Raw genomic sequence first — 57671 nt, 5'->3', positions numbered from 1 at the left:
AAGGCTTCCAGAAATGCTAGATAAAGAGAGGCTTGAGAGTAAAATTTACAAGCAAATTTATAAAAGTAGAGAAGAGATACTAAAAAAGCGTCTTAAATTTATAAAAGCAACTCGTAAAATTTCAAGAAATTTAAAAATTTACTACATATAAAAGGGCAAATTTATGCAAAAACAAGAAAAAATAGTTGATATGTTTAACCAGATCGCTCCGACTTATGACGTCGCAAACAGAGTGCTAAGTCTTGGTGTGGACGTGAGTTGGAGGAAATTTGCCTGCAGATATATGCTAGAAATTTTTAAAAATAAAAGTATAAATATCGTAGATGTGGCTTGTGGCACTGGCGATATGATGGGGCTTTGGAGTGAAATTTCAAAAGAATTTGGCGTGCAGATAAAAAGCCTTACTGGTATCGATCCCTCAAGTGGTATGCTAAAAGAGGCGAAGGCAAAATTTCCAAATTTTCAATTTATAGAGGCCTACGCTGACAACACTACGCTTGCAAGCAGAGAGGCTCAAATTTTAAGCATAAGCTATGGCATTAGAAATGTGGTCGAGCGAAAGGCAGCGCTTAGGGAGTTTAACAGAGTGCTTGCTCTAAATGGCTACGTAGTCGTACTTGAATTTACAAAACGCCAGAAAAAAGGCCTTATAACCTCGCTAAGAGATTTTTACCTAAGTAAAATTTTGCCAAAAATTGGTGGCTTTATCTCAAAAAACAAAGAGGCATACGAATATCTGCCAAGCTCGATCGAAAATTTCTTGGATGCTAAGAGCTTTTGTGATGAGCTAGTCGAAGCTGGTTTTGAGATAGAGCTTTACAAGGGCTTTAGTATGGATATCTCGACGCTATTTATCGCTAAAAAGGTAAGAGAAATCAATGCTTAGTGTTTCTGAGCTAAACGAAAAAGCAAAGGCACTACTTGAAGCCACACTTGACTATGTCGAGGTAAGTGGCGAAATTTCGCGCCTTACTAAGCACGCCTCTGGACACTGGTACTTCACGCTAAAGGATGAGAAGTCAAGCATCTCAGCTGTGATGTATCGCATGAACAACCAAAAAGTGAAATTCCTGCCAAAAGATGGGTTAAAAGTAAAAATTTATGGCAAAGTGACTATTTACTCGCCAAGTGGGTCCTATCAGCTAGTGGCAAGTTCGATGCTGCCTGATGGCGAGGGCGAGCTTGAGCTTGCGTTTAGGCAGCTTAAAGAAAAGCTCGAAAATGAGGGGCTTTTTGACATTGCTGCAAAAAAAGAGATACCAAATTTACCTAAAAAAATAGCCCTTGTCACAAGCGCTACTTCGGCAGCGCTTCAGGATATGTTAAAGGTCGTGACGAGCCGTTGGAAATTAAGCGAAATTTATATTTTTGATGCTTTAACTCAAGGTGAAAATGCCCCAAGCTCGCTTATAAAAGCCTTGCGCAGAGCCGATAAATACGGCGTAGATGTGATTGTTTTAGCTAGAGGAGGTGGCAGCAAAGAGGATCTTTGGTGCTTTAACGACGAGGGCTTAGCTCGTGAAATTTACGCTACAAAGACGCCAGTCATAAGCGCTATCGGACACGAGATCGACTACGTTATAAGCGACTTTGTAGCAGACCGCAGATCGCTTACGCCAAGTGCAGCTATGCTTGATCTGCTGCCTGATGAAGAGGCATTTTTTCAGTATCTTGACAGGCTCAGCGATGATCTTGATAGCGCTTTAAGCTTAAAGATCACCAAAAAGCAAAATTTGTTAAATGTTCTTCTTTCTAAATTTTCATCAAATGCCCTAAAAGCTAGGATCGAGCTAAAATTTAGTGAGGTAGCAAACAAGCAAAACGCCCTAGCAAACGCCGTGCAAAGAAAAATTTTAGTCCTTGGCTCGGCCCTTAGCTCACTAGAGAAGGCTTATGAGATGAGGGAACTTTTTTTTGAGAGCACAAAAGGGCTTATCGAGGTTAGAAAAGATGGCAAGAGGGTTGATCTTAGGGATTTAAATTTAAATGATGAGATCGAGCTTATCTCGCAAAATACACATAAAAAAGCAATTATCAAGGAGTAAAAATGAGTAGAAAAATCAACTTTAGCGCAGGTCCAAGCGCGATACCACTAAGCGTTTTAGAGCACGCAAAGGCCGAATTTACCGACTACAGAGGCGAGGGCTACTCGATCATGGAGATCAGCCACAGAAGCAAGACCTTTGAGGAGATCCACTTTGGCGCGATGGATAAGATAAGAAAGCTTTACGGCATCGGTGATGAGTATGAAATTTTATTCTTGCAAGGCGGCGCACATTTGCAATTTAGCATGATACCGATGAATTTATATCAAGGTGGCAAGGCGCAATACGCAAACACCGGCGTTTGGACAAACAAAGCGATCAAAGAGGCAAAAGTACTTGGTGTAAATGTGGATGTCGTAGCAAGTAGCGAGGATGAAAATTTCTCTTACATTCCTGATGTGAAATTTAGTGATGACGCTGACTACGCCTACATCTGCTCAAATAATACGATTTACGGCACGCAGTATAAGGCTATGCCAAAGACAAAATCTCCCCTAGTTGTCGATGCTTCGAGCGACTTTTTCGCTAGACCGCTTGATTTTAGTAGTATCGGCTTGCTTTACGGTGGCGCTCAGAAAAATGCAGGCCCAAGTGGCGTGACTATCGTTATTTTAAGAAAAGACTTAGTTGATCGCGTGAGCAGCCAAAACGTCCCTATGTTTTTGCGCTACAAAACGCACGTAGAGGCAAACTCGCTTTACAACACACCACCAACCTTTGGAATTTATCTTTTAAATTTAACCATGCAGCACCTGCTAGATCTTGGCGGACTTGCCAAGGTTGAGAAGATAAATGCCAAAAAAGCAAGCACGCTTTACGACATCATAGATAGCTCAAATGGCTTTTACGTGGGCCATGCCAAAAAATCAAGCAGATCAGATATGAACGTGAGCTTTACGATACCAAAAGATCACGCACTTGAGCCAGTTTTTGTCGAAGAAGCACTAAAAGAGGGCATGCTAGGGCTAAAAGGTCACAGACATCTTGGCGGCATAAGAGCCTCTATCTACAACGCCGTTAGCCAAAGCGATGTCGAGAAACTTGGCGAGTTTATGAGAGAATTTGCAAGAAAACATAGCTAATGAATAAAACAAAGAAAGCTTACGATGAAATTCCTTATTTCTCGGCCGCATTTAGCGACTGCTCGCCTGTTAGGATAGAGGCGGTTGCTAAATTTCTGGGGCTTAAAGCAGCTAGCTTAAAAGAGGCTAGGGTGCTTGAGCTTGGCTCGTCATATGGCGGTAATATCTTGCCATTTGCTATTTCGCACAAAAGCGCAAAAGTCGTTGGTATCGACATCTCAAGCCATCAAGTGGCTGAAGGTAACAAAGTAGCAAAGCAGATAGGTTTAGAAAATTTTACTCTGCTTGAGCGAAATTTTTTGCACATGAACGAAAGCGATATAAAAGAGCTTGGGAAATTTGACTATATTATAGCTCATGGCGTTTATAGCTGGGTGAGCCCAAATGTAAGAGATGCACTGCTTGCCACGATTAAAGCACTACTTAGCAAGGATGGCATCGCTTATGTTTCGTATAATACCTATCCTGGCTGGAAGAGCCTTGATATTTTAAGAGATTTTATGCTTTTTGTTAGCTCAGGCAATGACAGCAAAGAAGCACTTGCTCACGTAAAAGGTGAGTTAAATTTCTTACAGGATTATTTAAAATTTAGCCTGCAAAGCCAAAGCGATGTCGTATACAAAGATAGCATGAAGCTTCTTCTAACGCAGCTAAATTTCTTGCAAGGCATCATCGCAAAGGGTAATGATTATTATATATTGCATGACTTTTTAGAGGCTAGCAACGAGCCAATCTACTTTCATAAATTTGCTAAACATATCGATAAGCATGGACTTTGCTACGTCATAGACGCTTCGCTAAATGATATCTTTGCAAGCTCAACTGGAATTTATCGCTTTGACGCACATATCGAGCAAAATTACAACTCTCGCATCAAAAAAGAGCAGCTAAACGATTTTTTATTTAATAGATCATTTAGAAAAAGTCTCATCTCTCATAAGGAGAGGCTTGGCGGTACTGAGGACTTTGATGCAGTGCTTGGAGAGAGCGAGCTTGATAAGATTTACTTTGCATATTTTAGCGAGCAGCCAAGGACAAAAACGCAAGAAATTTTAAGCAAAAGCTATCCACAAAGCTTAAATTTAAGTGAAGTAAAGGCTGCACTTAGCGAGAATGCAAATGAAGCTTTTGTGGGACTGCTTGAAATTTTAAACGATCAAAACACTAAAATCTCTTCTTCAAAACTCAAAGCACTTATCTATGAGCCTGGTAAAACTAGACTAAAGCCTAGAGCTGCTGCGTATCTTGAGTATTTTTTAAATGCTAGCTCACCAGTTATCTCTTTGGCAAATGAGCTAAATGGCAAGCTAAACTTAAGCCATGAAGAGATCAAGGCCGCTTTAAAATTTGATGGCAAAGCTAGTTTAAAAGATATCGTAAAGAGCGTAAATTTAAGTAAAGATGAGCTAAAAGAGCTTGCTTTTAAACTAAGTGAAGCTTACTTTTTTGAAGAAATTTAAAAAAAAGAGCGTGGCAAATTTAGCCATGCTCTTACTCAAAAAACATATCTTTTAATATCAAACATATCATCGCTATGTAAAAGACCAAAAACCATTTTTTAAGTGTTTTTTTGTCGGTATTTTGCGTCTTTTTAGTGCCAAAGTATGCGCCTATTAGCGAGCCAAGACCTAAAAATATGCCCTCAGCGTATGAGATGTGACCATTTAGTGAGAGTGAGATGAAGCCAGCAATGGCTGCAAACATAACGAAAAATACGCCCATAGAAACGGCTTTTTTCATATCATAGCGCAAGAAGCCAACTAAAATAGGAGCTATAAAAACCCCACCGCCTATGCCTATACTAATGGCAAGTGCACCTATACAAAAACCAACTAAAAATAGCAAAAACACTGAGTTGTTCGCATTTGTACCGTCGCTATTTGGTGTGAAGTATAGTTTTATGAGTGAAAAGATAAAAGTTGCAAGCAAGAGCAGTTCGAGTAAAAGCTCAGGCGTGTGAGATACTATGATGCCACTAAAGCTAGCTCCGACCAATCCTCCAAGACCTAAAAATACGCCGCGATTTAGTTTTAAAAGGCCAGCTTTGTAGTTTAGATACGAGCCAAAAGTCGCACTAAATATCATTTGCATGACGCTTATGCCAATAGCAGTTTTTATGTCATATCCAAAGGCGACCATTATAGGAACGACGACCGTGCCGCCACCGATGCCAAAAAAGCCAGCGATGTATCCAACGCCGATACCAATTATAAAAAGTTCAACAAAAAGCATAAATTTCCTTTTATGAGTGCCAAATTTTAGCCAAGCGGTGTTAAAAAAATAGTAAAAAGGTGAAATTTGGGCATAAATTTAGAAATTTGATAAAAATTTTAAAAACTAAAAGCGAACTTTTTTTATAATCACCCAAAAATTTAAAGGAAAAAAATGCTCTTAGAACAACCATTGTTTTATTATGAAGTGATTAGAGAAAAATTTAAAAATAGCTACCTAGCCGAGGATAAGACGCAAACGATTATAGGCATTGATTGCGAATATATCGATGAAAAGGATATGGATTTTTATGGGCTTAGAAGTTATTTTGATACAAATCGTAATAAATCTTTAGCTCCGTTTGCGGGGCTCTTTGGTGTTTTTGCTTATGATGGTGTGAGATATTTTGAATATATCGGAGAAGAGAAAGCTAAAAAGTACGAATTTCCAAAATTTATCTATGCCGATGCAAAAGCTTATCTACACTTTGACAAGATGAGTAAAATTTATACATTTTATGGAGATAAGAATAAATATTATGACTTTTTGCTTGATGCGAAAGTTGAATGCAAAAATAAAGAGCAGAGTAAATTTAGTATAAGAACTGATCTTAGTAAAGAAAAGAAACACTTTGAGGATATGGTTGAGTTAGCAAAAGAGTATATAAGAAGTGGCGATGTATTTCAGGTGGTGCTTGGTGAATTACTTGAAATTTCAACGAATATGAGTAGTCTAGACTTTTATAAAAAGCTCTCACTTACAAATCCAAGCCCATATATGTTTCATTTTCCTACACCTTATGGCGATGTGGTTGGCTCTTCGCCAGAGCTTGTTTTTGAGATGAAAAGTGAGCAAATTTTTGTAGCTCCGATCGCAGGCACAAGGCCTAGAGGAAGCGATGCAAATGCAGATGCAGCACTTGAAAATGAGCTTTTAAGTGACGAAAAGGAGCTGGCTGAACATAAAATGCTAATCGATCTTGCCAGAAATGACATCGGCAGGGTTTCAGAACCAAAAAGTGTATTTGTAAAAAATGCAATGCATATCCAAAAATATGAAAAAGTAATTCATATCGTAAGCGATGTCTATGGCAAGTGCGCTAAAGGGCTTGATCTTTTCGACGTCTTAGCTAGTATTTTTCCAGCTGGCACGCTAAGTGGTGCCCCAAAAATAAGAGCTATGCAGATAATCAATGAGCTTGAAATTTCTGAGCGAAATATCTATGGCGGTGGCATTGGATTTTTACATTTTAATGGCGATGCTCAGGTTGCTATTCTTATTCGATCAGCCATATTTGTGCCAAGTGAAAATGGCTTTAGTGATGTATTTGTGGGGGCTGGAGCTGGTATAGTTTATGACTCAAAGAGCGAAAGAGAATACGCTGAAATTTGCCATAAGCGAGCAAGCGTGCTAAATGTATTTAAAAATAACGCAAAAGAGTTTTAGGCGTTAAACTTAATAAATTCATAAGAGCTTTTAGCGTAGCTAGTGCCCATAGAATCGATTTGTTCCCTTACGGTAGCTGAAAGCTCTGCTTTTGTGATATTTTTAGCTAGCACTTTTACAAAAGGAAATTCACTTCTTTCTTGTGCGCCAAATATCAGCACTCTTGTATCAACCTTTTTGCTTTGCCTTATCTTATCAACAACTCTTGTTAGCTCTTCGTAGTTGAAGTCTTTTACATTTTCATCTATAAGAACGATGCCATAAGTTTTGGTTTTTATCTTTGTTAATAGCTCATCAAAGCTATTTGTGGTTTCAAGTGTGTTGTAAAATTCTCCTAAAGCTGAGCTAAATATTTTATTTTCCATTGGCGATTTCTTAAATAAAATAATATTTTCACTTTTTGCTAGATAGCTTTCGTCTATTGCAATCTCGCCAAAATTTGGCAAAAATTTTCTAAAAATTTGAGCCAGTTCGTCGCTATTTATTGGCGTTTTTATATAGGCATTGAAGTATTCTTTGACACTCTCTCCATCTATATTTGAAGTGTTTGAAAGCATTAGTATAATTGGAATTTTTGCATTTTGTATGGCTGTTTTTATAAGATCAAGATTTTTTTGAATGCTATTTTTTTCAGCTTCGAAAAATTTCGAGCCAACAAAGATAAGGTCAAAATCGCCTTGCTTTATGGCTTGTTTTAAATCTTTTTTATTACAAACTCCCACAACTTCGCAGTTAAATTTACTAAAGCCACTTGCTGTTATATCTATGTAAATTTCATTAGTATCGCAGATCAAAATTTTTGGTTTATCGTTTAAATTTTTATTCATAATATCAGCTTCACCCAAGCAAAGTAGTCTTGTGATACTTAACGGAGTTAGCGGATCTTTTAAAATGAGCGGATTTTTAATATCTTGACCTTGCTTATTGGTATTTCTTAAAAATATAGCATCATAATTTTTTGTAATAGATGGACTAGTGCTTGTTAACATATCTACTTTGAGCCCAAGGTCTTTTGTGGTCTGCTCAAAAGCTTCGTTGTAAGCTACATTTACATCTTGCAAAAATGCTAATTTATGATTGCATTTTATATCAAAGTCTTTATGGTTTGATGTTGTTTTAAAAATGACTACAAATTTAAACTCATTGCCAATACTTGGAAACGAGTTAATCTCCAGCTTACTTTCTAAATTTTTTAAATAAATTTGAGCGATTTTTAGATAAAACTCGCTCTCATCATTATTTAAGCTATTCTCATCATCTGAAAATATATCTGAAATTTGCTTTTCACTCATGGCAGCTGAGCTATTTTTTATGCTAAAGCTTACAGAACAAAGTCCGCTTCTATCAAACTCTTTTTGAACTTTTTTGATAGCGATGATAATGTTTTGATGTCTTAAAGACATTGATAAAGATGCCAAAAAGATAGAGTTAAATGCGGTTTTTAATGAATTTAGATTTCCTTCTAGTTCATTTGTAAGGCTTGGATCAAGGTAGCTTATAAAATTTATCTTTTTGCTTTGCGAATAGACAATATTTGCTTGCAAAATTTCTTCAAAGCTTTTTTGAGGATCAAATATCTCGGTTTTATTGCATTCGCTATATTTTTTAACATTTGAGATATTTTTAGCATTGTTATAAAGCGAAGTCATGATATTTGCATTTTTTTCTATCGTGTCTATAAATACTTGCTTTTTGCTATTATTTGTTTCTATTTTTAAAGCCGCGGTCGATGTAAAAATTTCTTTATTAATAGACTCTAGTTTCTTGCTCACGGATAAAATATATTTATCTTTTATCTGAAAAAAGCTGCTATCTTTTATATAGGCTTCTTTTAGATCTTCATAAGTTTTTATGAGCTTTGATATCGCATTATCCGCACTTGTCTCTTTTGATGATAGGATATAGTTTGATATGTATTTTGACTTATCGATAAGCACCTTTAAAAATTTCAACCTAGCAGAAATGCTAAGCAAAGACAAAATGAGCAAGCCACAAAGCAAAAACTCAAAAAAGGTCTTTATGCCAAAGCTTATTTTCTCGCTCTTAGTAAGTTCTAGTAGCTCATTTTTTATGTTTATGGCACTATCTAATAAAAGTATAAATTTATCATCTTCATACTGTTTAATTAAGATGATATCTTCGATATTTAGTTTTTCAGAAAATGCGATCTTGGCTTTAGCTTCTCTTATTTTTTTAGCTTGATAGTTGGCTTCAAACTGATTAAAGTCTTTGTAAATATTCTCTTTTAGCTCACTTTTTGGAAGCATATCAAGATTTGGTGTGTTGTCTCTTACGGAATATATATTTTCTCTCACATTGCTATTTATTGAAAATAAAGGGCCATTTATAAAGATATTTTTTACGTAGTATTTAGTGTTGTTTGCTAAAGAGAGTTGGTTGTAAATTTTACTTAAAGTTGCGGCATAAGCTTTTATTATAAGCGGAAAGTCTCGGTCTAAATCTTGTTTAAAATCGCTATCTATTTCTCCATTTATATTTTGGAAAAATTCGTAAAATAGTTCATCAAATTTATCATTTTGGTTGAGATTTGCTAGCAATTCTTTTAATTTATTTACATTTCGTATCTCGGTGCGATCGTCTTTTCTTATAGAATTTATAAATTTTTGTGTATTTTTTAAGGTGCTATCTCGCAACTTTTTTATATCTTCTTGGCTTTTGCCTATTAGCGTATCGTGCTCTTGTATTACAGATTTTATAGTTTGAAATACTAAGGATTGTTTATATAGTTTTTCATTTAGATCTTTTAGATCTGTGAATTTTTTATAGCTTTCATTTCCGCTATATGCGCAAAAGATCGCTGAAATTATTATTGGCGCTAACAATATATAAAATTTATTATTTTTCATGGATACTCTTTTTGCTATATTTTTTGACGATATTTTCTATCTCAATTAGTCTTTTGGTAAAAAGAGACATCTCTTTCATCTTTCCATTTTGATTGTTATCTAAAAGAGCATTAAGCTCATTTGCTAGATTATTAAGCTTTAAATTTAATGCAGCCTCTCTTATCTCATCTACATATTTTTTGAGCATTATCTCGTCTTTTGCGATTATGGCTGATTGGATTTGGATAAGAATTTCTCTTGCGTTGTGTAAAAAGATATTTAAATAGGATGCAAAATCTTTTTTATTTAAATTTAGTATTTTAAGTGATGTTTCAAACCAGGAATCATCGATAAGTGATTGTGTCTGTGTATCAAAAAGATACCATGCGTTTAGTTTAAAAACAGGCAGTCTTAGTGTAGGTTTTACTTTTACTGCTGCTATTAGATTTTGGTTGTTTATTATGTCTTGCTTCTCTAAAAGCACGATAAAAAATTTTTCACCATTTTTTAAAATAGCATTTTGCAATCTCGCTTCTAGTAAGATCGCACCACCATCTTTTCTTTTTAAATTTACTCTAGCACTATTATCTTTCGTATTTTGTAAAAATTCCAAGAAGCTGTAGTTTGTACTTTCCTGGCTTGTTATGACTAGCTCGCTTATATCTTTGTATTGCAACAAAAAGTCATCTAAACTATCAAAACCCAATAGCTCAAGTGAATCTTGCGTTATCGCAGATATTTTTAAATTTTCATCGTATATTATCACTTCAAATTTCCTTCTTTGAGTACTGCAAGCTTTTCTGCTACGCTTTTATTTGTTATTTTTGCCACTTCGTCTAAATTCGCTTCGCTGATTTTATCAAAACTTCCGTAAAAGCTGATTAATTTCGCGATACTGCCCTCAGAAACGCCAGCTTGCTTTAGAATTGATCTTTGCATATCGTTTTTCTGCCTTGTTTTTCTGTGAAAGCTAATGACAAATCTATGGCTTTCATCACGCATTTTTTGGAAAAACTGAAGCTTTTTATCGCTCGTGCTTAGGCTAAAGCTACCACTTTTTGTGTAAATTTTATCCTTTGCCTCGCCTTTTGCGCGGTGAGCTTTGGCGTCTATCTTTTCTTTTGAAATGGCTATCACATCGACGTTTGCGCCACTGCTCGCTAAAATTTCACAGGCTAAATTTAAAAGCACTTCACCACCATCAATGACCCAAATATCAGGCGGGCTAAGCTTGTCAAATCTAAGTGCTCTGGCTGTCAAACTCTCTTTCATCTGATCGTAGTCGTTTTTAGAGCTTAGGTGCATATGGCGGTAGTTTTGCTTCGCCCACTCGCCATGCTCATAGCGCACCATCGCTCCGACACTTGCCTCGCCAAAAAGGTGCGAGTTGTCGTAAGCCTCGACCACGTAAGGCGTGTGAGCTAGGTCAAAGTACTCTTTTATCTCGTTTAATAGCACGTTATCGTGCGTTTTTAGATATTTTTCAATGCTAACTTCAGCGTTTTTGGTAGCGATCTCACAAATTTTACGCTTATCGCCTATCTTTGGGCATGTGATGCTAAATTTACGTCCAAATCTCTCGTTTAAAATTTCCTCCACCAGCTCACTATCTTCAAAGCTCTCATGCACATAAATTTTGGTGCTAATTATCGGCTGTCCAGCTATGAAGCTTTTTAAAATAGCCTGCTTATAAGCTTCGTTTATCTCATCTTTTTGAGCGTTTTTGGCCTGCGTGATGTCAGTTTTTACGCCAGTTATCTTGCCATTTTGCACGCTAAATCTCACCGCACAGATCATATCATGCACACAAGCGACCGAGTAGGCCTCAAAGTCCTCAAGCTTAGCAAGATCAACTTCAACCTTTGTTTGCATATTTTTAAGTGTTTGTATCTTATCTCTAGTAGCGGCTGCTTGCTCGTAGTCTTCGGCCTTGGCGTAGTTTAGCATGAGCTCTTCAAGGCGAGCGATGAGCAAATTTGGATTTTGTAAGGCCGCGATAGCTTCGTTTACGATCTTAGCGTAGTTTTCTTTTGAAATTTTGCCCTCGCATGGGGCATAGCAGCGTTTTAGCTGATAAAAAAGGCAGGCTTTTTTGCCTTTGATGCAGGATTTTTTCTGAACGAGGTTGAAATTTAGATAAAGTGCCTCAAGCAGCTCGCTAGCTCCACTAAAATATGGCCCAAAATAGCGGATATTCGAGCCTTTTACCACCTTTCTAGTGATCTCAAATCTTGGAAAATCATCATTTAAATTTATAAAGATATAAGGATAGGTCTTGTCGTCACGAAGCAAGATGTTGTATTTTGGCTTAAGCTGCTTGATGAAAGAATTTTCAAGTATTAGAGCATCTGCTTCGCTTGGCGTGACGATGTATTCAAGATGCACCGCCTCGCTTATCATCTTTGAAATTCTAGGGCTTAGTTTTTCAGCCGGAGCTAGGCTTGGGGTAAATTTAAAGTAGCTTTTGACCCTATTTTTTAAAATTTTGGCCTTGCCAACGTATAAGAGCCTATTTTGTGCGTCAAAATACTGATATACGCCAGGCTCGTTTGGAAGCGTTCTGATCTCGTCTATTAGCATCTTGCCTGCTCATTTTTCTTGAGCAAAATTTCTCTTAGCTCTTCAAATTTTTGGTGTATTTGCTCGTCTTTTGCTAAATTTTTAAACTCACCTTTGCTAGCTGGTGCATAAAAGATGGCACTTTGCTCTTTTTGATTAAAAAATTTTAAAAATTTGCTCACGACAAATCTTATATTTTCTTCTTTTTTGTTTTTTGTATAGTTGATTTCATTAATAGGTTTTGGAGTAAGAATGCTGTTAAAAACGCTATTTTTATTAAAATTGCAAAAGGTTTTTAATAACCTTTTTATATCATTTATACTACTATCACGCCTAAGCTCTAAAAGCCCAGTGGGATGAGTAAGAACAAAGGTCAAAACACCTTCTCTAACGTAGCAAAAAGCTATATAAAATCGTTTTGCTTTCCCCATAAGCTCTAAAAGCTGTTGGCACTCATTTGCCATGCTTAATTTTTCTTTATACAAAGGATTTTCGTGAATAGTATTTATCAAAAATTTAGCGTTTTTCATGGGCTTATCTTATCATCTTTTATTTTAATTTTTACTCTTTTTGCATTTAGCGGTTGTGGCTATAAAGATGATCCATTTTATGGAAATGCTCCCGTAAAAGAAAAGAAAACTGACAAGATAAACAAAATCTAGTAAAATTTTCGTATTTAAATAAAAATGTAATGTAAGCTTAATAATTTTAACTAACCTAATTTTTAGGCTCATTTAAGTAATATACCAAGATTTTTTATTCTACAAGGAGAGTATAATGAGGTTTTTTGGACTTCTAGGCTTGTTTTTCGCGATGGCTTTTGGTGCTGATGGAGAAACCGCAGCTATTGACTTAACTACTACATGGGCAGGAATTTTATCGCTTATAATTTTTGTTGTTGGATATTTTTTCATAGCAGCGGAAGAAAATTTCCACATTGATAAAGCAAAACCTGCTATTTTTATCGGTACATTTATGTTCCTACTTATCGGTGTTTACATGCTTATAAATGGCATGGATGTGCATTCGCTTGAACATGAGGTAAATCACCTGATTTTAGAGATCGCTCAGATCGTATTTTTCTTGATGGTGGCGATGACTTTTATCGAAGCACTTATCGAAAGAGATGTATTTAATGCACTTAAATATAATCTCGTATCAAAAGGCTATACTTATAGAAAGCTGTTTTGGCTAACTGGTATTTTGGCATTTTTTATAAGCCCAGTAGCTGATAACCTAACAACAGCGCTTATTCTTTCAACCGTTCTTCTAACGATAGATAGAAATAATACAAATTTCCTAGTGGCTGGCGCAATAAACATCGTCGTAGCAGCAAATGCAGGTGGGGCATGGAGTCCATTTGGCGATATCACTACGCTTATGGCTTGGGCTGCTGGAAAAGCACCATTTGTCGACTTTTTTGCACTTTTCCCAGCATCTATCATAGGTTGGTTTGTAACGGCATTTTTACTTTCTCGCGTGGTGCCAAGTACTGCACCACATTTTGATGTGGCAAACGAGCCAAAAGTGGTTATGAAAAAAGGCGGTAAAGTGGTTATTTTTATAGGCGCATTTACTATCTTTTGTGCAGTTATGATGCATCAGCTTTTCCACTTGCCAGCGATGTGGGGAATGATGTTTGGTTTCTCACTACTTAGTCTTTATACTTACTATTTCAAAAAAGCTCACAAAAATGAAGAGCCAATGCATGTATTTCACTATATGTCAAAGATCGAAAATAACACACTATTTTTCTTCTTTGGAATTTTAGCTGCAGTTGGCGCTCTTCATTTTGCTGGATTTTTAAATTACGCTGTATCACTTTATGATAAATTTGGCTCAACTGCTGTAAATATTGGCGTTGGCTTCCTTTCAGCGATCGTTGATAACGTTCCAGTTATGTCAGCTGTTTTAAAAGCAAATCCAGCAATGGGAGCTGATGCAGGCGAGGCGATGAGTCAGTGGCTACTAGTGACACTAACTGCTGGTATCGGCGGTTCGATGATCAGCTTTGGTTCAGCAGCTGGTGTTGGAGTAATGGGTAAATTAAAAGGAATTTATACCTTTGGTGCACATATGAAATACGCTTGGATGGTGGTTCTAGGATATATCGTATCGATCATTGTTTGGTATGTGCAGTTTGAAATTTTTCATATCTATTTTTAAAAGGTTATAAATGAACAATACGATTATAGTTTTGGATTTTGGTTCGCAATACACTCAGCTAATAGCTAGAAGGCTAAGAGAAGAAGGTGTCTACACTGAAATTTTGCCATTTAATGCAAAGCTTAGTGAGATAAAGGCAAAAGAGCCAAAAGGTATCATTTTAAGTGGCGGTCCAGCTAGTGTTTATGCTAAAGATGCTTATTTTTGCGATAACGGCGTCTTTGAGTTAAACATCCCTATACTTGGCGTTTGCTACGGCATGCAGCTACTTGCTCACACGCATGGAGCGGAGGTTTTAGCAGCTGATCAAAAAGAGTATGGCAAGGCTGAGCTTAGCGTTATTAAAGAGCATGCACTATTTAAAGATACACCTTCAAAACAAATCGTATGGATGAGTCATAGCGACTATGTAAAGGACTTGCCAGAGGGCTTTGAAGTGATCGCTGTTAGTGAAAATTCGCCTTATTGTGCTTTTGGCGATGATAAACGAAAATTTTATGCGATCCAGTTCCACGCAGAGGTGCAACATAGCGAATACGGCACGCAAATTCTAAAGAATTTCGCTAAATATATTTGTGGTTGCGAGAGCACATGGAACATGGGAAGCTTTGCTAAAAACAAGATAGAAGAGATAAGAAAAACAGTAGGCACTCACAAGGTGCTTTGTGCAGTTAGTGGCGGCGTGGATAGCTCCGTGACCGCGGCACTTTTAGCGGCTGCTGTGCCTGAAAATTTGATCCTTGTCTTTGTTGATAACGGACTTCTTAGAACAAACGAAAAAGAGCAAGTTGAAGCTACATTTAGAACAAAGCTTGGTGTTGAGCTAGTTAGCATAGATGCGAGCGAGATCTTTCTTAGCCGCTTAGCTGGCGTCGTTGATCCTGAGAAAAAACGCAAGATCATAGGCGAGATATTTATAGAAATTTTTGAGCAAGAGGCTAAAAAGCATGGCGATGTGAAATTTCTAGCTCAAGGCACTCTTTATACTGATATCATCGAAAGCTCAGTCGTTGGCTCAAGTAAGACCATAAAGAGCCACCACAACGTTGGCGGCTTGCCTGATTGGATGACATTTGAGCTAATTGAGCCACTAAGAGAAATTTTTAAAGATGAGGTTAGAAAGCTTGGTCTTGAGCTCGGATTAAGCCGTGATCTAGTATTCCGTCATCCTTTCCCAGGACCGGGCCTTGCTATTCGTATCATGGGTGAAGTAAATAAACCAAGCCTTGAACTACTTCGCAAAGCTGACGTGATCTTACGCGACGAGCTAAAGAGCACTGGCTGGTACAACAAAACTTGGCAGGCATTCTGCGTGCTTTTAAACGTAAATTCAGTCGGCGTAATGGGGGATAACCGCACTTATGAAAACGCCGTGTGCGTGCGCGTGGTTGATGCGAGCGATGGCATGACTGCTAGCTTTTCAAGGCTCCCTTATGATCTACTTGAAAATGTAAGCCGCCGCATTATAAACGAGGTGAATGGCATAAACCGCGTAGTTTACGATATCTCGAGCAAACCGCCCGCAACGATAGAGTGGGAGTAGCAATAAATGCTTCTGCTATGAATTTCTTGAAAATAATACATTATAACGAGTTAGGAATATAAAATTTTCTTGTATATGGTATAAGATATAGAAAATGGAATTTTGCTGAATCGAGTTAGTTTGTGTGTGATGTCTATTAAACTGTTGATTAATAAGATGAATGAATTGATTATATTATTTTTGTATAAGGTAAACAAATGTCTAATATTGAGATTGTTGAAAGTGGTGGAAGTTTAGTTGAGAAAGTCACGAAATTTGAATTAATGTTAAATGACTTGGGATTACCCTCTGAAAATATAATTGCTTCAGTAGATGAACGTGAAAACATAATGAAAATGCTGCCGCAATTAATGAATTCCATTCCAGAAAACCAAAAAAGAGATGCGACATATTTGTCAAGATTTGTTGCAGGTGCAGCCATAGGACTTTTTGATGCTTCGTTAAATTATGTTTGGAATGAAGTAGTTATAAGTTTACGACAAAAAATAATCTATTTTGGTATTGATACATTTTTTGATAATGCAGTCGCAGATAAAGTAAGAGAGCAATACAAAAATGAAGATGACCTTCTTGGAATTAAAGATAAAACAATGTTGGAAACTCTAAGAAAGTTAGAATGGATATCAAGTGTTGTATACTTAAAATTGTGTCACATATTGGATATGAGAAATCAGATAGGTGCATCTCATCCAAATTCATATAATATTAATTCTTTTGAATTATTAGGATGGTTAAAAACATGTGTAACAGAAGTAATAAACGATAAGCCTTCTAGTTCAGCTGTACATATAAAAAAAATTGTGGAACAAATAAAAAAGAGTACTAGTTTATTGGATGATATAACGATTGGAACAATAGGAAAGGAAGTTAAAAAATTTTCTTCAGTTATGTCAGGTACTTTATTGCGTGGATTATTCGGTATATTTATTGTAGAAAGTACAAGTGTTGAAGCAAGAGAGAATGTTCTTAAACTATCAAAGGAAATTTGGAAATACTGTAGAGATGATATCAAATATGATATAGGCGAAAAGAAGCTTTTTTTTCGTAATAATCTTCAAAAGAATAAAGAAGACTTAACTTATAAGTTTTTGGAGTACTGTGATGGTTTACCTTATTTGTCATTGACGGAGCGAAGTTTGGAAATTAGTGGCTTATGTGATGATTTGCATACTGTTCATAATGAATGGGATAATTACTACCATGAACCACCAATAGCAAAAAAAATTATGAAGTATATTTCGCAACCGTCAGATATTCCTAATGATAGAGAGGAAAAAATTATTAAAACTTTCTTGGAATGTAGAATTGGTAGAGAAGTAACTTATTGTCAAGGCGTATCTCCAGGAGCGGTTGGATATTATGATTCCTTATTTAAGATGCTAACTGAAGAGCAAATAAAAATTGCTTTGACCGAAATAAAATATCAAATGGAATCAATATCTATTGGAAAATCTATACGAGCAAAAAATATTAGAAAGATTATTGATATTTTTATACGAGAAGATATTAGCGATAGGTTAAAAGAGATTCTCAACTATATTGTTGAATTTGATAACAGAGAGATAATTCATAATGTATATAAAGATAAGTATTTTAAGGACCTTTCAAGAGGAATTTTAGATTTTGATTAAAATATGAAAATATATAAATATAGCAAAAATTGTTTTTTATAGTAAAATTGGGTATATGTTTAAAATATTATCTTAAAAAACGATAACCTATATTTTGAATCAGTAGATAATCCTTATCAACAAATCGTCCAAAAATTTTTACTACAATGACGTGTAAATTTACGAAAGGAAGAAAAATGAGTAAAATTTACAATCTAAATGCTGACACAAAGGTTATTTCTAAAAGCGTTGTTAGCAAGAGAATTTTTGATTGCGAGAACGCTCATGTCGATGTATTTGCTTTTGATACAGGCGAGGAGCTAGATCATGAGATGCTGTTTTGCGATAGCCTCGCATGGGTTGTAGAAGGCGGTGCTAGCCTATACTACGGCGAAAAGCAGATGCATATAGGCAATGAGCAAGCTTGCCTGATAGAGAAAAAAGTGTGGCGCAAGCTAGTTTTTAACGAACCAACGAAATATATTTCAATTGATTTTAAGGAGGATTTAATGATAGATCATTTACCTAAGGCAGCTATTTTTAGCTTAGTTGATGCAGTCGAATACGAAAAAGGCAAAATCGTGAGCAAAACGCTCGTAAAGAACGAAAACGGCTCAATGTCATTACTTAGTTTTGACACAGACCAAGAGCTCTCAACTCACGCAGCACCAGGCGATGCACTACTTATCGCACTTGATGGCGAGATGAAGCTAACTATTGGTGATGAACATTTTGATATCAAAAAAGGCGATACCATCGTGCTTCCAGGCAAAATACCACACGGATTAAAGATAAAAGATAAATTTAAAATGCTCTTAATCGTCACTAAAGACAAAATGTAATACTAAGCCCTATTTTTAGGGCTTTTTTATAACAACAGTAGTAAATTTATACTTAATAAAGCAAAAAGTAAAGTCATAATATAATCTCTTTAAAAATTTAAAGAAGAGTTATGAAAAAAGAAAATTCCAAGCTATTTTTATTGCTATTTTTAGGCGCTCTCTCTGCCTTTGGACCATTTGTTACAGACCTTTATTTGCCAGCACTTCCTGCTATTACTGAGTGGTTTAAAACAAGCGTCACAGCTACGCAATTAACGATCACGACATCGATGGCAGGCTTAGCCATAGGTCAGCTCATAGTTGGCCCAATAAGTGATAAATTTGGACGAAAAACGCCACTTACCATCTCACTCATCGTCTATACGATAAGCACTATTTTTATATTTTTTGCACAAAATATCCAGTTTTTTATCTTTATGCGCATCATCCAAGGGCTAGCAAGTGCCGGCAGCTTAGTCATCTCAAGGGCTGTTGTGAGTGATCTTTATAAGGGTCATGAAATGACTAAATTTTTTAGTCTTATGATGGTTGTAAATGGTCTTGCCCCGATACTTTCACCAATAGGTGGCAGTTTGCTGCTTAAATTTACCGACTGGCGTGGCATCTTTATGGCACTTACTATCATTGGTATTTTGCTTTTTATCGCAAATTTTTATTTCAAAGAGAGCTTAAGTCAGTCAAATCGCTTAAAAATGCCTTTGTTGGTGACTTATAGTGTTTTTGGCAAAATTTTAAGAAAGAAAAAATTTATGCTTTTCGTAAGCATTCAGACATTTGCGATGGGTGCGATGTTTGCCTATATAGCGTCATCTTCGTTTATCTTTCAAGAATTTTATTCTTTAAGTCCAGTAAGTTATAGCTTTTGCTTTGCTTCAAATGGTTTAGGACTTGTTATAGGAGCAAGGCTTGCCAGTCTTTTAAATGAGAGAAAAGCGCTCAAAACTGGGCTTTTTGGCACCTTGTTTGCTAGTGTTTTTATTGCTTTCATGCTTTGTTTTAAATTTGAAGTGATCGGCGTCATTATCGCATTTTTCTTATTACTTCTTTTTACAGGATTTGTCTTGCCAACTGCTTCATCGCTAGCTATGAACGAAGGCAGAGAATACGCAGGTTCAGCCTCAGCAATACTTGGATTTTGCCCATTTTTCTTAGGCGGCGTCGTCTCTCCGTTAGTTGGGCTTGGTGATATATTTTATTCGACTTCTATTGTTATTTTAGCCTGCACATTATTTGCTTTGATATCTTTTTTAAGGTTAAAAAGATTTGCGTAAAATTTATCTTATTTCAAATACAAAAACGACTGATGAGAGCGTTATAAATTTAAGCGTAAGCAAGATCGAATTTTTAAAATTTGAACTAAATTTAAGTGACTATGATGAACTGGTAGCCACTTCTAAAAATGCTTTTAATGCATTAAAATTTAACAATATAAAAGCTATAAATTTGCCAGTCTTTGCCATCGCAAATAGTTGTGCGTCGGCTGCAAGAGAGTTTGGATTTGGCGAAATTTATACCGGAAAGAACGCTCACGGAGATGACTTTGCAAGAGAAATTTTGCCACTTTTAAAAGGCAAAAAAGTTCTTTATCTAAAAGGTAAAGATAGCGCTTCAAATTTCTTAGAAATTTTGCAAAATGGCGGCGTAAATATAAAAGCAATTATCGCTTATCAAAACGTTTTAAATCCTTGCAAAATGGAGCTAAAACCGCCAAAAAATAGTATCTTGATCTTCGCTTCTCCGCTAAATGTCAGAAATTTTCTTAGTAATTTTGGCTGGGATGAGAGCTATCAAGCGATAAGCATTGGAAAGGTCACTGCAAAAGAGCTAAAATTTACCGAGCCAATAGTAAGCCAAAGTCAAGATATAAACGCCTGTATCGCGCTTGCCAAAACATTACTTTAAGCAAAGAATTTATATAATTTTATTGCCTGAGTGAAGCGAGTCAGTATTTTACGGGGTCCAACACTTTTTTGTTAGCGAAAAGGTATGGGTACCTTGTGATGTGGCTTCGTTTGAGTCTGAAAAGGCGAGAAGTTGCAACCGTTTGGTATCCATCTATTTGCAAGATTGGCTTTGTTTATGGGCCACTCTTCTATGCGACGCCCACTCGGGTTTTTTAAATTTACGGAGATGAAATGAATATTCTCATAATAGGAAGTGGCGGCCGCGAATACGCCATTGCTCTAAAACTAAAAAACGAAAAAAATATAAATTTATACTTTGCGCCCGGAAATGGCGCTACTTCACGTCTTGGTGAGAATTTAGATATAAAAGATTTTCGTGAGCTAGCTATATTTGCCAAGAAAAACGAGATTGCTCTAACGATCGTGGGACCTGAAGCACCACTTAGCGAAGGCGTGGTGGACATCTTTAAAGAAGAGGACTTGCTTATCTTTGGACCAAGCAAAGCAGCCGCAAGACTCGAGGCTAGTAAGGCCTATATGAAGGATTTCTTAGCTAGAAATAATATAAAAACTGCAAAATATTTAAACACAGACGACAAAGAAAAAGCATTTAAATTTATCGATACTCTAAGCGTCCCAATGGTTGTAAAAGCTGATGGACTTTGCGCTGGAAAAGGCGTTATAATCGCAAACTCTAAAGAGGAGGCCAAAGAGGCAGTTAGCGACATGCTAAGCGGAGTTAGCTTTGGTGATGCTGGTAAATTTGTTGTCGTTGAAGAGTTTTTAGACGGCTTTGAGCTTAGCTTTTTTGCTATTTGTGACGGCGAAAATTTTGTAAGCTTGCCAGTTGCGCAAGATCACAAACGCTTACTTGATAACGACGAGGGTCCAAATACTGGTGGCATGGGCGCTTATGCTCCAAGTCCGCTTGCTTCAAAAGAGCTAGTAAAAAGGGTCGAAGAAGAGGTTGTAAAACCTACGTTAAAAGGGATGAAAAACGAGGGCAGTCCGTTTTGTGGAGTGCTTTTTGTGGGACTGATGATCGTGAAAAATGAGCCTTATGTACTTGAGTTTAACGTAAGATTTGGCGATCCTGAATGCGAGGTATTGATGCCATTAATTGACGGAAATCTAAGTGAAATTTTACTAAATGCTGCAAAGGGCGAGCTAAAGCCTATTAGCTTAAAAGATGAATTTGCAGTTGGCGTTGTGATGGCTAGTAAGGACTATCCGTATAAAAGTAGTCAAAAAGCTAAAATTTCAGTTTTAAATGATGTAAAAGATGCTCACATTGCTTATGCTGGTGTTAGCGAGCAAGGCGGAGAAATTTATGCAGATGGTGGCAGAGTATTAGTCTGCGTTGCCACTGCGAAGAGCATAAAAGAGGCACGTGATAGAGCTTATGAGCTTTGCGAAAATGTAAAATTTGACGGAGCACATTATAGAAAAGATATTGCCTGGCAGGCATTAAAATGAGTATGCAGATAGTTGAAAAACTTGAAAAAGAAGAAATTTCGCTAGCGCCATTTTCAAAAAGAGTGCTAGCTTACTCAATTGATGAATGTATTGTTTCTTTTTTATTTTTGATCATTTACTGGGATGCTTTTTTGTCGGTTATGAGCTATGATGAAGCCAGAAATTTGACTTTAAATTTCTTTTGGCAAATAGTCGCACTAAAGATTATTTATCATGCATTTTTTGTTTGGTATTATGGTGCGAGTCTTGGACAAATGCTAACAAAGACGATGTGCATTAATGTAGAAATTTTAGATAGACCAAATTTTTTTTCAAGCTTGGTAAGAGCGATTTTTAGGTTGGTTAGTGAAGCTTGTTTTTATCTTGGTTTTGCATGGGCATTTGCAAATCCAGCTAGGCAGACTTGGCAAGACAAAATAGCAAAAACAGTGGTGATAAATGCGTAAAATTTTATTTTTAGTTCCGGTTTGTATTTTAAATCTAAGTGCAGCTGTGCAAGATGTGCAGCTTTTGGCTGATGATGTAAAGCAAGATAAAGGTATCGTCACGGCCAATAAAAATGTTGTTGTATATTCACAAGATTACCTTGTGACAGCTGATTGTGCTGTGTTTGATCAAAATAATTCGATTATCGAGCTTTTTGGTAACGTCAACATGATGAAGGGCAAGAGTGAAGTCTCTCGCTCAAATTATGCAAAGCTAAATTTAAAAAATAATAATACTGCTTTTGAATCGCTTTTCATGATGAACAAGGACATGGAAGTGTGGATGAGAAGCGATGAAAGTAGCTCCGATAGCGAGTACTATAGAGTAAAAAAAGCGATGGTTTCAAGCTGTAATGTCCAAGATCCTGACTGGAGTATCACCTCAAGCTCAGCTATGCTAAATAAACAAAGCAAATTTTTACACCTTTTTAACCCAGTCTTTCGCATAGCTAATGTGCCAGTTTTTTATTTGCCATATTTTGGTTTTTCAACAGATACCACAAGAAGAACAGGCCTTTTACCGCCTGAGCTTGGATATGGAAAATCTGAAGGCTTTTATTTCAAGCAGCCGATTTATTTTGCACCTTATAATGAGTGGGACTTCGAGCTTGATCCGCAGATAAGAACAAACAGAGGTGCTGGAATTTATGGTGCGTTTAGATTTACTGAGTCGCCTGATTCAAGGGGTGAAATCAGCTTTGGCTCATTTACTGATAAAAACAGCTACCAAGCCAAGCAAAAAGGAGAGACTTCAAATAAGGCTGAACTAAAAAATAAAACACATAAAGGTATCGGACTAAAATACGAAAGAGATAAGCTTATAAGATATCTTAGTGAAGCAGATTTGCAAGAGGGAATTTGGATAGACGCAACGAAGTTAAACGATATAGATTATTTAAATTTAAAGGGCAGGGATGATGATTATGATTCGCTTGTAACTTCTAAATTTAACTATTTCATCGCAAATGACGATCATTATTTTGGTGCTTATGCAAAATACTACATAGACACTGAAAAAATTGGCTCAAAAAATGAGAACAAAGACACGCTTCAAGAGCTTCCATCGCTTCAGTATCATAAATTTACAGATGATATTGTCTTGCCAAATATCTTATATTCACTCGATCTTCAGTCACATAGATACGATAGAAAGATAGGCGTTAGAGCGACTCAGTATGAATTTACACTTCCAGCTTCAGTGCATGTACCACTACTTGATGATAGCTTAACATTTTCATTTTACGAGTATCTATACGCGTCAAGAATAAATTACGAGAATAAGATAAATTCATTTGATGATAAAAGAGAAGATAAGCATACAAATTTTGTAAATAATTACCATAAATTTGCCCTTCACACTGACCTTGCAAAAGCGTATGAAAGCTTTTACCACACTCTAAATTTTGGAGCTGAATACCTACTACCAGGTTATAGAAAAGGAAATTTAGATGATGAGTTTATCTATGATAAAAATCTAAATGAGTATGAAAATTTCTTGACTCAAGAGCAGAGTAAGGAAGAAATTTCTGGTTATCTGACGCAGTATTTCTTTAACTCTAATGGTAGAAAGATTATAAAGCATAGTATTTCTCAAGGATATTACACAAAAGAAGATGAATATTCGAATTTAAAAAATGCTATTTATCTATATCCATTTGAAAATTTAAGCCTTTATAATAAGCTTGAATATTCACACAAGAGTAAAGAGCTTAAAAAGATACAAAGCGGACTTTCATATACAAATGATTTATTTTGGCTAAATATGCTTCACACCATGAAGAAAAATGATAGCAAAATAAAAAATAGTGCGACAAAAGATAGCTATTTTACAAGTGGTCTTGGAGTAAAATTACCTCATCAATACAGCCTTATTGGCGGCTGGCAATATGATATTGAGCGAAGCTACACAAAAAGCTGGAGAGTTGGTGTGCTTCATCAAAGAAAATGCTGGAATTACGGGATAATTTATCAACAAGATGTCGAGCCAACAACAACAATAAACGGCTCAGCATCAACTAGAAAAAATGGTATCTATTTCACGATAAATTTCTATCCAATGGGCGGTTTACACTATGACTTTTCACAAAGTAGTACAAAATCGAGTGCCAACTAAATGATAACGGCTAAATTTAAGGATCAATTAGAAGCAGCTAGCAAGCTAATTGAAATTTTGCCAAAAAAAGAGCTTGTAGATAAAAAGACGATAGTTGTTTGTATGTCGCTTGAGTCAGTTATACTCGCAGATGCAGTTTGTAGAAGTTTAAATTTAAGCTACGAGATGCTCTTTAGCGAGCCAATACCTGCCCCAAATAATAGCGAATGCGACGTTGCAATAGTTAGCGAGACAGAAGATATAGTATTAAATGATAAACTTATAAAGGCTTTTGGTATAAGCTATGATTACATTTACGGCGAAGCACATAGAAAATATGAAGAAAAAATTTTAAAAAACGTTTATAAATACCGAAAAGGAAATTTGATAGGAGAGCTAAAAGATAAAAATATTTTACTAATCGATGAGGGGTGCGAGACTGGTATGACGGCACTCATTTGCATAAAGACGTTGCTTGATGTGAAGGTAAAATCCATCTCATACGCAACGCCAGTGATTGCTACTGATGTCTTTACAAATTTAAATGATATGGTTGATGAAATTTATACAATAAACAAGATCGTTGATTTTATCGATGTGGATTCATATTACGAGAAAAAGATCGAAGCTACGAGTGAGCGTATCATGTCAATATTAGAAGAGAGCCCTTATTATTTGCCGTTACAAAAACAACAAGGAGATAAAAATAATGCAATATAGTATAGAAGTCAATAATCAGGTTGAAATTTTTGACCTTAATAAAGTAGCAAAACAAGCTAGTGGAGCAGTGCTTTTAAGGGTGAAAAATACCGTCGTTTTAGCAACTGTTGCAAGAGAGGACACACAAGTTGAGGAGGATTTTTTACCTCTAACGGTGCAGTACATCGAAAAAGCTTACGCCGCTGGTAAAATTCCAGGTGGTTACGTTAAGCGCGAGACAAAGCCAGGCGACTTTGAAACGCTAACAGCTCGCATCATCGATAGATCTCTTAGACCACTCTTTCCAAAAGGTTACGCATATCCAACTCAAATCGTTGTAATGGTGCTTTCAGCTGATCCTGAGGTTGATTTGCAAGTTGTAAGTCTAAATGCAGCCTCAGTTGCACTCTATCTTAGCGACATCCCAGTAAATCGCCCAGTATGTGGTGTAAGAGTTGGCTATATAGATGATAAATTTGTGATCAACCCAAGCAACTCTGAACTAAAACAAAGTGCGATCGATCTATACGTGGCTGGCACAAAAGATGAGCTTTTGATGATCGAGATGAAAAGCTTGCCTCAACAAATTACACAGCTCATTCCGATGGTTGCGATTGAGCCGATGATAGATCCGAGCCTAAGTGATAGCATGGCTCAAAAACAGCTAATGAATGAATTTAGCGAAGATATGATGGTTGAAGCGATTGATTTTGCTGGTAAGGCGATACTAAGAGCTAGCAGTGCTTACGAAGAAGCTTTCAAAGAGCATAAGAAAGAGGACGCTGCGCTTGAGCTAAAACCTGAGATAGAAAATGAAAATATCGCTATTTATATCGATAAATTTTATAAAGCCGAAGTCAAAAACGCGATCAATCAAATGGCAAAAAGCGAGCGCGCTAGCGAGCTTAGCAAGATCGCAAAACAAATTTCAAGTGATGAGGTCGCTCAAAAAGAGGGCTGGGACGAGTCTGTCATCACAAATGTCCTTGGCAAATATAAAAAGAAAATCGTTAGAGAGCAGATCATAAACGAGGGTGTTAGAGCTGATGGACGTGGTCTTGAAGAGGTTAGGCCTATTAGTATCGAAACAAATGTGCTTCCAAATGCACATGGCTCATGCCTCTTTACAAGAGGACAGACACAAGCCCTAGTTGTCACTACTCTTGGCACTGACAGTGACGCTCAAATGTATGACATCCTCACTGAAAAAGTACCCTTTGTAGAGAAATTTATGTTTAACTATAACTTTCCGGGCTTTAGCGTAGGTGAGGCAAGTCCACTAAAAGCTCCTGGTAGACGTGAGCTTGGACATGGAAATTTAGCCAAACGTGCCCTTGCACCAAGTATCGATCTAGCTTCACCATACACAATAAGAGTCGTTTCAGAAATTTTAGAGAGCAACGGCTCAAGCTCGATGGCTAGCGTTTGCGGTGGCTCGCTCGCACTTAGAGCAGCTGGCGTAAATACTTTAAAACTTGTCGCAGGTGTCGCTATGGGACTAATATTTGAAGGCGATAAACACGCAGTGCTAACAGATATCATGGGACTTGAAGATCATGACGGCGACATGGACTTTAAAGTAGCAGGTACAAGCGATGGCATCACAGCGCTTCAGATGGATATTAAACTTGGTGGCATTAGTTTAGAAGTGTTAAAAGAGGCGCTTTATCAAGCAAAACGCGGTAGAGAGCATATCTTGTCTTTGATGGCAGAAGCGGATAAAAATATAGAAATAAATGAAGATGTGCTTCCAAAGCTTGAACTATTTAGTGTCGATCCAAGCAAGATCGTAGACATCATCGGACAAGCTGGCAAGACTATAAAAGAGATTATTGAGAAATTTGAAGTTTCAATCGATCTTGATAGAGAAAAAGGTGAAGTTAAAATCGCAGGTGGAGCAAAGAAAAATGTTGATGCTGCAAAAGACTACATCATCTCTATCACTTCAAAAGACAATGGACGTTCATTTGGCAAAAAGCCGTTTAAACACGACAAAGAGCGTTCAAAACCAAATTTTAATATCGGTGATGAGTTTTTGGGAACTGTAAAGAGTGTAGTTGATTTTGGTGTGTTTATCGAGCTAAAAGATGGCATTGATGGCTTGCTTCATATCTCAAAGATAAAAACTCCATTAAATGTAGGTGATCAGGTCAAAGTATGTGTGAGCGAGCAAAAAGGAAATAAAATTTCGCTCTCTTTAGTCGAATAAATTTTAAAGGACAGATGATGAAATACAAAAAGTTGCTTTTTCCAATAGGAGCTGGAGATGATATCGAGCCAAGAATTTATGGTGCCCTAAAGGTTGCTCAGTGGTTTAACACACATATGGAAATTATGACTTGCCAGCTCGACCCAAGCGTAGTTTATAATATGAAAATGACGCTTCGTGGAGGAGTGCTTTTTGAGGAATTTCTAAAATCAGCTAAATCTGAACTAGCTGTCGAGCATGAAGAGAATGAGAAAATTTTCAATAAAATTTGTGCTGAGCTTGGCATAAAAGTAACTAGTGAAATCATTGAAGATGTTTGCACTGCAAATTTTACGATTCACAGTGGCAAAAGAAGCGCGATAGTGGAGCAAGAGAGTAAATTTTGCGATCTAGTGGTGGCTGCTGTGCCACTTGATGGAAAGATCACTGGTACATTTGAGTCAGCTGTTTTAAAAAGTGGTAAAAATGCGATTGTAATCCCTAGAAAAATGCGTGAGTTTAAAGCTGATAATATCCTTGTTAGCTGGACTGGTACGACGCAAAGCTCAAGGGCATTAACAGGCTCGATAGATCTTTTAAAAAAGGCGAAAAAGGTTCAGTGCATTACCTCAAAAGCAAGCCTTGGCGATAATGCTGAACTAAATCTTAAGAAGCTTGAAGAGTACTTCAAAATTCATGGCATATCAGCCACTTTTGAAGTGATTGCTACCACGATGATACCTGGTGAAGCGCTTTTAAAAGCAGCTATTGATAGAAATGCTGATCTAATCGTTGCTAGCAGATATGGTGAAAATGGTCTTATGGAAATGGTGCTTGGTGGCACTTCGAGATTTTTCTTAGAACACACAAATATCCCAGTTTATCTATAATGGATTGCGGCTTAGTCCGCGATCTAATTCTTTTCACTTTATAGATTTTAAAATTCCATTCACTCGCAATAATTGACTACTAAATTTTGGCTTCACTGACCGCTTAACTCAAATTTTAGAGCTGAAATTACTCGTTTAAAATTTACAAGACCTTAATGGTATAGTGCGTCAGATGGCAGCGCGCTTCGTTCTTAGCCACAAACTACAAATTCTATAAATTTTAAAGCTCCCATTAAGTTTTCATCAAGCACCTTATTAGCCAAAATTTTGTAAAATCCACTCATTAAAAAAGGATAAAAAATGAGTGAAAATTCTAGCTTTACGCACCTACATTTACACACTGAATACTCCCTACTTGACGGAGCGAACAAGATAAAAGAGCTAGCTCACGTACTTCATGATAGAGGCGACACAGCAGCGGCGATTACTGATCACGGCAATATGTTTGGAGCGATAGATTTTTACAAAGCGATGAAAAAAGAGGGGATAAAGCCACTAATTGGCATCGAAGCTTACGTGCATAACGGCGAGCAGCTTGATGATAAGAGCACCAAGCAGCGTTTTCACCTCATACTAATCGCCAAAAACGAGACTGGCTATAAAAATTTAATGTATCTTAGCTCCATGAGCTACATCGAGGGCTTTTACTACTATCCTCGTATAAATAAAAAAATTTTAAAAGAGCACAGCGAGGGCTTGGTTTGTAGCTCAGCGTGCTTGCAGGGCGAGGTGAGCTGGCATCTAAATTTAAGCGATCGCAATGTGAAATTTGGTGCAAAGGGCTACGAGAGAGCAAAAGAGGTCGCGCTTGAGTATAAAGAAATTTTTGGAGATGACTTTTATCTTGAGATCATGCGTCACGGCATCGGCGATCAAAAACGCATTGATGATGATATTTTACGCATCGCCAAAGAGACTGGCATAAAGGTTATTGCCACAAACGATACTCACTACACTTTTAAAGAGCGAGCTGACGCACATGAGGTTTTTATGTGTATCGCGATGAACAAAACTTTAGATGATCCAAACCGACTTCGCCACAGCGTTCATGAGTTTTTTGTTAAGAGCAAAGAGCAGATGAGTGAGCTATTTTTAGATATCCCTGAAGTGATAGAAAATACCCAAGAGATCGTAAATAAGTGCAACCTTGAGATCAAGCTTGGCAACCCAACTCCGCCAAATTTTAAATTTACTCTTGAATATGCCAAAGAGAGAAATTTAACACTTCCAGAGCCTGAAAATAGATATAGCTTTAAAAATGATGCTGTTTTTTTTGAGTATGAATGTAGAAAAGGTCTTGAAGAGAGGCTAAAATTTGTCCCTGAAAATTTACATGACGAATACAAAAAACGCCTTGAGATAGAGATTGGCATCATAAATAAAATGAATTTCCCAGGCTATATGATGATCGTTTGGGACTTCATAAATGAGGCTAAAAGTAGAGGCGTGCCAGTTGGCCCAGGGCGTGGTTCTGCGGCTGGTAGCTTGGTCGCTTATTCACTAAAGATCACCGACCTTGATCCGATCCCATACAACCTGCTTTTTGAGAGATTTCTAAACCCAGAGCGTGTTAGCATGCCAGATATTGACGTGGATTTTTGTCAAAGTAGACGCGGCGAGATAATTGACTATGTTACGCAAAAATATGGAAAATTTAACGTTGCTGGCGTTATTACATTTGGTAAATTGCTCGCAAAAGGTGTCATTAGAGATGTTGCTAGGGTTTGTGATATGCCTTACGCCGAAGCCGATGCGATGGCAAAGCTAATACCTGATGAACTTGGTATTACGCTAAAAGATGCTTATGAAAAAGAGCCAAAGATAGCTGAGCTCATCAGCCAAAATCCAAAGGCAGCTAAAATTTGGAAATTTGCACTTGATCTTGAGGGACTAAACAGAAACGCTGGTCAGCACGCAGCAGGTGTCGTTATCTCAAATGAGGAGCTGTGGAATAAAACTCCGCTATTTCGTCAGCCAAACAGCCCAGAAGATCGCTATGTTACGCAGTATAGCCTTAAATATCTTGAGGATGTTGATTTAATTAAATTTGACTTTCTTGGACTAAAAACACTAACAGTTATCGATAATGCTATAAAGCTAGTAAAGCAACGAACTGGCAAGGATATCATTTGGGAGCAGATCGATAAAAACGATTCTAATGTTTATAAAATGATACAAAGCGGCCAAGCGATAGGAATTTTCCAAATCGAGGGCGAGGGCATGAGAAAGCTAGGAACTAGCTTGCGTCCAGACTGCTTTGAGGATATCGTCGCGATGCTAGCGCTCTACCGCCCAGGACCGATGGAGAGTGGTATGCTCGATGACTTCGTCAAAAGAAAACATGGCGAGGCAGAGATAACCTACTCATTTAAAGAGCTTGAGCCAATCCTTGCACCAACATACGGTGTCATCGTTTATCAAGAGCAAGTTATGCAAATCGTTCAAGCCATAGGCGGCTTTAGCCTTGGCGGGGCGGACCTTGTACGCCGTGCGATGGGTAAAAAGATCAAAGAAGAGATGGACAGACTAAAGGGTGAGTTTGTAAAAGGCGCTGAGGCAAAAGGGCTAAATGGACAAAAAGCAGACGATCTTTTCGAGCTAATTGTAAAATTTGCAGGATATGGCTTTAATAAATCTCACTCCGCAGCTTACGCTTATGTTACCTTTCAAACAGCTTATCTTAAGGCCTATTATCCGGCTGAATTTATGGCCGCACTTCTTACAAGCGAGGAGAGTAATGTCGATAAGATCGTTCGCTATATCGATGAGATAAAACGCATAAATATAGACACTTTGCCACCATCTATCAACAAATCAACTAAAGAATTTAGCGTTGTTAAAAATGAGGGTCACGACGGCATTATCTTTGGGCTTGGTGCGATTAAAGGTGTTGGTGGAGCGGCTATTGAAAACATTATCACTGAGCGTGAAGCAAATGGCGAATTTAAGAGTATGGACGACTTTGTCTCAAGGATCGATCCATTTAAAGTAAATAAAAAGGTCTTTGAAAGCCTTATAAAAGCTGGATGTTTTGATGAGTTTGGCTTTAGTCGTAAGATGCTTATGCAAAATGTAGAAAATATCATAGAAGCTTGTAAAAGTGCTGCTCAGATCCGTAAAAATGCTGTTGAGAGCTTGTTTGGCGAAGATGAGAGCATGAATGATGTGAGGATAAATTTTGTCACGATAAATGATGAATTTGACATCAAGCAAATTTTAAAATTTGAGCAAGAGAGTGTTGGTATCTACCTCTCAGGCCACCCGCTTGATGATTATAAAGACGAGATCAACAAGATAAAATACACTCTAAGCTCAGAATTTGAGAGCTTGCCACAAAGTGCTGAAATTTTAGTCGTTGGCAAGATCGAAGACTTTAGCACAAGGATAACCAAAAGTGGCAAGAAAATGGGCACTATAAATGTGCTTGATTTTCACGGAAATATCGAGATCGCAGTCTTTGAAAGAGAGCTTGGCAACATCGAAGATATAGTAAAAGATGAAGCAAAACGAGACCTGCCTTATGCTTTTAGGATAAATATCACAAAAGATGATCAATTTGTAAGGACAAATTTAAACGAGGTTTATAGCCTAGAAGATGCACAAAATTTAGACTTTAAGACAAGAAAGCTAAAGCAAAACTCTAAATTTTCTAAAAATGAAGAAGCTAGCACGCCTCAAAGAGCAAGAGAATATGCTGAGCTAGAGGTGCTTTTATGCCTTAGTGAGCTTAGCAAAGATAAGATCACTAATCTTTATAATCTTGGCTATAACGAACATATAAAAAGTGGCACACACAACGATAAACGCCTTGTTATTAAGATAAAAAATGAAAATACGGCTCAAATTTTTGTCTATAAGACAAAATTTGTTGTAAATGATAGCTTTAAAGAAAAAGCACTTCAAGCAATAGCTTGCTAATGCCTGGAGAAGCGATGTTCTTAGATAAGCTTGGCGTAGATAAAAGTAACTGGAGTGAGCTTTTTAGCGCATGTGTTGGCAAAGCGACATTACTTCAAAAACGTGCATTTAGGCTACTTGTTGAAGGTAGCAACTGGCAGGTTGATTTTGATAGTGGTAAAATTTACTTTGATGAGCGTGAGTTTGACATGCAGTTTATTGGCTCTGAGAGCTTCTCGTCAAATACGTGGCTTTGGGGTTATGAAAATATAAATGGCTTTGATGAGCGGTTGCTTGAGCTTGCAAATAAAGCGCGTGAGTTTGGTGAGAAATTTGGACTTAGTGTATTTAGCACACCACAATTTGATCTAGATAAAAATTTTAATGGCCACACGATCAGTATGGTCCTTTGCACCGCTTTTGATGAACAAAATTATTATAGGATAGAGTACGATGGTGGTGCGGCATACGTAGCGTTTAGAGCAGATGCAGTCTTTGAAGAGCCAGTGCTAGCAAATGAGCTTTTGAGCGTAGTAAATGAGTGCATAAGTGCCTATGAGCTAGATCACAAAATCCTTGTAAAAGGACTTTTACTAAGCTGTGATATGAAATTTAGCGAAAGCCCTAATGAAATCGTATCGGATAAATACGAGCTTAGCTTTAAATTTGACGAGCTAAATAGGCTCATAAATATTTCAAGTAAGCTTTAAAATTTAATACTCTTTACCACATCAGCGCCAAGTGCTAGCTTCATATGAAGAGAAAACATCTCGTGGTAAAAATCGCCATTGTGTCCTGGTATATCGTACGTTTGTGTAAGATCAAACGGCACGATAACTCTTGCTTTTTTATTATATTCATTGGCTCGTAGTTTAAGATAACTGACGCACTGATAAACGCACATATCAGTGCAATCTCCGGTAATAACAAAAGTGTCAATTTGTGGGTTTTGCTCTAAAAATTTCTCAAATTCTTTATTAAACGCAATGCTTAAAGAGTTTTTATAAAATGTCTTGAACTCTTTAAAAAAGCTTAGATTTTCTATCTCTTTTACGGTTTTTATCTCATTTGTATCAAGTATGGCATGTGGCAAAAAGTTCTCAAATTCTTTTGAATCACTGGTGTGTCTATCTTCTATAAGGATAAAATTTCTAAAGCCAAAATCTTTCCACGCTCTATCAAAAAGTGTCGCGATCCCTTTTGATAAAGCAGCTACTCTTTGACTAGCGAGCGCGCCACTGCCAGCAAATGCTTCTATCATATCGATACAGATAAATGCAACGTTTTTTGCTCCATCGTTTGAAATTTCTCTCAAATCAAGCGTTTGAAGAGATTTTTTAAAAGCCTCAAGTTCGTTTTGTATGTTCATTCTTTCTCCTTTATTGGTAAATTTATGCAAAATGTTTTTGGATTTAGTGTGATCTCGATACTGCCTTTGTGAGCCTCTATGATCTGCAAGCAAAGGTGCAGCCCAAGGCCATTTCCTTTTAGCTTGCTGCTTTTAAATGGCTCAAAGACTATGGCTTTGTCTTTGATAGGCTCGCCACTATCATAAACGATAAATTTATGCTCACTCGGTGTTTTTTCGTAGCTTAAAATGATCTCTCCCTCATCATCATCGCTCTCTTCGATGGCATCAATAGCGTTAAATAAAATATTTTGAAAAACGATGGCAAGTAGATCAAGGTCGCCCATATATTTGCCATCTGGAAATTCTAGGCTAAATTTAATATCCTTTGAATAGTCGTAAAAATTTATAGCCTCTTCGCACTCTTTTTTAAGCTGCGAAAAGTCAAAAATTTGTGCATTTATGTTAAGGCCTTTTGTGAAAAGTAGAGTGGCTTTTATTATGCGTTCGACTCGCCATGTAGCTTTTTGTATTTGATTTACGATAGGCTGTATGCGTTCATCGGCTCTTTTAAGCAGTGTTGAAGCCAAAAGCGAGATAGAGCCTACTGGATTTCTGATCTCGTGGGCTAAGTGAGCTGCTACTTGACCCATCGAGGCAAGACGCTCGGTGCGTTTTTCTGTTGTTATGTTTGTTGCAGAGATTATTAGTTTATTGTCTTTAGAGCTTGTTTTAAAAAGATAAATTTGTCCATCTACATTTATCTCGCCTTCTTTTTTTGGTATCTCTTTAAAAATTTTACCAAGTCTTACTGCTTCTGAGTTTTGTAAAAAAATCTCATCATTTTCATCTAATACCCAGATAGCATTTGGCAGAATTTCCACAATATCTTTAATGAAATTTTGCAAGTTTGCGTAAGACGATGTTAAATTTTTATATTCGTTTTCTATCAGATAAGTCTGCTCTATCAGGCTTTTTAAGCCAGCTTGGATATCGTGTTCGTTCATTTTAAAAGTTCCTCAAAATCGCTAATTTCATAAAGCCTTAGCCTTTCATCCTTTAGATTTCTTAGCTCGCTACTAAATCCACTCTTTGAAAAAAGAGCAATAATATCTGGATTGATATTTAGTTTTTCACATTTTTTTAATAGTAAATTTAGCACGTTTTTACAAACCTTTCTCTCTTTGTATTTTGCCTCGCCGACTATGATCTTGCCACCTATGTTTAATAGCATATCAAGTTCTATATTCCTGCTCCAAAAGCTACTTAAAAATATGCCATTAATCAGAAATTTTTTTGCCATGAGTTCACCGCATAAAATTTCAAATCCAAGGCTTGCATATTCGTCAAATTCTTTTTTTATAATGGCTAAAATTTCATCATTTTTACCAGCTTTTAGTAAATTTAAATTTGGCTCAATAAATCTAAACCAAAACCTTGAAAAATGGCTATTAAAATGTATTTTATCCTCAACTTTATAGCCCCTTTCTTCTTTTTTGAGCATTTGATTTTTTGATCTTTTTGGAAGTACTTCTCTACTTTTTTCTAGCAGTAAAAAATTCTTTTCAAAAAGCTTTGCATAGACTTTGCTAGCTAGGCTTTGAGGTAAAATTTTATTTACGCTAAATTTTTTTCTATCGCTTCGTGCGAGTTTTATGAGGGCAGATTTTATAGCATCGTTTGTATCGGACTCGAAGTAAAATTTTGGCATCAAGGCTAAGAAGTTGTTTAAAATTTCAGCCTCGATCGCTTCAAAAACATCATAATATGAGTGTTTTAAATCAAACTCATCAAAGACGAGATGAAATTTAATAAGTTCATTTATATCAAGGTGTTTCATTCGCTCAAATGTTGATTTTAAAGCTTTTATATTGGCTCCTTTATTTGGGCATTGTAGTATATTTTAGCTAAAGTAATCTATAATGATACGCAAAAAACAAGGGTTATGATTTGGTAAATTTAGAGCACATTAGAGAAAATATAATTTTAAAAAATGGCATTTATTATTTTGATTTTACAGCCTCAGGGCTAGCTTATAGGCCTATCGAAGATGAGATGGCAAAAATACTCCAAACATATGCAAATACGCACTCTATCAGCTCATCAAATGCTTATAAAACCGCTCAAACTTATGAAGATTCAAGACGTGAATTAAAAAGCTTACTAGGACTTGATGAGAGCTTTTATCTTTTTACTTGTGGCAATGGAGCTACCGGTGCGATAAAGAAATTTCAAGAAATTTTAGGAATTTATGCACCACCTGCGTTAAAAAAAAGATATTCGTTAAAGCCAAATGAAAATTCTCCGCTTGTGGTGCTTGGGCCTTACGAGCATCATTCAAATGAGATAAGCTTTAGGCAAGCACTTTGTGAGGTTGAGCGTATCAGGCTTGATAAAAATGGAGAAATTGATTTTAATCACTTGGAGCAAATTTTAAGGATAAATGTTGGTCGTGAGATCATCGCAACTTTTAGTGTAGCTTCAAATGTGACTGGGGTTTTGAGCGATTATAGAAAAATTTATACTCTTATAAAATCTTATGGTGGCATTGTGGCATTTGATGCTGCAAGTTTTAGCGCTTATGGAAATATTGATTGTGACTATTTCGATGCTCTTTTTTTATCTCCTCATAAATTACTTGGTGGAGTTGGAAGTTGTGGGCTTCTTGCTATAAAAAAGATACTTGCAAACTCAGATGAGCCGACATTTGCTGGTGGTGGAACGGTAAGCTATGTCAGCAAAAACTACGCTATATTTGTAAAAGATAGTGAACAGCTAGAAGAGGCTGGCACACCGCCTATTTTAGGACTCATAAGAGCAAATTTGGCCTATAGACTGAGAAATGAGATAGGATTTGGGACAATATATGAAAATGAGAGCGAGCTTGGAGAGTATTTTGAGAAAAGACTAGCAGAAATTCCTGAGCTTACTTGCTATCATCCAAATAATGCAAAGCGTTTGCCGATATTTTCTTTTAACGTGACTGGTGTTTCGCCTTATGAGTTAGCTAAAGTTTTAAGCAAAGAATATGGCATTCAAACGCGTGCAGGATGCTCTTGCGCTGGGCCATATGGACATGATTTGCTTCATTTAAAGGAAGACGCACTCTTTACTCGCAAGCCAGGCTGGGTCAGAGCTGGACTTCACTATACGCATACGCTACAAGACGCGGATTATCTAGTGGACGCATTAAAAAATAGCATTAAAAAGTATTCAAGTAGTTGGAAGGTCGATGATCCTTTTAGCGTTGATAAAATTTCAGGTTGTATGGGAGATAGATGAAAAATATATTAATCATTGCAGGAAGTGATAGTGTTGGTGGTGCTGGTGTGCAGGCTGATATTAAGACATGTGAGGCATTTTCTTGCTACGCAGCGACGGCTATCACGGCTTTTACGGCACAAAATACAAATGGCGTTAGCAATATCTTTGCTACAAATGCTACAAACCTAAATGAACAAATCAAAATGGTAGACGAAGAGCTAAGCATAGATGCCATAAAGGTTGGTATGCTTTTTAATAAAGAGCTTATATCTTGCGTTGGTTCTTGGCTTGAAAAATTTCATAAGCAAGGCATTAGAATAGTAATAGACCCAGTTTGCGTAGCAAAATCAGGCTCAAAGCTTCTTGAGGATGACGCGATAGCAAGCTTAAAAGAGCTTTTTAAATTCGCAGACATTATTACGCCAAATATCGATGAAGTCAAAGTTTTGGAGCTTGATAGCAAAAATTTACCTTGCGATATGATCTTAAAGCGAAGCATGGTTGCAGAAATTTGCGAAGATACTCTTTTTAAAAAAAATGGTGACGTGCTTAAATTTAAAGAGCCACTAATAAAACCAGAGATCATTCACGGGGCTGGATGTAGCTTTGCGAGTGCGCTGGCTTGCTTGCTGGCAAATGGACACACCAAAGAAGAGGCCATAAAACTAGCCAAAAAATACATTTTAAATGCTATTAAAAATGCAATTACGACAAAATTTGGTAAACGCCTACTAAATCATAAAGTCGGTATAAATGGCTGAAATTTATGCAATTAGCGACGATGTGCTGATGCCTGAAAATTTAGCCTTGCAATATACTAAAGAAATTTTAGAGTGTGGGGTGAAATTTTTTCAATTTCGCTCCAAAAAAATACCTAAAAATGAGAGACTGGCTAGTGAAATTTTAAATTTATGTGAGAAATTTGGGGCTAGATTTATCGTAAATGATGATATTTTATTTGCTGCTAATATCGGGGCAAAGTCCGTGCATTTGGGAAAAGATGATGCGAGCATAAAAGAAGCGTTTGAAATTTTAGGGGATGACGCTTACGTGGGGGTTAGCTGCTATGATAGCTTGGAGCTTGCTATTAATGCAAAACAAAATGGTGTTAGCTATGTAGCTTTTGGAGCGATGTTTAAAAGTCCAACAAAACCAAATGCGCCACTTTGCAAGGCCCAAACTATATCACAAGCAAAAGAAATGGGAATGAATGTGTGTGTCATAGGAGGTATAAACTCTAGCAACATTTCAAGTGTCGCTAGAGTAAAGCCGGACATGGTCGCCTTAATATCCGCTATCTATAAAGATGGCACGATAAAGAAAAATATAGAAAATTTACAAAGAAATTTATTACTTTAAAAGGCACTCGTTTTGCAAGCTTTTTATGAAAATTTAATTATAATCCCTAATTTAAATAAAAGGAAAACATTGCTAAATATCGATGAAGTAAGAAAAAATATCATTTTAAAAGAGGGCCTTTACTATTTTGACTACACAGCTTCAGGTCTTGCTTATAAGCCCATAGAAGATGAAATTTTAAAATTTTTAGAAACCTACGCAAACACTCACTCAGATAGTAGTTCAAGCGCAGTGCTAACGCAAAAATACTATGAAAATGCAAGAGCTGAGCTAAAAAGCTTATTGGGTCTTGATGATAGTTTTTATCTTATTGCGACTGGTCAAGGAGCGACGGCTGCGATAAAGAAATTTCAGGAGATAGTGGGAATTTATATCTCACCAGCTACAAGAGCTTTGATCGGCGAAGCAAATTTAAGAAATTTAAACTTGCCATTAGCGATCATTGGCCCTTATGAGCATCACTCTGTTGAAGTTAGCTTAAGAGAAGGGCTTTGTGATATAAAACGTATAGAGCTTGATGAAAACAATGAGATAGATTATGCGATGCTTGAGAATACATTAAAGCAAAATGCAAAAAGAAAGATAATAGCTAGCTTTAGTGCCGCCTCAAACGTCACTGGCGTTAAAACCGATTATAAAAAAATTTACTCGCTGATTAAAAAATATAATGGCATTTTGGCACTTGATGTGGCTACTCTTAGTGCTTATGAAAATGTCGATTGCAGATATTTTGACGCACTGTTTCTCTCGCCTCACAAGCTGCTTGGCGGAGTTGGGAGTTGTGGGCTTTTGGCCATCAAAAAAGAGCTTTGTAAAAATTTGCCTACATTTGCAGCTGGAGGCACAGTCAAGTACGTAAGCAGGACATCACATATTTTTACTAATGAAGTTGAAAATTTAGAAGAGGGCGGCACGCCACCGATAATGCAGCTAATGCGTGCAAATTTAGCATACAAGCTAAGAAATGAGATCGGACTTAATAATATAAAAGCAGCTGAATGTGAGCTAGGCGAGATGTTTTGCAAAGAGCTAGAAAAGATAGATGAGGTGATAAATTATTGCCCTGAAAATTTAGACAGATTGCCTATTTTTGCATTTAATGTAAAAGGCATTTCGCCTTATGATTTTGCTGCTAGTTTAAGTAGCGAATTTGGCATCCAAACACGCGCAGGCTGTGATTGCGCTGGGCCGTATGGGCATGATTTGCTTAATCTAAAAGATAATACCATTTTTGACGCAAAGCCTGGTTGGGTACGTGTTAGCATTCACTATACGCATACAAAAGAAGATATAAAATATCTTATAAATGCCATAAAGTCTTGTATTAAAAAGCACAAAGAAGGATAGAGCAAAAACTATATGCTTGATATTTGCGGAGAAAATTTTAGAAGTGAATTTTTATAAAGCTATAAGTTCTATCAAATCTAAAAGTTAGCAAATTTTGCAAAATTCCAAAAAGTACCATAAATGTAACAAAGCTACTTCCGCCGTAACTAAAAAATGGTAGTGGCACGCCCACAACCGGTGCAAAACCGATCGTCATTGAGACATTTACACCGACGTAAACGAAAATTAGCGCAGCAATCCCCGTGGTGATAACTTGTGTAAAATAGTCGTTTTTTAGACCATAATTTAAACTTAAAAGATGTGTTATGAGTGCCCCATAAAGCCCAAGCAGAAACAATCCACCATAAAAGCCAAAACGCTCGATATTGTAGGCAAAGATGAAGTCACTAGTGGCGATTGGTAAAAATTTAAAGTGTGTCTGTGTCGCCTCATCCTTTGGCTTACCTTTTAGTCCACCACTACCTATGGCGATAATGCTTTGTTTGACGTGATAGCTTGGCTCTTCAGCGATAAAATCGTGAATCCTCTTTTTCTGATAGTCATGTAAATTTTCATACAAAACCGGCGCCAAAAAGCCTATGGCAAGGATGATGGTGATCCAAATTTTCTTATTTACGCCGATGACAAAAAGGATGGTGTAGCCAACTATCAAAAGTATGAGTGCGGTGCCAAGATCAGGCTCTTTCATAATGAGCGCAAATGGCAAAAGTATGTAAAAACTAAGTTTTAAAAAATCTTTTAATCCGTATCCATTAGCCTCTGGAGGACGCTGTTTGATGAGATAGGCTAGCATCAGTAAAAAGGCTGGCTTCATCAGTTCTGATGGCTGAAGTGTGAAGTGAACGAAAGGAATTTCTAGCCAGCGTTTGGCTCCTAGCTTGCTAACGCCAAAGAGATCGACACTTAAAAGCAGCACGATGCAGACCCAGTAAAACATCGGAATAATCCAGTCTATACGCCTAATGGGTAACAAAAATGCGACACAAAATGAAACAAATCCGATACCAAAATATACAAGCTGTTTGTTTGCTAAGACGTCGTTTGCTTCGGAAACTAGGATGTAAGAAATGGCTATGATTGGGATTATTAAAAACGGCTGAATAAAATCAAAATGTGTTAAAATACGCCGATCTAGTTTTATCAAGAAGCAAACCTTAATTTTTGGGCTAGATTATATCACAAACAAGGCTTTGATTTTGGTTAAATTTAATGTTTTAAATAGCTCAAGACTCGACGTCGCAGTGGCACAGGAGCTTCAAATTTCACGTAATCAAGCTTTAAATTTGATAAAAGATTCTCTCGTAAGCGTAAATTTAAAACCAGTCTCAAAACCAAGCTTTGCTCTAAGCGAAAATGATGAAGTTTGCGTAAATTTTGCCCCAAAAAAAGAGGTGCAAAACGAGTACGAAGTAAAATTCGACATCCCTATCATCTATGAAGACGATGATCTTATAGTGCTTAATAAACCCCCGCAAATCGTCGTCCATCAAGCTCCAAGTGTAAAAGAGGCGACACTTGTTGAGTGGCTAAATAAAAAAGGATTTATGCTCTCAAATTTAAATGGCGACGTAAGAGCTGGTATCGTCCACCGCCTAGATAAAGGTACTAGTGGTGCTATCGTCGTTGCTAAAAATAACTTCGCTCACGCAAAACTTAGCGAGCAGCTAAGTGATAAGAGCATGGGGCGAATTTATCTAGCACTCACTGATCTTCCTCTAAAAGAGGACGTCATCATCGACAAGTCAATCGGCAGAAATCCAAACAACCGCCTAAAAAAAGCGATCGTCGCGGACGCTAAATTTGCAAAAAGTGCCTTTGTAAATTTACTAAGCGAAAATGGCATAAATTTAATAGCAGCAAAACTTTTTACAGGCAGGACTCATCAGATAAGAGTGCACCTATCTAGCATAAACCGCCATATTTTAGGCGATGATTTATACGGATTTAAGAGCCAAGGCGATAAAATAAGCAGAGTCATGCTTCACGCTTATATGCTTTATTTTATCCATCCACGAACTGGCAAAAGGGTGGAATTTATCGCAAAAACGTATGATGACTTTAACCAAATAATTTACAAAAAAATTCCCAAGGAGATTTTTGATGAAAAAATTTGCCCTACGCATATTGACACCATTTTTAGCAGCTTTCTTGGCGGGATGCGGCTCTAGCGTACCGACTCAGCAAAGCATGTCACTACCTACGATTACAAGTTTAAAAACTATTTCAGACATGACAGAAGTTGGCTTCGAGTGGAATCCAGTGACCGATGAGAGCGTTGTTGGCTACTATCTTTACCGCTCAAATCCAAATGATGCAAACTCAAAAATGCAACTAGTTGCAGACATCAAAGACCGCTTTGCAACGCACTATGTGGACCGCAATCTAGCTCCAGAGACAACTTACTCATACCAAATGAGAACCTACTCAAGCAATGCCGTCTCTCAACCGGGCACGATCGCAACAGCAACTACAAAGCCACTGCTTGACTCAGTACCATTTTCGCAAGCTATTACAGGGCTTCCAGGACGTGTGAAAGTGATCTGGAGACCGCATCCTGATAGCACCGTGGCAAGCTATATCATTCAAAGAAGTGATGCCGGAGTTAATAAATTTAGCCAAATCGCAGAGGTAAATGGCAGACTAAATGCCGAATATATCGATACTGAGGTAAAACCTGGTAAGTCTTATGAGTATAGAATTTTAGTTAAAACTTCTTCAGGCGTTGTTTCAAAACCAAGCCAAAACATAAGTGCAACGACAAAGGAGTTACCCTAAATCAGTAACAAACCTTCAGGCAACAAAAAATGCACCAAAAAAGATAATTTTAACTTGGGATTATGCGCCAGCTGAGGATTTTGCTTATTTTAAAGTTTATAGGACAGTGAGTAAAATTTTGCCTTACACATATCTAGCAAAAACGACTAGCAACACTTATGAAGATCTCATAAACACAAATGCGGCAACAAGGTATTACAGAGTCACAGCAGTCGATAAAGACGGCCTTGAGAGCTTAAAACAAGAAGAGCCAATTGTGGGGATAACACTTGGTGCGCCAAAGACTCCAAATATTAGCGCTAGCTACGATGGTAGCGGAGTAAATGTAAATTGGAGTGCAGTTGATAGAGCTAGTTCGTACACTGTTTATAGAAGTGGTGCAAGTGAGAAAATTTTTAGTGGCATAGATGGTACTGGACTTAGAGATGATAGCGTGCAAAAAGGAGCTAGCTATTCTTACAGCGTCGTAGCTATCGATGAGTACGGCATCGCCTCTGATAAGTCATCAAAAGCAGAAGTTAGCATAAAATAATGCCAAATTTCATAGCTTCGTCCTTAAAAGAGCTCTCGTTTCCATTTGGTAATGACAAAGTCAAATTTCTTTGGCAAGCAAATGGACGAAACGAGAGGCTCATATACACAAAAAATGAAGAAGAGAGTTTTTTCCTAGTCGTAAAGTCCGGTAAAAATGGCATCGTCGTAAAGGGAGAAAAGCTTACAAAGCCAGCTAAAGTTGGTCTTTTGCAAGAGGCGCTGGAGCTTTTTAAAGAGCAAAATTGCAATGATGTAATCAGTCAAGCATTTGCCGTAAAAAAGACAAATTTGACTAAAAAAGTGAGTGAAATTTTAAGCCTTGAAGAATTTGTGCCAGCATTTTGCGAGTTAAAAGATAAATTTAAAGAGATTTTCATTGAGATCGGCTTTGGTTCTGGCAGGCACTTGCTTTATCAAGCTAAAAACAATCCAAATGCCCTAGTTATCGGAATAGAAGTCTATAAGCCAAGCATCGAGCAAGTAGCAAAACTAGCTAGGGCAAATGCTCTAGAAAACGTGCGACTGATAAATACCGACGCCAGGCTCTTGCTCTCACTTGTTGGCTCAAATTTGGTTGATAGAGTCTTTTTACACTTTCCAGTGCCGTGGGATAAAGCAGAGCATAGACGTGTGGTTTCGTCGGCATTTGCACTTGAATGTGAAAGAATACTAAAGCTTGGCGGTAAATTTGAGCTAAGGACTGATAGCAAGGAGTATTGCGATTTTAGCTTGAGTAAATTTTTAGAGCCTACAAACTCAAAAATAGAAGCTTTTAAAAATAGAAATTTAGAAGTAACTAGTAAGTATGAAGACCGCTGGAGACGCCAGGATAAAGACATTTACGATGTCATTTATACTTGTGAGGTCAAAAGTGGTGAGAGTATTTTAGCTGGAGATTTTAGCTTTAAAGAAAAGTCTAGTGTAAAAAATATTATTAAAAATTTCAAAAATTTCATCATCAAAAAAGAGGATTATTTTTTACATTTTGAAGAAATTTACACCATAAATGAGGGTGAAATTTTGCTAAAAGTTGCTTTTGGAGCATTTAATAAACCTGAGCAATGTTTTATCAAAATAAGTGATGAAAAAAGCGAATATTTTATAAAAAAACCAATCTTAATTCGTGAGAATTTAGCTGCACACGAGCTTTTGAAGGAGTATTTGGCTGATGCAAGAGATAATTAGTGCAAGGAATTTGAGCCTAGCTTATGAACGCGATGAAATCGTAATTAATAGTGTTAATTTAGATATTTATGCAAATGATTTTGTTTTTATAACAGGCAAGAGTGGAAGTGGAAAAAGCACGCTTTTAAAATCATTTTACGGAGAAATTTCACCCCTTGCTGGAGAGCTAAATGTCTGCATGACACAAATGGACGACATCGATGATAAAAGACTTTGTGAGCTTAGGCAGCGAGTTGGCATTATATTTCAAAATTATCGCTTGATAAATGAATGGAATGTGGAAAGAAACGTTATGTTGCCACTCATCATCAAAGGCATCAATCAAAATGTGAGTAAAAAGCAAGTAGCAAAGCTTCTAAAACATGTAAATATGCTTCATAAGGCTGATAAATACCCTCGTGAGCTAAGCGGTGGGGAGCAGCAAAGAGTAGCGATGGCAAGGGCTCTAGCACACAATCCAAATTTGCTCTTATGCGACGAGCCAACCGGAAATTTAGACGAATACTCAAGCGACGTCATCTGGTCGCTTTTAAAATCAGCTAGGGAATTTTTAGGCACGAGCGTAGTAGTTGTCACGCACCATATCCCATCGACACTTCGTATCCCATACCGTCACTTTGTCATAGAAAATGGAGGCGTGCATGAGATCGCTTAAAAACCATCTTGGATTCATCTTACCGCTGATCGCGCTTTTGTTTTCCGTGCAGTTTAGCCTAACTGCTGATAAGGTTGTGAGAGATTATGAAAGACTCATGGGAAATGACTACAACATCGTCATAGTTTCAAGTAAAGAGCTAAGCGATGCTATGCTAAAGCCAGTTGTTAGCAACTTGGCTAGCATTGAACCGCTGAGTCCGCAAAAAATCATCGACCGCCTCTCAAACGACATCTCTGCTAAAAATTTATCCATACTGCAAAATGCACTGCCAAAATTTTACTCGCTAAAACTTAGTGAATTTCCGACACCGCAGTACATGGATGAGCTAAAGCAAAAACTTTTAAAATTTGATGGAATCACAAAGGTTGAGACATTTTCAAAGACTCACGATAAGGTCTTTAAAATGCTAAATTTAGCCAAAAGTATATCGTATGCTTTTATGGCGATACTTTGCGTAATAGGGCTTATGCTTATGCTAAAGCAGGCTAAAATTTGGCTATTTGAGCATAGAGAGCGCATAGAGATCATGACGCTTTTTGGAGCACCTTTTTGGCTAAAATCAGCCATGCTTTACAAATCAGCTATGGTTGATAGCCTAGTCGCTACCGTTGCAGTCGGTGCATTTTTCTTTTTCTTGCCGGGCATTGAAATTTTTAGAGAAAATGCTGCAAGTATCGATGTAGTTTTGCCTAGCCTTGATCCTTCAAGGGATATTTTTATTTTATTTGGCGTGGCTATGTTTTTAAGCATTTTTGCTGTTAGTTTGGTGATGAGTAAGGCTAGAAAAAGCACGATATGAGAAAAGGAATTTTTATATTTTTGCTAGCTTTTAGCTTAGCTTTTGCGTCAAATACTAAAGAGAAGATCAAAGACTCCAAAAACTCGCTAAGATCGAGTCAGGCGATGAGTGAGCAGCTTAGTAAAAAGCTAGATGATTTGGCTGGCGATATCGTAAGTGGCGAGAAAAAACTTCGAGGTATAAGTGGTGATATCACAAATTTAAAGGGTCAAATTTCAGTCCTTGAGACAAATGCTTCAAAGGCAATTATTGAGCTTGATGATCTAACTAAGCAAAACAAAGAGCTAGAGCGCACGCAAAAAGAGCTTGAGCAAAATATGATAAGGATCATCGCAGAAGATTTGTCATTTGATCTTTTGATGTCTGCAACTGAGGGCAAGCAAAGCGAGGAGAGCATCATCTCATCTCAAATTTTAACCAAGCTAAATGCCATCACAAAAGAGGATTTTAAAAGGCTTAGCCAGAACTATGAAGATACGATCGAAAAGATAAAAAGTAAATCAAATAAAATAAATGAGATAAACTCTAGCATAAAAAACTATAGACGCAAGCAAAGTGACTTGCAAAATTTAGAGAGTACGCAGAAAAATACTATAAACGGACTAAAGCGTGATAAAGAAATTTATAGCAAAAAGCTAGCCAAGCTTCAAGCTCAGCAAGATGAGCTAAGAAAGACGCTAGAGCAGCTTGCTATCATGCAAAAACAAGAAGATGAAGCCGCACGTGCTGCTAGAGAAAAACAAGAAAAAGCAGCTGCAAGCAAAGGTGGTAAAAAAGGCAAAAAAAGCCAGCCAATGGGTGGAGGCTATCAAACAAGCTCGGTCAAAAAATATTCAGGTGCAAAGACAATCGCTCCTCTTGATAGCTACACCATAAAGCAAAAATTTGGAAATTACGTAGACCCAATATATAACATCAAAATTTTTAATGAGTCAGTCACGCTTCGCTCAACCACGCCAGATGCCAAGGTCAAAAGCGTGCTAAATGGTAAAGTGGTCTTTGCAAAAGCAACTCCGATGCTCGAAAATGTTGTCATTATAGAAAACGAAAATGGCATCCACACGATCTACGCTCACCTAAGTCAGATCGCACCAACCGTAAAAGTCGGCTCAGTCGTGCAAAAAGGCTACGTTATAGGCAGAGTAAGAAATGATCTAACTTTTGAAGTGACGCAAAGAAACTACCACATCGATCCACTTGAGATGATCTCAAAATAGCCGCTTTGCAAGTACTATTAACTAAATTTAAAGCCTTTTTGGCTAGAATGCGTGAATTTTAAGGAGCAAGACAATGAGTAAAAGAAAACGCGTATTGGTTAAATTTTCAGGCGAAGCTTTAGCGGGAGAAAATGGTTTTGGCATAGATACGGCGGTGCTTAAATTTATAGCAAATGAGATAAAAGAGCTTGTCGAAAATGGTATCGAGGTTGGCATCGTAATAGGTGGTGGCAATATTATACGTGGTGTGAGTGCTGCAAAAGATGGTATCATCAAACGAACGAGCGGCGATCACATGGGCATGCTAGCAACTGTTATAAATTCGATCGCAATGCGTGAAGCTTTAGAGCGAAGCGGGCTAGAGGTAAGGGTGCAAAGTGCGATCAAAATGGAAGCGATCTGTGAGACTTTCATCGTTGGACGTGCGCAGCGCCATTTGGAAAAAGGCAGAGTTGTTATATTTGCTGCAGGTACCGGCAATCCTTTCTTTACAACCGATACAGCTGCAACTCTAAGAGCTATTGAAATTGGCTCAGATATGATCATAAAAGCTACAAAGGTTGATGGCGTTTATGATAAAGACCCTAAAAAATTCAAAGATGCAAAACTTTTAAAATCACTAAACTACGAAAAGGCAATGAGCGATGATATCAAGGTTATGGACGATACTGCTATAGCTTTAGCAAAGGATAACTCACTACCTATTTTGGTTTGTAATATGTTTAAGGCTGGAAATTTATTAAAAATAATAAATGAAGAAGAAGCAGCCCTATATTCAGTAGTAAAATAATTTTTAAAAAGGATAAATATGAGAACAGAACAAATAACAGCAAGAGCATTAAAGCAAGTTGGTGATGATAGATATAAACTTTCACTTATCGTAGCAAAGCGTGCAGAAGCACTAGCAAATGGAGCAGTAGTGCTTGTAGAAGCCGATACTTCAAAGATGAAATTTGCTGACATTGCGCTACTTGAAGTAGCTGAGGGCAAAATAGGCTTAGAGGCAATAGTTGAAGGAAAATAGTCTTTTTTTAGAGCAGTTAATAGAACAAATTTTACCTTGTAAAAATGTTTCAGAAGCTATAACGCTGCTCTTTTCTCTTTGCGAACGAAGCGAGAAATTAGACAAAGCTATAGATAGCTGTGTCACATCTCATGCTGGTCAATATCGCAAAAGTGGCGAGCCATACGCAATCCATCCTATCTTAGTAGCATCAATAGTGGCAAATATGGGCGGAGATGAGAGTATGGTTATAGCTGCACTACTTCACGATGTGGTTGAAGATACTGAAGTTACACTTAGCGAAGTTCAGGCTGAATTCGGCGATGAAGTGGCAAAGCTGGTTGAGGGGCTTACAAAGATAGTTGCTATAAGAGAAAACAAGCTTGCAAGCTCAAGTAGTAACGAAAAACTAGCAAGCTCAGCACTGACATTTCGGAAAATGCTTTTAATCTCCATTGAGGATGTTAGAGTTCTTGTGGTTAAGCTTTGTGACAGGCTTCATAATATGCTAACCCTTGATGCATTAAAAGTAGAAAAACAAAAACGTATTGCAGAAGAGACGCTTATGGTCTATGCTCCGATCGCTCATAGGCTTGGAATTTCATCGATTAAAAATATACTTGAAGATCTAAGTTTTAAATATGCTATGCCAGAAGAATACGCCAAGATCGATAGCTTTTTAAATAAAAATAAACAGCAGCTTAGCCTTAAACTAAATGCTTTTTACGAAAAAGTAAATCAAATTTTACTTGAAAATGGCTTTATTGAGGGCACTTTCGAGATTCAAAAACGTATAAAACATTACTATTCGATTTATTTAAAAATGCAAAGAAAAGGTATCTCGATTGAAGAGGTACTTGATTTGCTCGCTATTAGAATTCTTGTACAAAAGCCGCTTGATTGCTATCTTGCGCTTGGAAATTTGCATATAAATTTTAATCCTCTTATTTCGAGATTTAAGGATTATATTGCACTTCCAAAGCAAAATGGCTATCAAACGATACATACAACTATTTTTGATAATAAGAGTATTTTTGAGGCGCAAGTTCGCACTTACGATATGCACAAAACCGCTGAATATGGTGTCGCAGCTCATTGGAAATACAAAAACGGCGAGGGCAGTTTACTAAATCCAAAACTTGACTGGCTAAACGACATTGGTATGCAAAACAATGAAGCTGAAAGTAACGTCGAAGAGCTTTATGAATATGCAAAAGATAGTCTTTACATAGAAGATATTGCGGTCTATTCGCCAAAAGGTGAGGTTTTTACGCTTCCACGCGGGGCTACTGCACTTGATTATGCTTATGAGATTCACACAGAGATCGGACTTTACGCAAAAGAAGCTTATATAAATCGCGTCAGAATGCCACTTTTAACAGAGCTAAAAAACGGCGATATTGTAAGGATTGTAACTGGCGAAGAGGCAAAATTTCGCTGTTCGTGGATAAATAGCGTTCGAACTGGTAAAGCAAGGGCTACAATAAGAACATATTGCAAGCAAAAGATAAAAGATATAAATTATAAAATCGCAGTTGATATTTTAAAGTCGGTTTTTGGCGTTTCAAAAGATAGAATTTTAGACTGGATAGAGCATGAAAATTTAGGCAAAAAAGTTTTTCGTGCTGCAACTGAAAGCGATTTTTTGCAAGAGGTCGTAAATATGCTTAAAAAGTATATAAAAAAAGAGCGTCCTTTTATGATCTCTTTGGGCGACAAATATCAGGTTAAAAAGCAGAAATTTGAAAATATCGTAATCTATTCAAATCATAAAATTTCAAATGTCGAGTTTGACTATTGTTGTAACCCAAAAAGAGGCGATAGTATAGTTGGCTTTAAAAATGGGCACAATGTGACAGTGCACCACAAACTTTGTGAGCGTGCTGGAAAGCTTATGGATAAGGGCAATGAAATCATCTTTGTCAAATGGACTAGAAATGCCCCACATAGATATAAAATTTTATTAAATCTTGAGAACCGAAAAGGTGCGTTGGCTGAATTTTTAACATATCTTGCTAGACTAGATGTAAATTTGGCTACAATCTCGCTAAATGAAGCAAATGACCTTAGCGGTGACACATTTGAGATAAGTGTTGAGATAGCTGAAAACATCGATGCAAACGAGCTAAGAGAGAAGATCAAAGATAGATATAAGATTATAGATTTCGTTTCGCAAAGCGATCCATACCATAACTAGGAGAAAGATAATGCAAGATATAGCTGAAATTTTACAAGAGATAAAACGCGGTGTTGCCGAGATTATTGACTTTGAAAGAGTTGAGAATTTAATAAAAAACTATTATGAAAAAGGTGAAAATTTCTATGTAAAGGCTGGCTTTGATCCAACTGCTCCAGACCTTCACTTAGGTCACACAGTCGTTTTAAACAAGATGGCACTTCTTCAAAAGCATGGTGCGATCGTGCAGTTTTTAATAGGCGATTTTACCGCTCAAATAGGCGATCCAACCGGCAAATCAGCCACCAGAAAGAAGCTAGATCAAGAGACGGTTTTAAAAAACGCTAAAACCTACGAAGAGCAAGTTTTTAAAATTTTAGATCCAAAAAAGACCGTGATAATGTTTAACTCAAAATGGTCAAATGAGCTTGGAGCTGCTGGAATGATAGAGCTAACTAGCACATTTTCAGTCGCTAGAATGCTAGAGCGCGATGATTTTGAAAAAAGGATAAAATCTGGTAGTCCAATTTCAATTTGTGAATTTATGTATCCACTTCTTCAAGGTTATGATAGCGTTGCGATGAAGTGCGATATCGAGATGGGCGGTACGGATCAGAAATTTAACCTTCTAATGGGTAGAACATTGCAGCGAACATATAACGTCGGTAAAGAGCAAGCTGTCATCATGATGCCACTTCTTGAGGGACTTGATGGCGTAAATAAGATGAGCAAGAGCCTTGGCAACTACATCGGTGTAACTGAAAACGCAAATGATATGTTTGCAAAAACGCTTAGTATAAGCGATGAGCTAATGTGGCGTTGGTACGAGCTTTTGAGCACAAAAAGTCTTGTTGAGATAGAAAATTTAATGAACGATGTTCAAAACGGCAAATATCATCCAAAAAAAGCAAAAGAGGACCTTGCGTACGAGATAACAGCAAGGTATCACGGCGAGGAAGCTGCAAAAGCTGCGATGGCTGAGTTTAATAGCGTACACTCTCAAAATCAGCTCCCAACTGACATCAAAGAATTTAGTCTAAAAGCACCAGTTTGGATCGTGGAAGCTTTATCGCAGTGTGAGTTAAGTGAGTCAAATTCTCAAGCAAGACGCGACATAAAGGCAAATGCGGTTAGCATTAATCAAGAAAAGATCAGTGATGAGCAGTTAAAATTAGAAGCAGGTGAATATATCTTGCAAGTCGGAAAGCGTAAATTTGCAAAAGTAAAGGTTGAATAGATGGAGTTAAAGCCATTAAAAATAGGAAAATATGAGATAAAGTATCCGATATTTCAAGGCGGTATGGGACTTGGTATCAGCTGGGACAAACTAGCTGGTAATGTAAGCTTAGAAGGCGGTCTTGGAATAATCAGCTCAGTTGGCACAGGATATTATGAAAATCGTAAATTTATAAACAAAGAGCTAAATGCAAAGCCATTTGGAAGTGAAAATTTCTACTCAACAAGAGGTCTTAGAGCAATTATTGAGAATGCACGAAAAATTTGTGGAGATTTGCCACTTGGCGTAAATATAATGTATGCTGCAAATGATTACGCAAGAGTGGTAAAAGACGCTTGTGAAGCCGGTATAAATATCATCGTATCAGGTGCTGGACTACCTACGAATTTGCCAGAATTTACACAAAATTTTAAAGAGGTTGCACTAGTTCCTATTATCTCAAGTGCAAAAGCGCTAAAGATCATCTGTAAACGTTGGCTACAAAGATATGACCGCTTACCAGATGCTGTCGTGCTTGAGGGGCCACTAAGCGGCGGACACCAGGGCTTTACTTACGAGCAGTGCCTTGATCCTGAGTTTTCGCTATTTAATCTAATCCCACAAGTAAAAGCCGAGATAAAAGAGTGGGGCGACTTTCCGCTCATCGCAGCCGGTGGAATTTGGGATAAAAATGATATCGAAAAAGCAATATCGCTAGGAGCAGACGGCGTTCAAATGGGTACACGCTTTATCGGCACTCATGAGTGTGACGCAGATATTGGCTTTAAAGAAGTGATACTAGCAGCCGAGGAAAAGGACATAGAGCTTATAAAAAGTCCAGTTGGCTATCCGGCTCGTGGGATTAGAACAAATTTGATAAATTTGGTAGAAAAAAGGATGGGACCAAAGATCCAGTGCATAAGCAACTGTGTGAGCCCTTGTCAAAGGGGCAAAGGGGCTAAAGAGGTTGGATATTGCATCGCTGATAGGCTGTTTGACTCATTTAGTGGCAAAAAAGAGACAGGGTTATTTTTCACTGGAGCAAACGGGTATAAACTAAAAGAGCTAATAAGTGTAAAAGAGTTAATGCACAAGCTGGTACATGGTGAATGAAACGAGCGATAATCCTCTTTTTTATTGTTTGTAATTTTCTTTTTGCTGCGACAAATTCAGAGATATTTGCAAAATTTGATAAAAATTTTGCCAGCTCAAGCAGAAGTGCAAAGATTAAATTTCACAACGATATAAAAGACATCTATGTCGACGCGATCATAAAAAACGATAAAAATATAAAAAAACAAGCACTCACAAGACTCATAACCAGCTCGAAATCGCTTGGTTTTGATTCAAGTGGGTATATAAAAGATCTAAATGCACTAAATGGCGTAAAGAGCGCTAGTACGCCTGGCACCGCTACTTTGACGCTGCTTAGTGCAACCAAGGTAAATGACACTTTGGTGCTTAAGTTTAATACAAAAATTGATACCGCAAAACTAAAAACATCCTTTTTAAAGCAGCAAAATACATATAAAAACATTATGGATATTGACGGTAGATTAAATGGCAATCCGCTAACTTATAAAAATTTCATATCTGATTACATTCACATCTCGCAGTATGATAAAAATACCGTTAGAGTTATTTTTTCTGATAAGATCCAAAAGACTATAAAAGCAAATGCAACAGGTGATCTACTCATAATAAGTACACAAAATTTTATCTCAAACGAAAATGTAAAAACGCCACTTCATAAAACTAAAAACAAAAATGAAGAAGTGCCACACAAAGAGCCTGAGCCAAATTTAAAGCCTCAGCCTGCACAAAGTGAGCCAGTGGCAGCACCTTTGCCACCAGTTGCGACTGGTAAATTTTCACGCAATAAAACGATCGTCATCGACCCAGGGCATGGCGGCACTGATCCAGGTGCAGTAAATGGCAAGCTTCAGGAAAAAACTGCGGTTTTAGGTGTAGCCAAAAAACTTGGCGACATACTAAAAGCACGTGGTTACAAGGTCTATTTTACTAGATCAACCGATGTCTTTATAAATTTAAGAACAAGAACAAAATTTGCAAATGATAAGATGGCTGATCTTTTTGTTTCTATTCACGCAAATGCCGCTCCAAATGCCACAAAGGCAAAAAGTATGCACGGCATTGAGACATTTTTCTTATCGCCTGCAAGAAGCGAACGTAGCAAAAACGCAGCCGCGCTTGAGAATAAATCAGATATCGAAGAGATGAACTACTTTTCGAAGCAGACATTTCTAAACGTGCTAAGCCGCGAGAAGATCATCGCCTCAAACAAGCTTGGTATCGATATCCAAAAAGAAATTTTAGCAAGTGCTAGAAAGGTCTACGCTGCAAGTGACGGCAGTGTGAGAGAGGCGCCATTTTGGGTGCTTGTAGGTGCTCTTATGCCAGCAGTTCTTGTTGAGATCGGCTATATCACGCATCCAGTCGAGGGCGAAAAGCTCTTTAATGATGCCTACCAAAATGCTCTTGCAAACGGCATCGCAAACGGCATTGACGGATATTTTGCAAAAAATAGATGAAAAATGCAAATTTAAGCTTCAAGGGACAAATTCCATTTAACGAGGAGTTTGGTGACATCTATTTTAATACCGACAAACCTTGGCTTGAGAGTGAATTTGTCTTTGCAAGTGCACTTGATGAAATTTGGCAGAGCAAAGATAGCTTCATCGTCGCTGAGACTGGCTTTGGTGCTGGGCTAAATTTTTTCACACTTTGTAAGAAATTTAAAAATAGCTCTAAAAAACTTCACTTTGTTAGTATCGAAAAAACCCCTATAAAAAAAGAAGATCTTTTAAAAATTTATGAAAATTTAGGCATTTTTAAAGCTTATGCCAAAAAGCTAGTTTCGCTCTATCCGCCACTTATTGAGGGCATACACCGTATAAATTTTGCTCCAAATATCACACTTGATCTTTGCTACGGCGAGGCTAAAGAAATTTTACCTGAGCTTGATTTTAACGCTGACATCTGGTTTCTAGACGGCTTTGCTCCAAGTAAAAATGGCTCAATCTGGAGCGAAGAAATTTTTAGAGAGATCGCAAGACTAAGCAGGGTTGGTACTATTGCTAGAACCTATTCGTGTGCAAAAATAGTAAAAGACGGTCTAAAGGGTGCTGGCTTTCTACTAAGCCTAAAAGAGGGCTATGCTAGAAAACGTCAAATGAGTAGCGCCGTGCTAGAAAAAAAGGATGAAAATTTAAAGGATGCTTGGTTTGCAAGATGCGAGCCACTGGATAAGCCAAAAGGTAAAACAGCGCTTATCATAGGAGCTGGCGTGGCTGGACTTGCAACAGCTGGCGAGCTAGCCAAAAATGGCTTTAAGGTTGTGATAGCTGAGGCAAAGAGCGAGGTGGCTACAAATGGTTCAGGCAATCACTGTGGTGCTTTGATGCCACTAGTTACAAAGCCTGGGGTAAATTTAGGTCGCATGCATTTAAACGCATTTTTGCAAGCAGTGAGATTTTACAAGGCAACTTTGCCAAAAAGCCTTATCAAATTTAACGGCTGCATCGACTACGCATTTGACGATGAACTCACTAAAAGATATGGCTCGTGGCAAACTCAAGGCGTAGAGGATATTTTTAAATTTGATGAGAACTTAAAGCCATATCCTGGCATATTTATAAAAGATGGCGCATACGTTAGACCAAGAGAAATTTGTAAATTTTTATCAGGCAGTTTTGAAATTTTATTTAATCACGAGTATGAGAGTAGGGCGCATCTACAAAACGGAAAAATCAGCGTTAAATTTAAAAATGGTAAAAATTTAGAGACTGATATTTTGGTCTTTTGTACTGGTAGTAAGAGTAGTGAAATTTTTAAGGACTACGATATGCAAATAAGCAGTGTCAGAGGCCAAGTCACGCACCTAAAACCAATACTTAAAAATACTTTACCGTTAAGCGCAAAAGGCTACATCTGCCCAGTCATTAAAGGCGTGCAAGTTATCGGTGCAACTTATGCCAGAAATGAAATTTGCGATACGCCTAAAGTTGAGGATAATGCTAAAAATTTAAGCGATGTAAGCGAGTTTTTTGACACCAAAAAAGCCGCCATTGTCGGTTCACGTGTGGGATATAGAAGCTATAGCGGAGATAGATTTCCGATAATTGGCGCTTTGCATGACGAAGAATTTTACAAGCAAAACTACAAAGGGCTATTTTGGAGCAAAAATAAAGATAACAATCCAAAAGCAAGCTACGAAAAAAATGTCTTTGTAAATTTTGCTCACGGCTCGCGAGGTCTTTGCACAGCGATACTTGGAGCAAATTTGATAGCTGATCTTGCGCTTGATCGCCCACTTTGTATAGAAAGATCGCTATTTCATGAGCTTCATCCAGCTAGATTTTTGATAAGAAAACTAAAAAAGGGATTAAAATTTTAAGAGAAAATTAGCAGAAATTCCTAGTACAAGATACTAGGAATTTCTTATAAGATAAGGCTTAAAGCCTTGTTTTCATCTTTTCAAATTCATCTTTTATAATTTGCTCGTGAGGTTCGCTCGTCATTTTATTTATCGCATCTCCCCAGATACTTACGCTAATGATCGCTATGCAAGAAGCTATGATGCCAGGTAAAATTTCATAAACGTAAGTGTTTAGCCCTGAAGTGATCCAAAATATTACGGTCGCACCTCCAGCTATCATACCAGCTAATGCTCCAAGTGCACTCATGCGCTTCCAGTAAAGGCTAAAAAGTAGCACTGGTCCAAAGCTCGCGCCAAATCCAGCCCAAGCGTTGCCAACGACGTTTAGAACATTATCTGTTGAGATAAAAGCAAGTACAGTAGCAACTATGGCTACTACTACGACAGCATAGCGACTGATCGCTGTTTGCGTATTTTGACTAATCTCTTTTTTATAGAATGCAAAGATAAAGTCCTTTGTTACCGAGCTAGATGTAACTAAAAGCTGACTTGAGATAGTACTCATTATCGCTGAAAGTACAGCTGAGATGATAATACCTATAAAAAATGGTGGGAAAAGTAGCTCACCAAGCTTTAAAAACACCGTTTCAGGATCGCTAAGCCCGCCTCTTTGACTAAAGTAGACAAAACCTATAAGTCCACTCATAATCGCACCAAGCAACCCAATACTCATCCAACCAATGCCGATCCTTCTTGCTTTGGCAAGCTCTTTTGAATCACGTATAGCCATAAATCTAACAATGATGTGTGGCTGACCAAAATAGCCAAATCCCCAAGCCATAAGTCCTAAAATTCCCCAAAAAGTTTGATCTCTAAATGGGTTTAGGTGATTTGCATCAAGCTTGCTTATCTCTTTTATCAAATTTGTATCACTTGGCAAGTCTAAATTTAGATATGCCACGACTGGGATCGAGACTAGGACACAAAACATCAAAAGCCCCTGAAATGCGTCAGTTATACTAACTGCTTTAAATCCACCAAAAAATGTGTAAAAGACCACTATAACAAGTGTAAAGACCGCTCCGTAGGCAAATTTTAAACCAAAAAAGCTCTCAAATGTCTTTCCTCCAGCGATGATGCCGCTACTTACATAAAGTGTGAAAAATATCAAAATGATAAGACCAGAGATGATTCTTAAAATTTTAGTCCTATCTTTAAAGCGATTTTCTAAAAAGTCTGGTATCGTGATGCTATCACTCGCAACTTCAGTGTAAATTCTAAGCCTCTTTGCTAAAAATAAATAGTTGCAGTAAGCTCCAATGATAAGACCGATTATCATCCACACATTTGCTATGCCAGTTGCGTATAATGCTCCGGGCACGCCAAGTAGCATCCAACCACTCATATCAGAAGCACCAGCACTAAGTGCAGTAACCACTGGACCCATTCGACGGTTATCTAGCAGATATTCGTTCATACTTGCATTTTTATCGTAGAAATATCGTCCGATAAAGAGCAAAAAGCCAAAATAGATGGCGATGGCTAAATAAGACCCAAAGCTCATAAATTTCCTTTCAAATTAAGATAAATGGCTTATGTTAATATAAATTTTTTTAAATTACAACATCCAGTGCCGATCCTTAAACACTTTTAAGCAAAATGATATAAATTTTTTCGTATTATTTAAAGCCATATTTTAAAGAGAAGGACGAAGTTGAAGGCTCAAAATTTAGCTAAATTTCTATTTTTTATAATAATCGTCTCACTTGGAGCATATTTTTTCTATCCAAGAGATCTTAGTGAGGCTCAAGAGATCGCTTATATCAAAAGTTACGGAGTGACTTTAGGGCTTACTATAGGCGGTATTGTCATAGGCATAACACTTGGATTTACCTTGGCGTTTATTAAATTTTTAAATATCAAAGTCTTAAATTTTATAATCGATGAATATATCGATATCTTACGTGGAACACCTGTAATACTTCAACTTTTAATATTTTCAGTTGTCATTTTTGCAACATGGAGTGATAATTTTTATGTAGCTCTCATCGCACTTGGACTAAATAGCTCTGCTTATGTGGCCGAGATCGTGCGAAGTGGCATAAACAGCGTGGATAAAGGACAAATGGAAGCGGCTCGTGCGATGGGCCTAAATTACTATGTTTCGATGCGCGAGATAGTCTTTCCACAAGCTACGAAAAATATCTTGCCAGCTCTTGCAAATGAGTTTATATCGCTATTTAAAGAGACATCAGTCGTGGGCTATATAAGCGTCGTTGATATCACGATGCAAAGTAAGAGCTTGCAGGCGGTATTTTACAGCCCAGAGCCAGTCATTTTTACGGGCATCGTTTACTATGTGAGTGTTAAATTTTTCACCTTTTTGGTGAAATTACTTGAGAGGAGATTA

General features: G+C 37.3%; 50 protein-coding genes (1 of these 50 running past the window's edge). 40 read left to right on the top strand and 10 right to left on the bottom strand.

Going from position 1 to position 57671, the window contains the following annotated elements; all coding sequences use genetic code 11:
- The 5 genes in view from B9N66_RS05480 to B9N66_RS05460 are tightly spaced (at most 12 nt apart) and all read left to right on the top strand, a layout consistent with a single transcriptional unit that may run on beyond the window.
- Positions 1–151: the 3' portion of a CYTH and CHAD domain-containing protein gene (locus tag B9N66_RS05480; protein WP_257639782.1), read on the top strand. It extends 1256 nt beyond the left edge of the window; the window shows 151 of its 1407 coding nt (coding positions 1257–1407); its start codon lies off the left edge, out of view; it ends in the stop codon at positions 149–151.
- Positions 152–163: 12 nt separating this feature from the next.
- Positions 164–886, top strand: coding sequence for a bifunctional demethylmenaquinone methyltransferase/2-methoxy-6-polyprenyl-1,4-benzoquinol methylase UbiE (gene ubiE, locus B9N66_RS05475; RefSeq protein WP_087580232.1), 723 nt, complete (start codon positions 164–166; stop codon positions 884–886).
- Positions 879–2045 carry an exodeoxyribonuclease VII large subunit gene (xseA, locus tag B9N66_RS05470; protein ID WP_087580231.1) on the top strand — a complete coding sequence of 389 codons (1167 nt, stop codon included), beginning with the start codon at positions 879–881 and terminating at the stop codon, positions 2043–2045. The genes ubiE and xseA overlap by 8 nt, the downstream gene beginning before the upstream one ends.
- A gap of 2 nt (positions 2046–2047) precedes the next feature.
- Positions 2048–3127, top strand: a complete 1080-nt coding sequence (gene serC, locus B9N66_RS05465) for a phosphoserine transaminase (protein WP_087580230.1) — start codon at positions 2048–2050, stop codon at positions 3125–3127.
- Positions 3127–4587, top strand: coding sequence for a class I SAM-dependent methyltransferase (locus tag B9N66_RS05460; protein WP_087580229.1), 1461 nt, complete (start codon positions 3127–3129; stop codon positions 4585–4587). Before serC ends, B9N66_RS05460 begins: the two co-directional genes overlap by 1 nt.
- Positions 4588–4618: 31 nt before the next feature.
- Here the strand turns inward: B9N66_RS05460 and B9N66_RS05455 are convergent, their stop codons facing one another.
- Positions 4619–5359 (bottom strand): sulfite exporter TauE/SafE family protein, encoded by a 741-nt coding sequence (locus B9N66_RS05455; protein ID WP_087580228.1) that lies wholly within the window; start codon positions 5357–5359, stop codon positions 4619–4621.
- Between the two features lie 153 nt (positions 5360–5512).
- Here B9N66_RS05455 and B9N66_RS05450 point away from each other — a divergent pair, with 153 nt between their 5' ends.
- Positions 5513–6784, top strand: coding sequence for an anthranilate synthase component I family protein (locus tag B9N66_RS05450; RefSeq protein WP_087580227.1), 1272 nt, complete (start codon positions 5513–5515; stop codon positions 6782–6784).
- Here B9N66_RS05450 and B9N66_RS05445 read toward each other — a convergent pair.
- The 4 genes from B9N66_RS05445 to B9N66_RS05430 are packed head-to-tail and all read right to left on the bottom strand — an operon-like array spanning position 6781 to position 12653.
- Positions 6781–9651, bottom strand: a complete 2871-nt coding sequence (locus B9N66_RS05445) for a response regulator (protein WP_087580226.1) — start codon at positions 9649–9651, stop codon at positions 6781–6783. The two genes, B9N66_RS05450 and B9N66_RS05445, sit on opposite strands and share 4 nt — an antisense overlap.
- On the bottom strand, positions 9641–10396 hold the full coding sequence (locus B9N66_RS05440) for a hypothetical protein (RefSeq protein WP_087577586.1): 756 nt from the start codon (positions 10394–10396) through the stop codon (positions 9641–9643). The genes B9N66_RS05445 and B9N66_RS05440 overlap by 11 nt, the downstream gene beginning before the upstream one ends.
- A complete protein-coding gene (gene uvrC / locus B9N66_RS05435) occupies positions 10393–12210 on the bottom strand; it encodes an excinuclease ABC subunit UvrC (RefSeq protein ID WP_087580225.1) in 1818 nt (605 codons plus the stop codon). The genes B9N66_RS05440 and uvrC overlap by 4 nt, the downstream gene beginning before the upstream one ends.
- Positions 12204–12653, bottom strand: a complete 450-nt coding sequence (locus tag B9N66_RS05430; protein ID WP_087580279.1) for a hypothetical protein — start codon at positions 12651–12653, stop codon at positions 12204–12206. The genes uvrC and B9N66_RS05430 overlap by 7 nt, the downstream gene beginning before the upstream one ends.
- Positions 12654–12683: 30 nt before the next feature.
- On the opposite strand from B9N66_RS05430, the gene B9N66_RS09690 reads away from it, so the two are divergent.
- The 15 genes from B9N66_RS09690 to B9N66_RS05355 all read left to right on the top strand — a co-directional run bounded on the left by B9N66_RS09690 (position 12684) and on the right by B9N66_RS05355 (position 32691).
- Complete coding sequence (locus tag B9N66_RS09690; protein ID WP_021091736.1) at positions 12684–12851, top strand: hypothetical protein; 168 nt, start codon at positions 12684–12686, stop codon at positions 12849–12851.
- Between the two features lie 115 nt (positions 12852–12966).
- Positions 12967–14355, top strand: coding sequence for a sodium:proton antiporter NhaD (gene nhaD / locus B9N66_RS05425; RefSeq protein ID WP_087580224.1), 1389 nt, complete (start codon positions 12967–12969; stop codon positions 14353–14355).
- Between the two features lie 10 nt (positions 14356–14365).
- Positions 14366–15898 (top strand): glutamine-hydrolyzing GMP synthase, encoded by a 1533-nt coding sequence (gene guaA, locus B9N66_RS05420; RefSeq protein WP_087580223.1) that lies wholly within the window; start codon positions 14366–14368, stop codon positions 15896–15898.
- Positions 15899–16095: 197 nt separating this feature from the next.
- Positions 16096–17529: a hypothetical protein gene (locus B9N66_RS05415; protein WP_087580222.1), complete on the top strand. Its 1434-nt coding sequence runs from the start codon at positions 16096–16098 to the stop codon at positions 17527–17529.
- Between the two features lie 176 nt (positions 17530–17705).
- Positions 17706–18350 carry a cupin domain-containing protein gene (locus B9N66_RS05410; RefSeq protein ID WP_087580221.1) on the top strand — a complete coding sequence of 215 codons (645 nt, stop codon included), beginning with the start codon at positions 17706–17708 and terminating at the stop codon, positions 18348–18350.
- Positions 18351–18460: 110 nt separating this feature from the next.
- Positions 18461–19621 carry a multidrug effflux MFS transporter gene (locus B9N66_RS05405; RefSeq protein WP_087580220.1) on the top strand — a complete coding sequence of 387 codons (1161 nt, stop codon included), beginning with the start codon at positions 18461–18463 and terminating at the stop codon, positions 19619–19621.
- Entirely contained in the window at positions 19614–20252 is a 639-nt protein-coding gene (locus B9N66_RS05400) for a uroporphyrinogen-III synthase (protein WP_087580219.1), read from the top strand. Before B9N66_RS05405 ends, B9N66_RS05400 begins: the two co-directional genes overlap by 8 nt.
- A 233-nt stretch (positions 20253–20485) precedes the next feature.
- On the top strand, positions 20486–21730 hold the full coding sequence (gene purD / locus B9N66_RS05395; RefSeq protein WP_087580218.1) for a phosphoribosylamine--glycine ligase: 1245 nt from the start codon (positions 20486–20488) through the stop codon (positions 21728–21730).
- The gene (locus B9N66_RS05390) at positions 21727–22176 is read left to right on the top strand and encodes an RDD family protein (protein WP_087580217.1); all 450 of its coding nucleotides are present in this window, start codon (positions 21727–21729) and stop codon (positions 22174–22176) included. The genes purD and B9N66_RS05390 overlap by 4 nt, the downstream gene beginning before the upstream one ends.
- Positions 22169–24328, top strand: a complete 2160-nt coding sequence (locus tag B9N66_RS05385; RefSeq protein ID WP_087580216.1) for an LPS-assembly protein LptD — start codon at positions 22169–22171, stop codon at positions 24326–24328. The genes B9N66_RS05390 and B9N66_RS05385 overlap by 8 nt, the downstream gene beginning before the upstream one ends.
- Positions 24329–25027 carry a phosphoribosyltransferase family protein gene (locus B9N66_RS05380; protein ID WP_087580215.1) on the top strand — a complete coding sequence of 233 codons (699 nt, stop codon included), beginning with the start codon at positions 24329–24331 and terminating at the stop codon, positions 25025–25027.
- Positions 25017–27215: a polyribonucleotide nucleotidyltransferase gene (locus B9N66_RS05375; protein WP_087580214.1), complete on the top strand. Its 2199-nt coding sequence runs from the start codon at positions 25017–25019 to the stop codon at positions 27213–27215. The genes B9N66_RS05380 and B9N66_RS05375 overlap by 11 nt, the downstream gene beginning before the upstream one ends.
- 17 nt (positions 27216–27232) lie before the next feature.
- Positions 27233–28084 (top strand): universal stress protein, encoded by an 852-nt coding sequence (locus B9N66_RS05370; protein ID WP_021091781.1) that lies wholly within the window; start codon positions 27233–27235, stop codon positions 28082–28084.
- Positions 28085–28384: 300 nt separating this feature from the next.
- On the top strand, positions 28385–32002 hold the full coding sequence (gene dnaE / locus B9N66_RS05360) for a DNA polymerase III subunit alpha (RefSeq protein WP_087580213.1): 3618 nt from the start codon (positions 28385–28387) through the stop codon (positions 32000–32002).
- Between the two features lie 14 nt (positions 32003–32016).
- A complete protein-coding gene (locus B9N66_RS05355) occupies positions 32017–32691 on the top strand; it encodes a DUF6882 domain-containing protein (protein ID WP_180382070.1) in 675 nt (224 codons plus the stop codon).
- On the opposite strand, the gene B9N66_RS05350 is transcribed toward B9N66_RS05355, so the two are convergent.
- From B9N66_RS05350 to B9N66_RS05340, 3 genes are read right to left on the bottom strand one after another with little or no spacing between them, the layout of a single operon-like run.
- Positions 32688–33350, bottom strand: coding sequence for a cysteine hydrolase family protein (locus B9N66_RS05350; protein WP_087580212.1), 663 nt, complete (start codon positions 33348–33350; stop codon positions 32688–32690). The genes B9N66_RS05355 and B9N66_RS05350 overlap by 4 nt on opposite strands.
- Positions 33347–34336 (bottom strand): sensor histidine kinase, encoded by a 990-nt coding sequence (locus B9N66_RS05345; RefSeq protein WP_087580211.1) that lies wholly within the window; start codon positions 34334–34336, stop codon positions 33347–33349. Before B9N66_RS05345 ends, B9N66_RS05350 begins: the two co-directional genes overlap by 4 nt.
- Positions 34333–35169 (bottom strand): DUF234 domain-containing protein, encoded by an 837-nt coding sequence (locus B9N66_RS05340; RefSeq protein WP_087580210.1) that lies wholly within the window; start codon positions 35167–35169, stop codon positions 34333–34335. Before B9N66_RS05340 ends, B9N66_RS05345 begins: the two co-directional genes overlap by 4 nt.
- A gap of 110 nt (positions 35170–35279) precedes the next feature.
- Here B9N66_RS05340 and B9N66_RS05335 point away from each other — a divergent pair, with 110 nt between their 5' ends.
- From B9N66_RS05335 to B9N66_RS05320, 4 genes are all read left to right on the top strand, one after another.
- Positions 35280–36611 carry an aminotransferase class V-fold PLP-dependent enzyme gene (locus B9N66_RS05335; protein WP_087580209.1) on the top strand — a complete coding sequence of 444 codons (1332 nt, stop codon included), beginning with the start codon at positions 35280–35282 and terminating at the stop codon, positions 36609–36611.
- Positions 36608–37354 (top strand): hydroxymethylpyrimidine/phosphomethylpyrimidine kinase, encoded by a 747-nt coding sequence (locus B9N66_RS05330; RefSeq protein ID WP_087580208.1) that lies wholly within the window; start codon positions 36608–36610, stop codon positions 37352–37354. The genes B9N66_RS05335 and B9N66_RS05330 overlap by 4 nt, the downstream gene beginning before the upstream one ends.
- On the top strand, positions 37347–37952 hold the full coding sequence (gene thiE, locus B9N66_RS05325; RefSeq protein WP_087580207.1) for a thiamine phosphate synthase: 606 nt from the start codon (positions 37347–37349) through the stop codon (positions 37950–37952). The genes B9N66_RS05330 and thiE overlap by 8 nt, the downstream gene beginning before the upstream one ends.
- A gap of 69 nt (positions 37953–38021) precedes the next feature.
- On the top strand, positions 38022–39299 hold the full coding sequence (locus B9N66_RS05320) for an aminotransferase class V-fold PLP-dependent enzyme (RefSeq protein ID WP_087580277.1): 1278 nt from the start codon (positions 38022–38024) through the stop codon (positions 39297–39299).
- A 37-nt stretch (positions 39300–39336) separates the two neighbouring features.
- Here B9N66_RS05320 and B9N66_RS05315 read toward each other — a convergent pair whose 3' ends face one another.
- The gene (locus B9N66_RS05315; RefSeq protein WP_087580206.1) at positions 39337–40443 is read right to left on the bottom strand and encodes an FtsW/RodA/SpoVE family cell cycle protein; all 1107 of its coding nucleotides are present in this window, start codon (positions 40441–40443) and stop codon (positions 39337–39339) included.
- A gap of 52 nt (positions 40444–40495) precedes the next feature.
- Between B9N66_RS05315 and B9N66_RS05310 the strand changes: the two genes are divergently transcribed.
- The 14 genes from B9N66_RS05310 to mnmC all read left to right on the top strand — a co-directional run bounded on the left by B9N66_RS05310 (position 40496) and on the right by mnmC (position 55279).
- Complete coding sequence (locus B9N66_RS05310; RefSeq protein WP_087580205.1) at positions 40496–41467, top strand: RluA family pseudouridine synthase; 972 nt, start codon at positions 40496–40498, stop codon at positions 41465–41467.
- Positions 41400–42074 carry a fibronectin type III domain-containing protein gene (locus tag B9N66_RS05305; RefSeq protein WP_180382069.1) on the top strand — a complete coding sequence of 225 codons (675 nt, stop codon included), beginning with the start codon at positions 41400–41402 and terminating at the stop codon, positions 42072–42074. The genes B9N66_RS05310 and B9N66_RS05305 overlap by 68 nt, the downstream gene beginning before the upstream one ends.
- Complete coding sequence (locus B9N66_RS05300) at positions 42049–42606, top strand: fibronectin type III domain-containing protein (protein ID WP_234410322.1); 558 nt, start codon at positions 42049–42051, stop codon at positions 42604–42606. Before B9N66_RS05305 ends, B9N66_RS05300 begins: the two co-directional genes overlap by 26 nt.
- Positions 42606–43793 (top strand): tRNA (guanosine(46)-N7)-methyltransferase TrmB, encoded by a 1188-nt coding sequence (gene trmB / locus B9N66_RS05295; RefSeq protein WP_087580204.1) that lies wholly within the window; start codon positions 42606–42608, stop codon positions 43791–43793. The genes B9N66_RS05300 and trmB overlap by 1 nt, the downstream gene beginning before the upstream one ends.
- Positions 43777–44448 (top strand): cell division ATP-binding protein FtsE, encoded by a 672-nt coding sequence (locus tag B9N66_RS05290; RefSeq protein ID WP_021091805.1) that lies wholly within the window; start codon positions 43777–43779, stop codon positions 44446–44448. Before trmB ends, B9N66_RS05290 begins: the two co-directional genes overlap by 17 nt.
- Positions 44435–45250, top strand: a complete 816-nt coding sequence (locus B9N66_RS05285; RefSeq protein WP_087580203.1) for a cell division protein FtsX — start codon at positions 44435–44437, stop codon at positions 45248–45250. Before B9N66_RS05290 ends, B9N66_RS05285 begins: the two co-directional genes overlap by 14 nt.
- A complete protein-coding gene (locus B9N66_RS05280) occupies positions 45247–46467 on the top strand; it encodes a murein hydrolase activator EnvC family protein (protein ID WP_087580202.1) in 1221 nt (406 codons plus the stop codon). Before B9N66_RS05285 ends, B9N66_RS05280 begins: the two co-directional genes overlap by 4 nt.
- A gap of 73 nt (positions 46468–46540) precedes the next feature.
- Entirely contained in the window at positions 46541–47257 is a 717-nt protein-coding gene (gene pyrH, locus B9N66_RS05275; protein ID WP_054196984.1) for a UMP kinase, read from the top strand.
- An 18-nt stretch (positions 47258–47275) separates the two neighbouring features.
- The gene (locus B9N66_RS05270) at positions 47276–47491 is read left to right on the top strand and encodes a DNA-directed RNA polymerase subunit omega (protein WP_021091717.1); all 216 of its coding nucleotides are present in this window, start codon (positions 47276–47278) and stop codon (positions 47489–47491) included.
- Positions 47478–49667 (top strand): RelA/SpoT family protein, encoded by a 2190-nt coding sequence (locus B9N66_RS05265; protein WP_084041542.1) that lies wholly within the window; start codon positions 47478–47480, stop codon positions 49665–49667. The genes B9N66_RS05270 and B9N66_RS05265 overlap by 14 nt, the downstream gene beginning before the upstream one ends.
- 10 nt (positions 49668–49677) lie before the next feature.
- The gene (gene tyrS, locus B9N66_RS05260) at positions 49678–50883 is read left to right on the top strand and encodes a tyrosine--tRNA ligase (protein WP_087580201.1); all 1206 of its coding nucleotides are present in this window, start codon (positions 49678–49680) and stop codon (positions 50881–50883) included.
- Positions 50884–51975, top strand: coding sequence for a nitronate monooxygenase (locus B9N66_RS05255; RefSeq protein ID WP_021091713.1), 1092 nt, complete (start codon positions 50884–50886; stop codon positions 51973–51975).
- Entirely contained in the window at positions 51972–53414 is a 1443-nt protein-coding gene (locus B9N66_RS05250) for an N-acetylmuramoyl-L-alanine amidase family protein (protein ID WP_087580200.1), read from the top strand. Before B9N66_RS05255 ends, B9N66_RS05250 begins: the two co-directional genes overlap by 4 nt.
- Positions 53411–55279, top strand: a complete 1869-nt coding sequence (gene mnmC, locus B9N66_RS05245; protein WP_087580199.1) for a bifunctional tRNA (5-methylaminomethyl-2-thiouridine)(34)-methyltransferase MnmD/FAD-dependent 5-carboxymethylaminomethyl-2-thiouridine(34) oxidoreductase MnmC — start codon at positions 53411–53413, stop codon at positions 55277–55279. The genes B9N66_RS05250 and mnmC overlap by 4 nt, the downstream gene beginning before the upstream one ends.
- 58 nt (positions 55280–55337) lie before the next feature.
- Here mnmC and putP read toward each other — a convergent pair whose 3' ends face one another.
- The gene (gene putP / locus B9N66_RS05240) at positions 55338–56825 is read right to left on the bottom strand and encodes a sodium/proline symporter PutP (protein WP_087580198.1); all 1488 of its coding nucleotides are present in this window, start codon (positions 56823–56825) and stop codon (positions 55338–55340) included.
- A gap of 150 nt (positions 56826–56975) precedes the next feature.
- Here putP and B9N66_RS05235 point away from each other — a divergent pair.
- Positions 56976–57671 (top strand): amino acid ABC transporter permease (locus B9N66_RS05235; RefSeq protein ID WP_087580197.1); only part of this gene is annotated, 696 nt, incomplete at its 3' end.

This window comes from Campylobacter concisus, from assembly GCF_002165775.1.
Taxonomy (GTDB): domain Bacteria; phylum Campylobacterota; class Campylobacteria; order Campylobacterales; family Campylobacteraceae; genus Campylobacter_A; species Campylobacter_A concisus_E.
The sequence above is the reverse complement of the archived record's forward strand: the minus strand, read 5'-3'. Positions and strand labels throughout refer to the sequence as shown.

What these genes read in the sequence shown, in the direction of transcription:
- ubiE (WP_087580232.1), top strand. Translation starts at nt 164, where the DNA reads ATGCAAAAACAAGAAAAAATAGTTGATATGTTTAACCAGATCGCTCCG.
- xseA (WP_087580231.1), top strand. Translation starts at nt 879, where the DNA reads ATGCTTAGTGTTTCTGAGCTAAACGAAAAAGCAAAGGCACTACTTGAA.
- serC (WP_087580230.1), top strand. Translation starts at nt 2,048, where the DNA reads ATGAGTAGAAAAATCAACTTTAGCGCAGGTCCAAGCGCGATACCACTA.
- B9N66_RS05460 (WP_087580229.1), top strand. Translation starts at nt 3,127, where the DNA reads ATGAATAAAACAAAGAAAGCTTACGATGAAATTCCTTATTTCTCGGCC.
- B9N66_RS05455 (WP_087580228.1), bottom strand. Translation starts at nt 5,359, where the DNA reads ATGCTTTTTGTTGAACTTTTTATAATTGGTATCGGCGTTGGATACATC.
- B9N66_RS05450 (WP_087580227.1), top strand. Translation starts at nt 5,513, where the DNA reads ATGCTCTTAGAACAACCATTGTTTTATTATGAAGTGATTAGAGAAAAA.
- B9N66_RS05445 (WP_087580226.1), bottom strand. Translation starts at nt 9,651, where the DNA reads ATGAAAAATAATAAATTTTATATATTGTTAGCGCCAATAATAATTTCA.
- uvrC (WP_087580225.1), bottom strand. Translation starts at nt 12,210, where the DNA reads ATGCTAATAGACGAGATCAGAACGCTTCCAAACGAGCCTGGCGTATAT.
- B9N66_RS05430 (WP_087580279.1), bottom strand. Translation starts at nt 12,653, where the DNA reads ATGGCAAATGAGTGCCAACAGCTTTTAGAGCTTATGGGGAAAGCAAAA.
- nhaD (WP_087580224.1), top strand. Translation starts at nt 12,967, where the DNA reads ATGAGGTTTTTTGGACTTCTAGGCTTGTTTTTCGCGATGGCTTTTGGT.
- guaA (WP_087580223.1), top strand. Translation starts at nt 14,366, where the DNA reads ATGAACAATACGATTATAGTTTTGGATTTTGGTTCGCAATACACTCAG.
- B9N66_RS05415 (WP_087580222.1), top strand. Translation starts at nt 16,096, where the DNA reads ATGTCTAATATTGAGATTGTTGAAAGTGGTGGAAGTTTAGTTGAGAAA.
- B9N66_RS05410 (WP_087580221.1), top strand. Translation starts at nt 17,706, where the DNA reads ATGAGTAAAATTTACAATCTAAATGCTGACACAAAGGTTATTTCTAAA.
- B9N66_RS05405 (WP_087580220.1), top strand. Translation starts at nt 18,461, where the DNA reads ATGAAAAAAGAAAATTCCAAGCTATTTTTATTGCTATTTTTAGGCGCT.
- purD (WP_087580218.1), top strand. Translation starts at nt 20,486, where the DNA reads ATGAATATTCTCATAATAGGAAGTGGCGGCCGCGAATACGCCATTGCT.
- B9N66_RS05390 (WP_087580217.1), top strand. Translation starts at nt 21,727, where the DNA reads ATGAGTATGCAGATAGTTGAAAAACTTGAAAAAGAAGAAATTTCGCTA.
- B9N66_RS05385 (WP_087580216.1), top strand. Translation starts at nt 22,169, where the DNA reads ATGCGTAAAATTTTATTTTTAGTTCCGGTTTGTATTTTAAATCTAAGT.
- B9N66_RS05380 (WP_087580215.1), top strand. Translation starts at nt 24,329, where the DNA reads ATGATAACGGCTAAATTTAAGGATCAATTAGAAGCAGCTAGCAAGCTA.
- B9N66_RS05375 (WP_087580214.1), top strand. Translation starts at nt 25,017, where the DNA reads ATGCAATATAGTATAGAAGTCAATAATCAGGTTGAAATTTTTGACCTT.
- B9N66_RS05370 (WP_021091781.1), top strand. Translation starts at nt 27,233, where the DNA reads ATGAAATACAAAAAGTTGCTTTTTCCAATAGGAGCTGGAGATGATATC.
- dnaE (WP_087580213.1), top strand. Translation starts at nt 28,385, where the DNA reads ATGAGTGAAAATTCTAGCTTTACGCACCTACATTTACACACTGAATAC.
- B9N66_RS05355 (WP_180382070.1), top strand. Translation starts at nt 32,017, where the DNA reads ATGTTCTTAGATAAGCTTGGCGTAGATAAAAGTAACTGGAGTGAGCTT.
- B9N66_RS05350 (WP_087580212.1), bottom strand. Translation starts at nt 33,350, where the DNA reads ATGAACATACAAAACGAACTTGAGGCTTTTAAAAAATCTCTTCAAACG.
- B9N66_RS05345 (WP_087580211.1), bottom strand. Translation starts at nt 34,336, where the DNA reads ATGAACGAACACGATATCCAAGCTGGCTTAAAAAGCCTGATAGAGCAG.
- B9N66_RS05340 (WP_087580210.1), bottom strand. Translation starts at nt 35,169, where the DNA reads ATGAAACACCTTGATATAAATGAACTTATTAAATTTCATCTCGTCTTT.
- B9N66_RS05330 (WP_087580208.1), top strand. Translation starts at nt 36,608, where the DNA reads ATGAAAAATATATTAATCATTGCAGGAAGTGATAGTGTTGGTGGTGCT.
- thiE (WP_087580207.1), top strand. Translation starts at nt 37,347, where the DNA reads ATGGCTGAAATTTATGCAATTAGCGACGATGTGCTGATGCCTGAAAAT.
- B9N66_RS05305 (WP_180382069.1), top strand. Translation starts at nt 41,400, where the DNA reads ATGAAAAAATTTGCCCTACGCATATTGACACCATTTTTAGCAGCTTTC.
- trmB (WP_087580204.1), top strand. Translation starts at nt 42,606, where the DNA reads ATGCCAAATTTCATAGCTTCGTCCTTAAAAGAGCTCTCGTTTCCATTT.
- B9N66_RS05290 (WP_021091805.1), top strand. Translation starts at nt 43,777, where the DNA reads ATGCAAGAGATAATTAGTGCAAGGAATTTGAGCCTAGCTTATGAACGC.
- B9N66_RS05285 (WP_087580203.1), top strand. Translation starts at nt 44,435, where the DNA reads ATGAGATCGCTTAAAAACCATCTTGGATTCATCTTACCGCTGATCGCG.
- B9N66_RS05280 (WP_087580202.1), top strand. Translation starts at nt 45,247, where the DNA reads ATGAGAAAAGGAATTTTTATATTTTTGCTAGCTTTTAGCTTAGCTTTT.
- pyrH (WP_054196984.1), top strand. Translation starts at nt 46,541, where the DNA reads ATGAGTAAAAGAAAACGCGTATTGGTTAAATTTTCAGGCGAAGCTTTA.
- B9N66_RS05270 (WP_021091717.1), top strand. Translation starts at nt 47,276, where the DNA reads ATGAGAACAGAACAAATAACAGCAAGAGCATTAAAGCAAGTTGGTGAT.
- tyrS (WP_087580201.1), top strand. Translation starts at nt 49,678, where the DNA reads ATGCAAGATATAGCTGAAATTTTACAAGAGATAAAACGCGGTGTTGCC.
- B9N66_RS05255 (WP_021091713.1), top strand. Translation starts at nt 50,884, where the DNA reads ATGGAGTTAAAGCCATTAAAAATAGGAAAATATGAGATAAAGTATCCG.
- B9N66_RS05250 (WP_087580200.1), top strand. Translation starts at nt 51,972, where the DNA reads ATGAAACGAGCGATAATCCTCTTTTTTATTGTTTGTAATTTTCTTTTT.
- mnmC (WP_087580199.1), top strand. Translation starts at nt 53,411, where the DNA reads ATGAAAAATGCAAATTTAAGCTTCAAGGGACAAATTCCATTTAACGAG.
- putP (WP_087580198.1), bottom strand. Translation starts at nt 56,825, where the DNA reads ATGAGCTTTGGGTCTTATTTAGCCATCGCCATCTATTTTGGCTTTTTG.